At 58.9% G+C, this 57,671-nt stretch carries 46 protein-coding genes and 3 pseudogenes (2 of these 49 only partly in view); 18 read left to right on the plus strand and 31 right to left on the minus strand.

All coding sequences use genetic code 11. From position 1 onward, the window contains the following. A protein-coding gene (locus tag RBH71_RS09240; RefSeq protein ID WP_004431716.1) for a TIGR03862 family flavoprotein crosses the window boundary here: on the plus strand, positions 1-32 show its 3' end. Its footprint begins 1,198 nt before the window's first position; 32 of the gene's 1,230 nt are visible here — the last part of the coding sequence; its start codon lies off the left edge, out of view; it ends in the stop codon at positions 30-32. Here RBH71_RS09240 and RBH71_RS09245 read toward each other — a convergent pair. The 3 genes from RBH71_RS09245 to RBH71_RS09255 form a co-directional block, all read right to left on the minus strand. Continuing rightward, a complete protein-coding gene (locus tag RBH71_RS09245; RefSeq protein WP_004431717.1) occupies positions 29-1,084 on the minus strand; it encodes a quaternary amine ABC transporter ATP-binding protein in 1,056 nt (351 codons plus the stop codon). The two genes, RBH71_RS09240 and RBH71_RS09245, sit on opposite strands and share 4 nt — an antisense overlap. Beyond that, positions 1,077-1,964: an ABC transporter permease gene (locus tag RBH71_RS09250; RefSeq protein WP_004431720.1), complete on the minus strand. Its 888-nt coding sequence runs from the start codon at positions 1,962-1,964 to the stop codon at positions 1,077-1,079. Before RBH71_RS09250 ends, RBH71_RS09245 begins: the two co-directional genes overlap by 8 nt. 122 nt (positions 1,965-2,086) lie before the next feature. Further along, positions 2,087-3,085, minus strand: a complete 999-nt coding sequence (locus tag RBH71_RS09255) for an ABC transporter substrate-binding protein (protein ID WP_004431723.1) — start codon at positions 3,083-3,085, stop codon at positions 2,087-2,089. 317 nt (positions 3,086-3,402) lie between these two features. Here RBH71_RS09255 and RBH71_RS09260 point away from each other — a divergent pair. Next, positions 3,403-6,377: pseudogene (locus RBH71_RS09260) on the plus strand (PAS domain-containing protein). Positions 6,378-6,395: 18 nt separating this feature from the next. Here the strand turns inward: RBH71_RS09260 and RBH71_RS09265 are convergent. From RBH71_RS09265 to RBH71_RS09310, 10 genes are all read right to left on the minus strand, one after another. Then, positions 6,396-7,340: a 2-hydroxyacid dehydrogenase gene (locus tag RBH71_RS09265; RefSeq protein WP_004431727.1), complete on the minus strand. Its 945-nt coding sequence runs from the start codon at positions 7,338-7,340 to the stop codon at positions 6,396-6,398. A 133-nt stretch (positions 7,341-7,473) separates the two neighbouring features. After that, a complete protein-coding gene (locus RBH71_RS09270) occupies positions 7,474-9,822 on the minus strand; it encodes a polysaccharide biosynthesis tyrosine autokinase (RefSeq protein ID WP_323687259.1) in 2,349 nt (782 codons plus the stop codon). Between the two features lie 107 nt (positions 9,823-9,929). Continuing rightward, complete coding sequence (locus tag RBH71_RS09275; protein ID WP_004431732.1) at positions 9,930-10,835, minus strand: UTP--glucose-1-phosphate uridylyltransferase; 906 nt, start codon at positions 10,833-10,835, stop codon at positions 9,930-9,932. 81 nt (positions 10,836-10,916) lie between these two features. Next, a complete protein-coding gene (locus RBH71_RS09280) occupies positions 10,917-11,912 on the minus strand; it encodes a glycosyltransferase family 2 protein (RefSeq protein ID WP_004431734.1) in 996 nt (331 codons plus the stop codon). Then, a complete protein-coding gene (locus tag RBH71_RS09285; protein WP_323687260.1) occupies positions 11,912-12,856 on the minus strand; it encodes a glycosyltransferase family 2 protein in 945 nt (314 codons plus the stop codon). Before RBH71_RS09285 ends, RBH71_RS09280 begins: the two co-directional genes overlap by 1 nt. Next, positions 12,853-13,851, minus strand: coding sequence for a glycosyltransferase family 2 protein (locus RBH71_RS09290; RefSeq protein WP_004431741.1), 999 nt, complete (start codon positions 13,849-13,851; stop codon positions 12,853-12,855). The genes RBH71_RS09285 and RBH71_RS09290 overlap by 4 nt, the downstream gene beginning before the upstream one ends. A gap of 17 nt (positions 13,852-13,868) precedes the next feature. Further along, positions 13,869-15,050, minus strand: a complete 1,182-nt coding sequence (locus RBH71_RS09295; protein ID WP_004431744.1) for a hypothetical protein — start codon at positions 15,048-15,050, stop codon at positions 13,869-13,871. A 60-nt stretch (positions 15,051-15,110) separates the two neighbouring features. Continuing rightward, positions 15,111-15,902, minus strand: a complete 792-nt coding sequence (locus RBH71_RS09300) for a glycoside hydrolase family 16 protein (RefSeq protein WP_004431747.1) — start codon at positions 15,900-15,902, stop codon at positions 15,111-15,113. Positions 15,903-15,906: 4 nt separating this feature from the next. Further along, complete coding sequence (locus RBH71_RS09305) at positions 15,907-17,055, minus strand: acyltransferase family protein (protein ID WP_004431750.1); 1,149 nt, start codon at positions 17,053-17,055, stop codon at positions 15,907-15,909. 371 nt (positions 17,056-17,426) lie between these two features. After that, positions 17,427-18,905: a lipopolysaccharide biosynthesis protein gene (locus RBH71_RS09310; RefSeq protein WP_025595239.1), complete on the minus strand. Its 1,479-nt coding sequence runs from the start codon at positions 18,903-18,905 to the stop codon at positions 17,427-17,429. A 119-nt stretch (positions 18,906-19,024) separates the two neighbouring features. Between RBH71_RS09310 and RBH71_RS09315 the strand changes: the two genes are divergently transcribed. Both RBH71_RS09315 and RBH71_RS09320 read left to right on the plus strand, forming a co-directional pair. Next, positions 19,025-19,990 carry a glycosyltransferase family 2 protein gene (locus RBH71_RS09315; protein WP_004431756.1) on the plus strand — a complete coding sequence of 322 codons (966 nt, stop codon included), beginning with the start codon at positions 19,025-19,027 and terminating at the stop codon, positions 19,988-19,990. A gap of 51 nt (positions 19,991-20,041) precedes the next feature. Next, the gene (locus RBH71_RS09320) at positions 20,042-20,995 is read left to right on the plus strand and encodes a polysaccharide pyruvyl transferase family protein (RefSeq protein WP_004431759.1); all 954 of its coding nucleotides are present in this window, start codon (positions 20,042-20,044) and stop codon (positions 20,993-20,995) included. A gap of 191 nt (positions 20,996-21,186) precedes the next feature. Here the strand turns inward: RBH71_RS09320 and RBH71_RS09325 are convergent. Together RBH71_RS09325 and RBH71_RS09330 are read right to left on the minus strand one after the other, a co-directional pair. Further along, a pseudogene (locus RBH71_RS09325) lies at positions 21,187-22,175 on the minus strand (glycosyltransferase family 2 protein). 110 nt (positions 22,176-22,285) lie between these two features. Beyond that, on the minus strand, positions 22,286-22,564 hold the full coding sequence (locus RBH71_RS09330) for an exopolysaccharide production repressor protein (protein ID WP_004431765.1): 279 nt from the start codon (positions 22,562-22,564) through the stop codon (positions 22,286-22,288). Between the two features lie 338 nt (positions 22,565-22,902). Here RBH71_RS09330 and RBH71_RS09335 point away from each other — a divergent pair, with 338 nt between their 5' ends. Next, the gene (locus RBH71_RS09335; RefSeq protein WP_004431768.1) at positions 22,903-23,169 is read left to right on the plus strand and encodes a DUF6074 family protein; all 267 of its coding nucleotides are present in this window, start codon (positions 22,903-22,905) and stop codon (positions 23,167-23,169) included. 73 nt (positions 23,170-23,242) lie between these two features. Here RBH71_RS09335 and RBH71_RS09340 read toward each other — a convergent pair whose 3' ends face one another. Continuing rightward, entirely contained in the window at positions 23,243-24,139 is an 897-nt protein-coding gene (locus RBH71_RS09340; RefSeq protein ID WP_004431770.1) for a tetratricopeptide repeat protein, read from the minus strand. Positions 24,140-24,260: 121 nt separating this feature from the next. Further along, complete coding sequence (rpsU, locus tag RBH71_RS09345; protein ID WP_003498359.1) at positions 24,261-24,488, minus strand: 30S ribosomal protein S21; 228 nt, start codon at positions 24,486-24,488, stop codon at positions 24,261-24,263. 315 nt (positions 24,489-24,803) lie between these two features. Here rpsU and RBH71_RS09350 point away from each other — a divergent pair, with 315 nt between their 5' ends. The 5 genes from RBH71_RS09350 to RBH71_RS09370 are packed head-to-tail and all read left to right on the plus strand — an operon-like array spanning position 24,804 to position 30,299. Beyond that, positions 24,804-26,057, plus strand: coding sequence for a sarcosine oxidase subunit beta family protein (locus RBH71_RS09350; protein ID WP_004431781.1), 1,254 nt, complete (start codon positions 24,804-24,806; stop codon positions 26,055-26,057). Further along, complete coding sequence (locus tag RBH71_RS09355; RefSeq protein ID WP_004431784.1) at positions 26,057-26,467, plus strand: hypothetical protein; 411 nt, start codon at positions 26,057-26,059, stop codon at positions 26,465-26,467. Before RBH71_RS09350 ends, RBH71_RS09355 begins: the two co-directional genes overlap by 1 nt. Before the next feature lie 13 nt (positions 26,468-26,480). After that, entirely contained in the window at positions 26,481-26,795 is a 315-nt protein-coding gene (locus RBH71_RS09360) for a sarcosine oxidase subunit delta (RefSeq protein WP_004431787.1), read from the plus strand. Then, positions 26,792-29,752, plus strand: a complete 2,961-nt coding sequence (locus RBH71_RS09365) for a sarcosine oxidase subunit alpha (protein ID WP_323687261.1) — start codon at positions 26,792-26,794, stop codon at positions 29,750-29,752. Before RBH71_RS09360 ends, RBH71_RS09365 begins: the two co-directional genes overlap by 4 nt. Then, positions 29,745-30,299, plus strand: a complete 555-nt coding sequence (locus RBH71_RS09370) for a sarcosine oxidase subunit gamma (RefSeq protein ID WP_004431791.1) — start codon at positions 29,745-29,747, stop codon at positions 30,297-30,299. Before RBH71_RS09365 ends, RBH71_RS09370 begins: the two co-directional genes overlap by 8 nt. Here the strand turns inward: RBH71_RS09370 and RBH71_RS09375 are convergent. The 11 genes and pseudogenes from RBH71_RS09375 to RBH71_RS09425 form a co-directional block, all read right to left on the minus strand. Further along, entirely contained in the window at positions 30,296-31,336 is a 1,041-nt protein-coding gene (locus tag RBH71_RS09375) for a DUF2332 domain-containing protein (RefSeq protein ID WP_004431794.1), read from the minus strand. The two genes, RBH71_RS09370 and RBH71_RS09375, sit on opposite strands and share 4 nt — an antisense overlap. A gap of 28 nt (positions 31,337-31,364) precedes the next feature. Beyond that, positions 31,365-32,093 carry a transporter substrate-binding domain-containing protein gene (locus RBH71_RS09380; RefSeq protein WP_323687262.1) on the minus strand — a complete coding sequence of 243 codons (729 nt, stop codon included), beginning with the start codon at positions 32,091-32,093 and terminating at the stop codon, positions 31,365-31,367. A gap of 30 nt (positions 32,094-32,123) precedes the next feature. Beyond that, positions 32,124-32,612, minus strand: coding sequence for a MaoC family dehydratase (locus tag RBH71_RS09385; protein WP_004431798.1), 489 nt, complete (start codon positions 32,610-32,612; stop codon positions 32,124-32,126). A 54-nt stretch (positions 32,613-32,666) separates the two neighbouring features. After that, positions 32,667-34,621: pseudogene (gene glgX, locus RBH71_RS09390) on the minus strand (glycogen debranching protein GlgX). Between the two features lie 133 nt (positions 34,622-34,754). Beyond that, the gene (locus RBH71_RS09395) at positions 34,755-36,383 is read right to left on the minus strand and encodes an alpha-D-glucose phosphate-specific phosphoglucomutase (RefSeq protein WP_111801369.1); all 1,629 of its coding nucleotides are present in this window, start codon (positions 36,381-36,383) and stop codon (positions 34,755-34,757) included. Between the two features lie 4 nt (positions 36,384-36,387). Then, on the minus strand, positions 36,388-37,830 hold the full coding sequence (gene glgA, locus RBH71_RS09400; RefSeq protein WP_111801368.1) for a glycogen synthase GlgA: 1,443 nt from the start codon (positions 37,828-37,830) through the stop codon (positions 36,388-36,390). 5 nt (positions 37,831-37,835) lie between these two features. Beyond that, complete coding sequence (gene glgC, locus RBH71_RS09405) at positions 37,836-39,098, minus strand: glucose-1-phosphate adenylyltransferase (protein ID WP_004431809.1); 1,263 nt, start codon at positions 39,096-39,098, stop codon at positions 37,836-37,838. A gap of 22 nt (positions 39,099-39,120) precedes the next feature. Next, positions 39,121-41,328, minus strand: a complete 2,208-nt coding sequence (gene glgB, locus RBH71_RS09410; RefSeq protein WP_019566535.1) for a 1,4-alpha-glucan branching protein GlgB — start codon at positions 41,326-41,328, stop codon at positions 39,121-39,123. Continuing rightward, positions 41,328-43,790, minus strand: coding sequence for a glycogen/starch/alpha-glucan phosphorylase (locus RBH71_RS09415; protein WP_004431815.1), 2,463 nt, complete (start codon positions 43,788-43,790; stop codon positions 41,328-41,330). The genes glgB and RBH71_RS09415 overlap by 1 nt, the downstream gene beginning before the upstream one ends. 442 nt (positions 43,791-44,232) lie before the next feature. Continuing rightward, entirely contained in the window at positions 44,233-45,003 is a 771-nt protein-coding gene (locus tag RBH71_RS09420; RefSeq protein ID WP_111801367.1) for a class II glutamine amidotransferase, read from the minus strand. Next, positions 45,004-45,717: an aspartate/glutamate racemase family protein gene (locus tag RBH71_RS09425; protein ID WP_111801366.1), complete on the minus strand. Its 714-nt coding sequence runs from the start codon at positions 45,715-45,717 to the stop codon at positions 45,004-45,006. It abuts the gene before it with no gap. 168 nt (positions 45,718-45,885) lie between these two features. On the opposite strand from RBH71_RS09425, the gene RBH71_RS09430 reads away from it, so the two are divergent. Beyond that, the gene (locus tag RBH71_RS09430; protein ID WP_003498392.1) at positions 45,886-46,347 is read left to right on the plus strand and encodes an Lrp/AsnC family transcriptional regulator; all 462 of its coding nucleotides are present in this window, start codon (positions 45,886-45,888) and stop codon (positions 46,345-46,347) included. A 20-nt stretch (positions 46,348-46,367) separates the two neighbouring features. On the opposite strand, the gene RBH71_RS09435 is transcribed toward RBH71_RS09430, so the two are convergent. The 3 genes from RBH71_RS09435 to RBH71_RS09445 all read right to left on the minus strand — a co-directional run bounded on the left by RBH71_RS09435 (position 46,368) and on the right by RBH71_RS09445 (position 49,216). Beyond that, positions 46,368-47,351, minus strand: a complete 984-nt coding sequence (locus RBH71_RS09435; protein WP_111801374.1) for an aldose 1-epimerase — start codon at positions 47,349-47,351, stop codon at positions 46,368-46,370. A 172-nt stretch (positions 47,352-47,523) separates the two neighbouring features. Beyond that, complete coding sequence (locus RBH71_RS09440) at positions 47,524-48,417, minus strand: NAD(P)-dependent oxidoreductase (protein ID WP_111801365.1); 894 nt, start codon at positions 48,415-48,417, stop codon at positions 47,524-47,526. Positions 48,418-48,460: 43 nt separating this feature from the next. Further along, entirely contained in the window at positions 48,461-49,216 is a 756-nt protein-coding gene (locus RBH71_RS09445; RefSeq protein ID WP_025595224.1) for an SDR family oxidoreductase, read from the minus strand. A 220-nt stretch (positions 49,217-49,436) separates the two neighbouring features. Between RBH71_RS09445 and RBH71_RS09450 the strand changes: the two genes are divergently transcribed. From RBH71_RS09450 to cydX, 7 genes are all read left to right on the plus strand, one after another. Beyond that, the gene (locus tag RBH71_RS09450; RefSeq protein ID WP_111801364.1) at positions 49,437-50,468 is read left to right on the plus strand and encodes an L-idonate 5-dehydrogenase; all 1,032 of its coding nucleotides are present in this window, start codon (positions 49,437-49,439) and stop codon (positions 50,466-50,468) included. Between the two features lie 291 nt (positions 50,469-50,759). Continuing rightward, complete coding sequence (locus tag RBH71_RS09455) at positions 50,760-51,335, plus strand: GbsR/MarR family transcriptional regulator (protein ID WP_111801373.1); 576 nt, start codon at positions 50,760-50,762, stop codon at positions 51,333-51,335. A gap of 17 nt (positions 51,336-51,352) precedes the next feature. Then, positions 51,353-53,137 carry a thiol reductant ABC exporter subunit CydD gene (gene cydD / locus RBH71_RS09460; RefSeq protein ID WP_111801363.1) on the plus strand — a complete coding sequence of 595 codons (1,785 nt, stop codon included), beginning with the start codon at positions 51,353-51,355 and terminating at the stop codon, positions 53,135-53,137. Beyond that, positions 53,134-54,825, plus strand: coding sequence for a thiol reductant ABC exporter subunit CydC (gene cydC / locus RBH71_RS09465; protein WP_004431846.1), 1,692 nt, complete (start codon positions 53,134-53,136; stop codon positions 54,823-54,825). Before cydD ends, cydC begins: the two co-directional genes overlap by 4 nt. A 69-nt stretch (positions 54,826-54,894) precedes the next feature. After that, on the plus strand, positions 54,895-56,472 hold the full coding sequence (locus RBH71_RS09470; RefSeq protein WP_004431849.1) for a cytochrome ubiquinol oxidase subunit I: 1,578 nt from the start codon (positions 54,895-54,897) through the stop codon (positions 56,470-56,472). Between the two features lie 6 nt (positions 56,473-56,478). Continuing rightward, a complete protein-coding gene (gene cydB / locus RBH71_RS09475; RefSeq protein WP_111803246.1) occupies positions 56,479-57,636 on the plus strand; it encodes a cytochrome d ubiquinol oxidase subunit II in 1,158 nt (385 codons plus the stop codon). Positions 57,637-57,663: 27 nt separating this feature from the next. Beyond that, on the plus strand, positions 57,664-57,671 hold the 5' portion of the coding sequence (gene cydX, locus RBH71_RS09480) for a cytochrome bd-I oxidase subunit CydX (protein WP_004431852.1). Its footprint extends 115 nt past the window's final position; the window shows 8 of its 123 coding nt (coding positions 1-8); its start codon is at positions 57,664-57,666; the stop codon falls past the right edge of the window.

A 57,671-nucleotide genomic window follows, 5' to 3' on the forward strand; every position in this document is an offset into this window, starting at 1 on the left:
GCATGACCAAATGGCTCGACGGCTTGGCCTAACCGGCCTCGGCCAGTTTTTTTTCCGCGCTTGGCGTGGTCCTGACGAGGCAGCGCATGATGGCATCCGTGGTGACGGAGCCGAGTGACTTGCCGTTTTCGCCGATGATCACGGCACTGCCGACATCCTCCCTGACGAGCGCGCGCAAGCCTTCCTCGACGGTCATGTCCGCATCGAGCTGAAGACGCGACTGGCCGGTAAACTCCGGCTGGACGATGGCGCCGAGACGAATGACCCGGCCACGGTTGACCTCTTCCACGAAGGCTTCGATATAGCTGTCTGCCGGACTCATGACAATTTCGGCGGCCGTACCCTGCTGGATGATCTCGCCGTCGCGCAGAATGGCGATCTTGTCTCCCAGCCGAAGAGCCTCATCCAGATCGTGGGTGATGAAGACGACGGTTTTCTTCAGCTCTTTCTGCAATTCCAGCAGCACTGTCTGCATGTCGACGCGGATGAGTGGATCAAGTGCCGAATAGGCCTCGTCCATCAGCAGGATTTCGGCGTTGTTGGTCAGCGCGCGGGCGAGACCCACGCGCTGCTGCATGCCGCCTGAAAGCTGGTTCGGATAATGGCTCGAAAAGCCTTCCAGCCCCACCCGCTTGATCCAGACGTCGGCTTTTTCTTCCCGCTCGCCCTTGTCGACGCCCTGCACCTCAAGGCCATAGACGACGTTTTGCAGCACGTTGCGGTGCGGCAGCAGGCCGAATTTCTGGAATACCATCGCCGTCTTGTGGCGGCGGAATTCCAGAAGTTCCGCTTCGTTGAGGCGACAGACATCCGTTCCGCCATAAAGGATTTCTCCCGCTGTCGGGTCGATCAGGCGGTTGACGTGGCGGATCAGCGTCGATTTTCCCGAGCCGGAAAGGCCCATGATCACGGTGATCTGCCCGCCCGGCATGGTGATGTTGATGTCGCTTAGGCCGAGCACATGGCCGTGCTTGGTGTTCAGTTCCGCCTTGGACATGCCGCCCTTCACGGCGTCGATGTAGTTCTCCGCCTTGGAGCCGAAAATCTTGTAAAGGCTGCGGATTTCGATCGATTGACTAGCCATGCGCCACTTCCCGGTGTTTTTGCAGGCGAAGGCCGTAGGCCTGGCTGATGCGGTCGAAGATGATGGCGATGCCGACGATTGCCAGGCCGTTGAACACACCGAGCGTGAAATACTGGTTGGCGATGGCCTTCAGAACCGGCTGGCCAAGGCCCTGAACACCTATCATGGAGGCGATGACGACCATGGCGAGCGCCATCATGATTGTCTGGTTGATGCCCGCCATGATGGTGGGGAGTGCAAGCGGCAGCTGCACCTTGAAAAGCTTCTGGCGCTTCGAGGAACCGTAAGCGTCTGCCGCTTCCAGCACGTCCCGGTCAACCATGCGGATGCCGAGATTGGTAAGCCGGATCATCGGCGGAATGGCGTAGATCACCACGGCGATGACGCCCGGGACACGGCCGATGCCGAGCAGCATGACGACGGGAATGAGATAGACGAAACTCGGCATCGTCTGCATGACGTCGAGAACGGGGTTCACGATACTCTGCAGGCGGTTGGACCGCGCCATGGCGATGCCAATCGGCAAACCGATCACGATCGAGAGCACGGCGCAGACGAAGATCATCGAGATCGTCTTCATCGTGTCTTCCCACATGCCGAACCAGCCGATGGCAAAGAGAATACCGCAACATAGTCCAACAATGGTGGCGCTGCGGCTGGCAAACCAGGCGAGTACGCCGACAATAAGAATAACGACCGGCCAGGGGGTGCCGATCAAAAGCCTTTCCGCCCAGATGAGGAAGCTTTGGAGCGGTGTGAACAGCCCCTCTATCGTGCCGCCATAGGCTCTGGTGAAACCCCGAAACCCCTCGTCGATCACTTTCTTCAGCGCACGCAGGGCATCGTCATTCATGGTCGGAAATTTGAAAAGCCAATCCATATCCTGTTCTCCACGACGAACCGGGGCCGGCGGGCAATATCCGCCGCGCTCCGGAACTTAAAAACGGCCGGGCGCCGCCATTGGCGGGCCAAGCTGTCGACCACATATGTCGTGCCACCCTTTTAGAGGGCAGCCTTGACCTTTTGCGCGACGTCGGGGGAAACCCAGCCCGTCCACAGAGCCTCGTTTTCCTTCAGGAAGTGTTTCGCGCCATCTTCGCCGGTTGCCTGATTGTCGGTCATCCAGGCGATCAGCTTGTTGACGGTGTCGTTGGTCCAGGCGCGTTTGTTCAGATAGTCCATGGCCGGGCCGGCGCGGTCGGCAAAGGTCTTGCTGACCAGCGTCTGCACGTCGTCAACCTGCCATGCATTGGGCTTCGGGTCCGCGCAATCGGCAACCGAGGTGCAGCGCTTCCATTCGGCAGAGTCATATTCCGTGCCGAAGCCGAGCTTCACCATCTCATATTTGCCGAGCAGCGAGGTCGGAGCCCAGTAATAGCCTACCCACGGCTGTTTCGCTTCGTAAGCCTTGGCGACCGAGCCGTCGAGACCTGCGGCGGAACCGGTGTCCACCAGGGTGAAGCCGGCCTTTTCACCACCAAAAGCCTTGAAAAGCTGGGCGGTGACGACGGTGCCGCCCCAGCCCTGCGGGCCGTTGAAGACGGCGCCCTTTGCCTTGTCTTCAGGCGAGGGGAAGAGCTCGGGATGTTTGAAGAGATCAGGAATGGTCTTGAGATCGGGGTTGGCATCGGCGACATATTTCGGGATCCACCATCCCTGCACAGCGCCGTCCGACAGAATCTTGGCGGCCGCCACGACCTTGCCGCCCTCAAGTCCCTGTTTGACGATTTCCGGCTGCAGGCTGACCCAGGCCTCCGGCGCGATATCAGGCTGGCCCTTTTCGGCCATGGAGGTCAATGTCGGTACGGTGTCGCCTGTGACGATTTCAGCGCTGCAACCGTAACCCTTTTCCAGAATGATCTTGTCGAGATTGGCGGCGACTTCAGCGGATTGCCAGTTCATGCTGGCGATCGTGACGTTTCCACAGTCCGCAGCAAAGGCTGCACCGCCTGTAAGGGCGAAGCCGGCGGAAAGAATTGTGGCACCCAAAAGTATTTTCATTTTTGTTCCCTCTGGTCGCGGTGTGCGAAGACCCGGGCGCTGACGGCACCGCGACCGCCAGCACCCGCATTGAGCGTTAATAATTACTTTGTTGCCGTTCCGTTTGCGGCAGTTTTTGGCGTATTGAGGATGGCAATCGTCAATCAATCATCACGCTTGTGGGGTGCTTCTGCGAAATTTGCGGCGTGCGAATTCCCCAGTCTTGCCGGTCGCGCTTCTGAAAAGCCGTGAACAACAAGCAGAAGTTTCTGTTTTCTTGGACATTTATTCCGTTCTGTACTACGGAAAATTTCGTCTCTTTTTTGTGGTGATATTGAATGACCAATCTTCGTGCTGCCCCGGTATGGCCGATCGGCGGCGGTGAAACGGGTGAGCTTGTGCGTGGCTTCGACTGGTCGAAGACATCGCTCGGTCCGATTAGCGACTGGCCGCAGAATTTGAGGCAGAAGGCCAATTCCGTCGTCAACTCTCCCATTCCGCAGGTGCTGATGTGGGGTGCGGATCATGTGATGATCTACAATGACGGCTATGCGGAAATTGCCGGCAATTATCACCCGCGGGCGCTGGGCGGAACGGTGCCAGGTATCTGGCCCGAGATCTGGGACTGGAACAGCCGCATTCTGGAGGCTGGCTTTCGTGGCGAGGTCATGGCTTATCGCGACCAGCCGATGACGCTGATGCGGCACGGTCAGCCGGAAGAGGTGATCTTCGATCTGTTCTATACGCCGATCTACAATGATGGCGGCGCGGTGGACGGCGTCCTGTGCACGGTGCTTGAAAACACCGAAAAGGTGAAGGCCGTGGAGGCGCTGGAGCAGAGCCGCAAGGAGCTGAGCCGGCTTACCAATGCCCTGCCAATCCTGGTGGGATATGTCGATCGCGACTATGTCTATAAATTCGCCAATGACGGTTATCTGGAGTGGTTCGGCCGCAGCGCCGAGGAGGTGATCGGCCGTAGCGTTCCGGAAATTGTTGGAGACGCGTTCTTCAGTTCGCGCAGGGCCTATCTCGATCGTGCGCTCGGCGGCGAAAAGATCGTTTCGGATACGGTGATCAGCAGACCGGATGGCAGCAAGCGAGCCGCCGAAATCCGTTATGTTCCCCGCTATATCGCAGATGGTTCGGTTGATGGCATTTATGTGCTGATCATCGATATCGAGGACCGGAAACGTTCCGAGCACGAAATCGTGCTTAGCAATAACCGTTTCCGCGCCGCTGTTGATGCGGTCCACGGCGTGCTTTGGACCAATACCGCCGACGGCATGATGCTGGGTGAGCAGCCTGCGTGGGGTGCACTTACCGGGCAGAGCTTCGACGAGTATCAGGGGTTCGGCTGGGTCGAAGCGGTTCATCCCGAAGACAGGGACCATTCGCTGGAAAGCTGGACAAAAGCCGTTTCCGCGCGGGCGACCTATATTTGGGAGCATCGCGTTCGCCGCCATGACGGCGTCTACCGCACATTTGCGATCCGTGGCGTTCCGATTTTCGACAATTCCGGTGATATTGCGGAATGGGTGGGTGTCCACACGGATATCACCGAACAGCGGCTGGCCGAGAACACGCTTAAAGAACATGCCAGCAATCTGGAACGCGAGATCGCCACCGCATAAGAGCGGAAGAGCAGCTTCGCCAATTGAATGAAGGGCTGGAAGCGCGGGTCGAGACGGAAATCGCCGAGCGCCGCCAGACCGAAAGAGCGTTGCAGCAGGCGCAGAAAATGGAATCCATCGGCCAGTTGACCGGTGGCGTCGCGCATGATTTCAACAATCTTCTTCAGGTAATCGCGGGCAATCTGCAATTGCTGTCAAAGGACGTGATTGGCAACGAGCGTGCCGAACGGCGGCTGGAAAATGCGCTGGCCGGCGTTCATCGCGGTGCCAAGCTTGCAAGCCAGCTTCTGGCCTTTGGCCGTCGTCAGGCGCTGGAACCGCGCGTTATCAACATCTCCCGCTTCGTTACCGGCATGGACGATCTCCTGCGCCGTTCGCTTGGTGAGGCGATCGAGGTTGAGGTCATCACCTCCGGCGGCCTGTGGAATACCTATGCCGACCCCAACCAGGTGGAAAACGCTCTCCTTAATCTGGCGATCAATGCGCGTGATGCCATGGAAGGGCACGGCAAGCTGACAATCGAGGTCGGCAATGCGGTTCTCGATCGCGATTACGCGCGCAAGCATTCGGAAGTCTCGCCGGGGCAATATGTCATGCTGGCTGTTACCGATACCGGATCGGGCATGTCGCCGGACATTCTGGAAAAGGTGTTCGAGCCGTTCTTTTCGACGAAACCGGAAGGCAAGGGCACCGGTCTCGGCCTTTCGATGGTTTACGGTTTTGCAAAACAGTCCAGTGGCCATGTCAACATCTATAGCGAGGTGGGGCAGGGCACGACGGTGAAGATGTATCTACCGCGATCCGCCGCCGACGAGGACAGGGAAGTGGTGATACCGACCGGCCCCGTCGAGGGTGGCACGGAAACGATCCTTGTGGTGGAGGATGACGAGGAGGTGCGCAGCACCGTCGTCGAGACACTGAGCGATCTCGGTTACCGCGTGCTCACTGCCCGCGATGCGCAGGCTGGTTTGACGGTGGTCGAAAGCGGCATTCCGATTGACGTAATCTTCACCGATGTGGTGATGCCGGGACCTTTGAAAAGCCGGGAAATGGCGCGCCGGGCGCAGGAAAGGTTGCCTAATCTCGCCGTTCTCTTCACATCCGGTTATACGGAAAACTCCATCGTGCATGGCGGCAAGCTGGATTCCGGGGTGGAACTGCTCTCCAAGCCTTACACGCGCGAAGCGCTGGCGCGGCGCATCCGCCATGTCATCGCCAATCGCAAGCAGGTTTCTCTCGCCAAGACGAGGCCGGTATCATCACCGCGTCATTCCAAAACCCCCGAATCCGCGCAGGTCGTCGGAGACGAGACCAGATCGGTTTGCGTGCTTCTTGTTGAGGATGACGAGTTGATCCGGATGAATTCGACCGAGATGCTGGCCGATAACGGCTTTGCCGTCGTCGAGGCCGGAAATGCTGTGCAGGCGCTAAAGGCGATCGAGACGGAAGAGATCGATGTTCTCGTTACCGACATAGGCCTGCCGGACATGAAGGGCGGCGAGCTGGCGGTTGAGGCATTGCGCCGGAAACCGGGACTAGCCATCGTGTTTGCCACGGGAGACAACCAACTGCCGAACGGGGCGCCGGAAACGGCAGTGCTTTTGACCAAGCCCTATGACGAACAGCAGATCGTCTCAGCTGTCGAACTGGCCCATACGGCAAACACGATGGCGGGCGAATAAACCGCCCGCCATCCTGTCTCAATAACCGCGCGTCATATCGACCGTTTCCGGCAGCGTACCTGTTTCACGCCATGTCTTGACATTGCCTGCCACTATTTTCGCTGAACTTTCCCGGCTTGTCGGCGCGGAAATATGTGGCAGGACGGTCACTTTCGGGTGCTGCCAGAATGCGGAAGCGTGAGGTAGCGGCTCCTGTTCGAAGACATCGAGAACCGCATGCGAAAGCTGGCCGGAATCAAGCGCCGCGATCAGGTCATCGGCGACGACGACGGCTCCGCGGGCGAAATTGATGAGTGCGACTCCCTTTTTCATGGCGCCGAGACGGTCGGTATTCAGAAGGCCGCGCGTCGCATCGGTCAGCGGCACCAGACAGACGAGAATGTCGCTTTTTTCCAGCAAGTCCCCCAGCCCGTCATCGCCCGTCAGCGTTGCCACTCCCTCGATTGCCTTGGCCGAGCGGCTCCAGCCGGAAACGTTGAAGCCTGCATGAAGCAGGCGTTGCGCCGCAGCCGTTCCGAGCGCGCCGAGGCCGAGGAGGCCGACGGTCATCTCGCCCGGATGCCGATAATCGAGTTCCTGCCAGAGGGCTTTTTGCTGGTTTACGCGATAGGCCGGCATGTCGCGTTGCAGGTAATATGTCCATGCCAGCACGGCTTCCGCCATCACGCGTGAAAGCTCCGGGTCTTTCAGCCGCACGATCGGCGGCGCCTTGTCTCCCAGTTCCAGAACGAGCCGTTCGACACCCGCCCACAGGCTGTGAATCCACGAAAGACCCGGCAAGGCTGCAATATCGGCTGGATCGGGATTGGCGACGATGGCGAAGTCCACCGCGCGTTTCTGCTCCCCGCTTAATTCGGAAAAGGAGAGGATTTCCTCTTCCGGCATGGCGTCGCGAAGCGCTTGCTTCCAGATGGCTTCCGCTTGCGCATTCATCCGCGAAACAAGGGCGATGGGTGATGGCATGAAACTGGTCCTGCTTGCTGGCGATTGGTTGGTCGCCATCAATGCGTAATTTTGCGGGCAACGCCATAGGCTGGATAGCAAAATTTGAGCTGCAAAAAAAAGCGGCCCGGTTTGCACCGGGCCGCTACACCATTCAGGCGTTTTCCTTCACCGGCGGTTTGGCGTCGCCGTAATAGGCCGCGAATGTCTCGTGATAGTGCTCAGAACCACCGGGGCCTGCATAACGCTGCAATTCCGTCATATCGGTCTTGTTGAGCACGATCCCCAACGTCTTGTTGGCAATCTGCGGTTCGTTGGCCATCAGGTTCTGCACCATCTGGATCGGCGTCTTGCCCCATTCCGTAACGAAGACGAAACCATCGACCTGCGGTGCGAAGGCTTTAGCGTCGATGACGGGAACGACGGGTGCAAGGTCGACAATGATGTAGTCGCAGGCCTCACGCGCCGATCTGATGAATTTGCGCATGCCGGAGGAGGCAAGAAGCTCGCTTGAATGGGCAAACTGGTTGCTGGTGGAAACCGGCAGGATGCCCATTTTCGTGCGGGTATCGACCTTCACTGCCTGCGTCCACGGTATCTCGTCAAGCACGACCTCCACCAGACCGGCGGATTGCCGCGTTGTCAGCATGCGGCTGAGGCCGGGGTTGCGGATGTCGGCATCCACCACAAGCGTGCGCTTGCCGGTGGAGGCGATCAGACCGGCGAGATTGAGCGCCACGACCGATTTACCCTCGTTCGGCAGGCATGAGATGACGCCGATTACCCGGCACTGGCGTTCCTGGATAACGACATCAGCCGTCAGCTTCACGTTGCGCAGCGTCTCGGCAAAGCTTGAGCGCGGGCTGTCGACGGCAAGGCGCAGCATTTTCTGGAACGAGACCTGACCGTTTTCGTCGATGGTCGTGCTCTCGCTGCCGGGGGTGGCGGCAGGGGTACCCGACTTTGCGGTTTCTGCACCCCGTTCCCCGATAAAGGGCAGGTAGCCCAGAAAACGCATGCGCAGATTGTCGCGCACATCGTTGCCGGTGTGGAAAAAGCGATCCCGGAACTCAAGAAGCGCTGCGATGCCGCCGCCCAGCATAAGGCCGAGAATGACGGAAAGCGCCATGGTCATCGTCTTTTTCGGGCTGGACGGAGCTGTCGGCAGACCCGCTTCGGAGATGATGCGGGCCTTGGCGATCGGCAGCGACTGCTTCTGGGATGCTTCTTCGAAGCGGCCGAGGTAGGACTGGTAGAGTGTGCGCAGAGCGGTTGCCCGCTGCTCCAGCTCACGCAATTGCACCATAGTGATATTGGCTTGCGAATTGCGGCCCGCCACGCGGTCGATATTGTCGCGAAGCGATTGCACACGGGAATTGGAGACGTCGTATTCGTTCTTCAGGCTGCCCGTAACCTGCTGCAGTTCCTGGAATATCTGCCTTGCAATTTCTTTCTTCTCACTCTCCAGCGCTACCGCCTGAGGGTGGTCGGCGCCGAATTGCTGGACGACGCCCTGCAATCGGTCAGAGATCGTGATGTAGCGCTTGCGAAGGTCCTGAATGACCGAGTTATCGGCATCCCGTGCGGAAACGACTGCATTGTCAACCGCTGCATCCGGTCCCCGGTCGATGATGGATTTGTACTGGCCATAACGTGCAGCAGCCGTCGCGACATCCGCCTGCGCGGCAATCAGCTGGCCGTTGAGATCGGCCAACTGGCCTTCCGACATGAGCTCGCCGCGCGAAGAAACGATATTATTGTCCGTCTTGAATTTTTCGACGGCAAGCTGGGCGGCCTGCGCACGCTGGTTCAGGTCGCTCATGCGCTCCTGAAGCCACACAGAAGCGCGCTCGCTGGCGTCGAAATTGGCGTTCAGCTGTTCGGTCAGATAGGCCTGCGCATAGGTCTTGGCGATGAGCGCGGCAAGCTGCCGATCCGTCGAACGGGTGGAAATGGCGATGACCGAACTGCGGCCGACACGCTCTACGATCAGCGATTGTTGCAGCACGGCGGCTGCCTTTTCGCGGCGTCCGGCGCGGATTGCCGCTTCGGAGGCCGGCGGATCTCCGGGCAGGATGAGATCGACGATACCGCGCACGGAAGATTTCACGAGATCGACCGGCGACAGCGACGGATTGACGATGGTGTCGTTCTCGTCGAGCTTGGCCTTGTCGACCACGGTCAGCGCCATTTCCTTGGATTTCAGAATTTCCACAGCACTGGCGATACGGTTGTCGACGATCTGGGCGGCAGGTACCGGCGATTCCTCTTCCGCGTAACGGGAAAGGCTTTCATCCAGAAGCACCTGAGTCATCGCGGTGTAAACGGGGGTTGCAAGCACCAGATAAAGGCCGGCCAGAACCACAGCGGCGATGACCGAGGCGGCAATGACATTGGCGCGGCGCACCACGGCTGCCCAGAGGCGATCGAGGTCAATAAATGTGTCGGCATCCTTGCCGGGATCCGGAAAACCGATGCTGGATTTAAAGGTCTTGTGGTGCATGGACCTACCTTGTGAATTAAAAATGGTACGCGGGAAGCCGAGCAACGCTCGGCTTCCCGCCCCCCGTTATTGATGTGCCGACCGCCTCCCCGGCAGCACGATTAAAGTCAGGCCGCCTGAACGCGGCTTTCATGGTTTGCGACGAGTTCCTTGACGGAAGCGAGAACCTGCGCCTCCATGTCGGCACGCATCAGCGAGAAAGCGACATTGGCGGCGATGAAGCCCTGCTTGCTGCCGCAGTCGAATGTGCGACCGCTGTACTTCTGCGCATGGAAGGCCTGCTTCTCAGCGAGCCGCTTCATGCCGTCAGTCAGCTGGATTTCGTTGCCCGCGCCACGCTCCTGTTTGGCGAGAATGTCGAAGATTTCCGGCTGCAGAATATAACGGCCGTTGAGATAATAATTCGAAGGCGCCCTGGATGGTTCCGGCTTCTCGACCATTTCGGTCACCGCAAAGCCGTGATTGACCTTCTGGCCGACACCAACGACGCCGTAGGATGACACTTCTTCCGGCAGGCATTCCTCAACACCGAGGATATTGCCGCCGACTTCGTCGTAGAGTTCCATCAACCCGGCAATGCAGCCGCGTGCGCCATAGGAAACCATATCAGGCAAAAGCAGCGCAAAAGGCTCCTTGCCCACCAGTTCGCGCGCGCACCAAACCGCGTGGCCGAGGCCGAGCGGCACCTGCTGGCGGGTGTAGCTGACTGTGCCTGCGACTGGCAGCATCTTTTCAAGCTGCAGCACCTGCACCGTCTTGCCGGAGCGGGTGAGCGTGTTGATAAGCTCGGGCGCGCTGTCGAAATAGTCTTCGATGGCGGTCTTGTTACGGCTGGTTACGAAAATAATGTGCTCGATGCCGGCCTGCATGGCCTCATCGACGGCATATTGCACGACCGGCCGGTCGACGATCGTGAGCATTTCCTTCGGCATCGCCTTGGTGGCGGGCAAAAACCGCGTGCCGTTGCCGGCTACGGGAATGACGGCTTTTCTGACAGTTTTGTTCAGGTCCATCGCGTTCTCCTTCATCAAGGTTTGATCTGTCCCCAGTCCGCTTGCAGATTTTTCGCGTACAGATTTGTCCGCTCACAAATTTTACGAAATCTGCCTTTTCACCCCAGTATTTGCCGCGGGCGCAAACATCGCGTTCCGCAACCTCTTCAGCCGCACGGCAATGGGCATTCTCAAATGCCCCAGCACGGCGGGATCTCTGATCGTTGTCTTCAGCGCGCCGATAATCGAGCGGCGCTTGATGTCTTCCACCAATGTCAGGAAGTTACGGGCCAGTTGCAGGCTACGGCTTCTGGCCTGCTGCGCATCCATGGCGGCGGGCAACAGCGCGTAGTGGCTCAGAAACTCCTGGTCCGCCCGCATCATTCCTTCGACGTGGTGGATTTCGAGGACGCGCGAGATCGAACCCTCGCGAATATTATAGATGTAGCCCGGTTTCGGCTCGATGACGCAAAGGCCGCCGGCGGCAAGCGCCGAGGCAAGCAGGATGTAATCCTCGCCGATGCGGATGTCCTCGCGAAAACGCAATCCCTCGCTATTTAGGAAATCGCGCCGGAACATCGGCTTCATGTAGCCGAAGTTGAAGGTGGAGCGGAAAAGGATGTTGGAGGAAATGAAGTCCTCAAGGGTAAGGACGGGTCTTTCCTCCAGAAACTCCTCTGCGAACATCGTTTCCATCGGCCTGCCGTCCGTATAGGCGACATCGAGATTGTCGACAGCGATCACCGCATTGGCCGCATCTGCCCGGCACATCATGCAGGCGGAACGGTCGGGGCGGATGACGTCGTCCGAATCGAGAACTGCGATAAAGCGTCCGGTTGCTGCGTCGATACCGGCATTGCGCGCGCCTCCCGGTCCGAGGTTCTGTTCAAGCGCAAGCAGCCGGACACGCGGATCGTTGGCCGCAATGGCCTCGACGAGCGAGATCGTCTCGTCGGCGGAGCGGTCGTCCACGACGATCACCTCCAGTGTCACGCCCTGCTGTTCAAGCGCACTTTGAATGGCGGCTTCGATCGTCTCTGCGGCATTATAGGCGGCAATGACGAAGCTGATATCGGGCTGAGGGTTAAGGTTCTCCATCAGGTTGCCTCCACCGCGCCGTATTGGCGGATTTCGCGCACTCCGAAGGCGCCGCTTACCGAGCCGAGATGCAAGGCGCCGCGCAGGGCATAGCGGTTGCGGCGCACGGCGTTGAAACCGTTCAGCGCGGCAAAGACGGCGCAATAGAGAACTTTCGATCCTGCCTTCAGCACCTGCATCACGCGTCTTGCGCCGGGTTTCTTTTCGGCAAGCACACGGCCATGGGTCTGGCCGGAGCGGAAGCGACGTTTGGCAAGCCACATGAAACGGGCGCGGTTTTCCGGCACCGGCTCGGAGAGCACGGCCTTTTGCGCAAAGACGATGCGACCGCCCGAAGCATGGAGATGCGAGAAGAAATGCGTGTCCTCACCGCCGCTCTGGCCGAGCGCCAGCGCAAAACGCCGGTCCTTTACCGATGGGGCGTCCATCTTGAGAAGCGTGTTGCAGGTGTAGCCGGTGATGATCTCGCCATTCACCCAGACGGGCACGGTCGAGTGAAAATCGCCACGTTTCATCCAGCCCGGCGCATTCTCACGGTAAACCGCCGTCACTGGGCCAAGAACGACATCCGCGCCGGTTTCGCCTGCCTTTTCCATAATTGCGGCCAGCCAGTGCGGCGGGGCGGTCTCATCATCGTCGATAAAGGCCAGATAGTCCGCCCGGCTCTCAGAGAGGCAGGCGTTGCGGGCAATCGAGATATTCGATTTCGGGCAATGGACATAGGCGATCTCGAAAGGCGAAGTTTCGCGCAGCCGATCCACACTTGCCTTGGCACTTGGTTCCTCATCATTGTCGGCAACGATCAGGCGAACTGTCACGCCTTCGGGCACTTCCAGTTCGAACAGTGACAGAAGTGTGGCGACCAGCGCCGGACGTCTGTAGGTACAGATGCCGATATCGACGGTCTTTGAATTGTGTGGTTCGGTGACGATGAGGTCGGTCATGAGACAGCCTTTTTTCCCCGGAATTTCAGGAGTTCCAGCCAGAAGCCGGTGGACCACGCCAGATGCATCACCATTGCGGAAAAGGCGGCGAGCGGGCCGTATGGGTTTTTCTGACCTATTGCCATCCACAAGCCATAACCCACACATGCGGCGATCCAGAGGCCAAGCGGAATAAGTGCTGCCCAATGCACAAGCGACAGCAGGGCAAGCACGAAGACCGGCAGGACAGCCAGCGGAATCATCTGACGGATCTTCGGGATCGAGCGATGTTTCAGCAGGTTCTTTGCCCGGCCACGGCCATAGGCGAGATATTGCCTGAACAGAGGCATGACGCTAGCGCGCGGATAATAGGTCATGCGGGTCTTGTCGGTCATCCAGATACGGAAACCGGATTTGCGCAGCCGGAAATCCAGTTCGGCATCCTCGTTGTGGCTGAAGCTTTCATCGTAACCACCGACCGCGTCGAAGGCGGCGATCCGCATCAACGCGTGGTGGCCATGGTCGATCCAGTGTCCCTTGGCGCCTTCGCGGTGCTTTGAGCCGCCATTGCCGAGTTTGGAATTCTGCGCAATCGCCGTCGCCTTCTGGAACAGGCCGTGCCCGACCGTATCCATGGCGACCACGACGGAATCCGCGCCGGTGCGATCCGCGTCTTCAATCAGCCGCTGGCAATAATCATCCGGATAATCGCCATGGGCGTCGATGCGGATGAGGTAGTCGAAATCCTCGCCGAAAGTGGATACGGCCAGGTTTATGCCGGCGCTCTGGATGCGCTTGGGATTGGGAAGGAGCGTAACGCGGTCATCCGTTACGGCGAAGGCGGAAACGATGTCGCGCGTGCCGTCCGTGCTGCCGCCATCGGCAACAACGATGCGGAAAATACGCCCATCCATCGCGCCGGTGAATTTTCGCAGCAACGCCTCGATCGTCTTTGCCTCGTTGAGGCAGGGAATGACGATCAGAGTTCTGATGCCGGAATGACCAAGACCTTCCATGATTTGCCCCCTACGCACTACACGGGTGAAAACGCAGCTTCACGGGCATGGCCGGAAGCGGATTTTGTAAGAGAGGACAATTGCTGGACCAGCTGACGGCAATCGTCGCGGTCGGTCAGCCATTGTTTCTTATCGAGTGCCGAGAGGGCGTCGAAGGCGTCCGTATACGTTTGTGGAGTCATAGTGTTGAAAAGAGCGGCCAGATCATCTGCACCGGCATTTTGCAGAACAAAACCGATATTGCGCTTTTCGATGAAACGAGCCGTTTCCGTGCCTGCAAGTGCAATCGGCAGGGTGCCGTAAAGGCATCCCTCATAGAGCCGATTGGGCAGCAGCCAGCTTGAATTCTGGCCTTCCTCGAAGAAGTCGATCGCCCAGGTGAACTGCACTTCATTATAGATGGTGGCCAGATCTTCAGGGTTTTTGTAGGCCCCGTGGAAATGCACATGCGGCGCGGCAGCCACGAAACCATCGAAATCCGCAAATTCCGAATAGGCCGGCCGGCCGCGCAGGATGATTTCGACCTTGCCATCCATGCGCCTTGCAAAATCGGCGAGGATTTCGAGCGATTTGCGGCAGCGAAGCGCCCCAAACCAGCCGATTTTCCACGGTTCGCCGGGGGCAGGTGGGCGCGGTTGTGGGGTGGCTGCTACAGCGGCATCAAGCGCCAGCACCCTGTTTTCCTGCAACAGCACGGGAAGGTTCAGGCCGGAAACGGGTTTGAAATAATGCTCGACGAAAGCTGGAGAACTCGTCACCAGCAGCTTGGCATCCCGGGCGAAATAGCGCTGGGCCGCATTGAGAAGCTGCCCCGGCTTGCCCTCATTGAGAAGCAGGCGGTGAATGTCGAGACATTCGTAAACCAGTGCCGGCTGGCGGTCGTAAAGCGACATGGCCCGTTTTGCGAGAGCCAGCATTTCCAGGTTTCTGGCAAGAATGACGTCGGGCATGGGGATGCCGCGTAATGTTTTGCCGAGCGAGAGGCTGGCTTTGGCGACGGCTGCCATGCGCTGAAGAAACCGCCCATCGGCGGTTTCTCCGAGAATGACCGGCACCACGCCCTCGATCTCTGCAAGCCGGTTCTGTCCGCGCCGGAAGCCCGCCAGCGTGACCCGCGCGCCGCCCGCAAGCAAGGTCAACACCCGCCGGCGAATGGCGGGGTCCGACAGATCATGCGCGAGATAAAGAACATGGATCATGCATGGGTTCCGGTTGGTTTCATACGTCAAGGACGCCGAGGCTCAGGTTTAAAAAAGCAATCAGTTAAGGGCGCAGGCGATGGATTCGGGAAACTGGCATTTGTCGCCGAGCGCCGTGAAGGCGAAGCGGTCAACAATCATCTGTGTTGCGCCGGAATAGGAAAAGGCACCCATCCAGTCCTTCAACGTGTCGGTTCCCCACAGGCTGAAGAAAATCTTCTGGGCATTCTGCGGAATCTTGGTCTCATCCGTGACTTCGTGAACGAGCTTGCCGTTGACGTAGTAACGCAGGCGCTGAGGCTCCCACACGAAGGCGTAATCGTTGAAGCCAGCATCAGCTCCGCCTTCTACCGGCACCAGTTTCTCATTGCCGCCCTTGGCGGAAATATACTGGTTCAGCTGTACCTTGCCCGTATTCTTGCCCAAAACCTCGAAGTCGATTTCATCATGGGGCTTTTTGTCGGTCGGGCCGATATAGGTGAAGAAGGCGGAGTTCAATCCGGAGCCGGTAGCGGCTTTCATCCGTGCTTCATAGGTGCCGTAGCGATAACGCCCCTTGGTCTGGATTTCACCGCAGGCGAAGTTGCGGTCGCCGGACTTTGCTTCCTCAAAACCAAGCGTCAGCTGGCCGTTTTCCACCGTGGCCAGTTTCTTCGACCAGGTGCAGTTCTGATGCGCACCGTTGTTCCAGCCGTCGGAGACGTACCAGAACGACCGGTCCATCTGATCGAAATTCTCGATGAAGGATGCACCGTTGCCTTCTTGTGCCTGGCTCGGTGTCGTGAAGGGTGTCGCCAGCAGGGCGGCGGCGAGAAGAATGCGTGTCTGAACGCGGGTGACAAATGTTGTCATTGGTTCACCTCTGTCGTTGCGAATAAAGTGTTTCGGATGTGGGCGGGCCGATCATGGAGGCCCGTTTTGCAGCGAATTCGGACGTTGTCTTGCGTTTGCCGTTCCGGCTTCCGGTCAGCACGGCATAGACGGCCGGCAGGTATTTGCGGGTTTGTGCATTGCTCACCACCAGAATGACAAAGGCGGACAGCGTGGCGATGACATAGAAGGCGGGGTAGAAATCGGGTCCGCCCTTGTTCCAGACCATCCACATGATGACGAGCAACGGATAGTGAGCGCAGAATATCCAGAAGCTGAGGCTTCCGGTTTCGGAAAGCCGCTTGCCGAGCCTGCTGCGGATCAAAAGCGCCGACGACGCCCAGAAACCGAGCGCGCCGAAAACAGCGAGCAAATTGCGAGACATGTTCAGCCAGAAGGTAAACTCCGGGCCGGTGAAATAGAGGCCTGTTGCCAGCATGGCCGCAGCGACAAAGGTCAGCGCCATGATCGGGAAGGCGTAGGGATCGAGTGCCTTGACATCGACGCGGTGCAGCGCAAGTGCGATGCCCAGTGAGAAGCTGAACAGGATCGATTTCTTCTGGACTATGAAGATCGTCAGATCAGGCATGGCGGTTATGAAGAGCAGGATAGCGAGCGTTGGCAGCGCAAAGCGGCGCATGAGAAATGCGAGCACCGGCGACAGCAGGATGCAGACGAACAGGTCGCGCAGGAAATAAAGCGGCACGTTTACCGGCAGTTCTTCGAGCGCCGTGCCATGGCTGATGATTTCACGCGGGCTGGCGTTCCAGAGGTCCGGGAAATAACCCACACCAACGTCAAACAGCTGGATAAGCAAAATTGCGGCAAACAACGCGCCATTCCACAGCAGGAAGGGCAGCAGCACCGTTTTCGACTTCGAACGGATCGTCGCCGGATAATCGAACCCGCTCATGCCGCGACGAAACAGCAGATAGCCGGATATCGCGCTGAGACAGGGCACACCGATGCGAAACAGGGCGTCGCCCAGAAAAACACGCAGCCAGTCGAAGAAGCCGTAAAGGCCAAGAAAAGGGCTGGTTTCGGCATCGTGCGGCACATGGACGAACACGATTCCAGAGATCAGCAATATACGCATCAAATTGATACGGGAGGATAGGTTCTGATCGACAGTCACATCAGTCACCCCTATTGGGCGGCGTCCACCCACGCCGCGTTGCAACCAGAGCGAACTTAAGCCCGCACTCGTAAGTCTGGTTTCGACTTTAGGGTAAAATGTGGCGACGCGGGAAAAACACAAGCTTAGATATTGCGGGTGATTGTCTGGCGTTCCGGCATTCCGTGCGACTTTAAAAAATTAAGCAACTGAAAATATTTAATTTTTTCTAGATTTAAGTCGTCACTAAAAATCGCCAAAGGAAGCGATATTATCATTGTACGCGATATTGCACCGCAAAAAAATGGCTTTGCCATGCCGTCACGAAACACATATCCGTGACGGGTGAGACCTGTTAACGGCCGAAATGAGGCGCTTTCGGTTACGAGACACTAACCTTGGGTTGCGTTTTCACGCATTCGCCGCGATTTGACCATCCCGAGGATTTTTCCAAGCAGGGCGCGTTCGGTCAGCAAAATCAGCGCCGCATAGATGACGCCGCCGACTGCGGCGCCAACGAGCACCTGAAGCGTTGCGCTGGGGATGCGTTCGGCAATGATGTGAAGCAGGTAACGCACCGAAACGGCCATGACCAGCGCTGCAATCATCGGTCTGCTGCTGACATAGAGGCCGCTGAGAAAGGGTGTATCGCTTGCCTTGAACACCGCCCATGAGTAGGCAACCAGCGTCACCGCATTGACGATGCAGAGCCAAATCATCGCGTCGATCAGGCTGCCGTAGACGGCTGCAGCCCAGACGGCAACTGTGGTGACGATGGCGCGGATCGTGGCCGACCAGAACAGAACACGCCCATAGCCGGCACCCTTGAGATAGGGGATAAAGGTGCTGCATGGGGTCAGAATGGCTTTCGAGAGGGCAAGGAGACCGAGAACCGGCCAGGCATAAGCCCAGTTCTGCCCGAAAATCACCAGCATGGCCGGTTCGGCCACCGCCCAGAGGCCGAACATCATCGGCGCAAGCAGGACGGTCAGAACCTGCGTGCTGAACATCAGGGCATCACGCCGGCGCTGCGGATCGTCCATCATACGGCTGAAGGCGGGAAACAGCACGCCCATGACGGCCGACAGCACGACCTGATTGGGAATGCTGGCAAAACGGTTGGAGGCGGAATAGGCGCCCGCATCGGCAAGGCCGAGATGCCGGGCGATCACCACCATCGGCGACTGGAAGGTGACGAAATTGGCGATTTCCGATCCCATCAGGCCGGAGCTGAAACCGAGAAGCGGCACCAGACGGCGCGGTTTCATGACGAAACGCGGGCAATAGCGGGAAACGGCATATAGCCCGACAAGCCTGATGAGTGCGGCGGCGAAAAGCTGGATGATGAGCGCCCAGACGCCGAAGCCGAGAAGCGCCATAGCCACGGCGACAACCGCCGCGATGCTTTCAGACGCCATGCTCCACAGCGCATCCTGGCTGAAGTTCATGCGCCGGGCAAGCAGTGAATAGGCGACATCACCCGCAAGTTGCAACGGAATGAGAAAGGCCATGATACGCAGCAGATAGGCACTTTCCACCGCACCCAGAAGCCCACCGAAGAACTCCGCGAAAATGTAGAGCGCAGCGGCCATGGTGCAGGAAATCGCCAGATTTGCCCAGAAAACGGTATGGATTGTATCCATATCCTCTTCTTTCTCGACGATCAGCGCCGAGGTCAGCCCCGCTCCGGCTATCATGGTCAGGAATTGTACAACCGTTAAGCCGACTGCAACCACACCAAATTCTTCCGGTGTCAGCAGTCGTGCAAGAATGGGAACGGTGACAAATTTAAGCCCGAATGTCCCTGTCTTAGACAAGACGCTCCAGCCGACATTCGTGGTGATGGTCTTTACATTTGGAGCTGGGGGCATACAAGCATCCTGTTTCTGGAGGCCGGCGGGGAGGAACGCCGGTGGGGAGTTGCCGATACCATCGGGGCCGCTTTTAGGATCGGGCCCGACACTTCTTGATCAACGCAAGGGGCGAAACAATGGCAAGATTTACTGTCGTCATTCCCTATTACCAAAAGCAGCACGGAATTCTTGGACGTGCGCTCGCATCGGTTTTTGCGCAGACTTACCAGGATTTCGATCTTGTCATCGTCGATGACGAATCGCCATATCCGATAGACAATGAGCTTGCAGAACTTTCGCAAGCGCAGAAAGAGCGGATTCTCGTCATTAAGCAGGCCAATGGCGGGCCGGGTGGTGCGCGCAATACCGGTCTCGACCACGTTCCTGCTGGCAGCGATTACGTCGCATTTCTTGACTCGGACGACATCTGGACGCCCGATCATCTCCAGAATGCGGCCTTCGCGCTGAAGACATTTGGCGGTGAGTGCTATTGGGCATCCATGCAGGCAAGTGACGAATTTTATTATCATTTCGCCATTTCCGAGCTGGAGAAGAACGAGGGCGCCGCAAGGCTTTCCGAGCGGCCTCTGGTGATCGAGCTGCCGGATCTGGCGAGCGTGATGCTGCGCAACTGGAGCTTCTTGCATCTCTCCTGCATGGTGATCGGCCGCCCGCTTTTTGAAAAGATACGCTTCGATCCGGCGCTCCGGCTTGCGGCGGAAGATGTGCTGTTTTTCTGCGATTCCATCCTCGCATCCAAGCGCACGCTTCTGTGTGACGATGCCGGTGCCATGCGCGGAATGGGCGTCAATATCTTCCACAGCATCGACAATACCTCGCCGGAATTCCTGCGCCAGCAGTTCAATACCTGGGTTGCGCTCGATACGCTGGAGGGGCGATTTTCGCGGCGGCCGGACGATGTGGCCTCGATCGCTTCCTATAAAAATACGGCGCGCAAACAGGCGCTCTGGAGCCAGGCGGGCAATCTGAAACGGCGCAAGGTGCCCGAATTCGGACTGCTGCTGAAGTGGGCGATGCGCGATCCGGCACTCCTGCGAGCGGCTTTTGAGCTCGGCGCAGGCAAAATAGTGCGGACAAGATGATCGAATTCTTGCCTGCAAGAATTTATATGTTTTTCACCCAGGAGTGACTTCATGAAACCTTACCACTGGGAATCGCATCACGGAAATTTTGGCGACGATCTCAATCTGTGGCTGTGGGACTTTCTGCTGCCCGGGCTGCGGGACGTGCATGACGATGTGATGCTCGTCGGTGTCGGCACGGTTCTCAATGATACATTGTTGCCCGCAAAGCAGCGCAAGCTTGTGATCGGCAGCGGTTATGGCTACGGCGCGGTGCCGGATACAAGCACCGGATTTTGGGACATTCGCTGCGTGCGCGGCGAAAAAACCGCAGCCAAATTGGGACTTTCTCCCGAAAAGGGCATTGTCGATCCCGCCGTGATGGTGACCGAGATGCCGGAGTTCAAAGGCCTGCAGAAACTCTACAAGAAAACCTTCGTTCCCCATTGGGAATCGGCGGAATTCGGCATGTGGGAAACGGTTTGCGAACCGGCGGGACTAACCTATCTCGACCCGCGCGGCGAGGCGATGTCGGTCATCCGCGCCATCGCCCAATCTGAATTTATCGTGGCCGAATCCATGCATGGCGCCATTCTTGCCGATGCGTTCCGCGTGCCATGGGTGGCGGTGAGCACATCTCCCTCGATCAACAGTTTCAAGTGGAGCGATTGGGCAGGCACGGTCGGTGTGGAGTATCAGCCGCGTTACGTGCCAGTTTCCACCCGCGCCGAGGCGGCGAAAAAGGGGTCGCGTTTCTGGGGTATGAGCTTCCCGCCGCCGCCAGCCCCCGTCATTGCCGAGGCTGGATCCGGTCCGGCGCATGAGGGCGATGTGCTGGTGCGGCCGCAGGCAAGCCAATCCCTGTCGCTGCGCAAACTGGCCAAGCAAGTGCTGGCAGCACCTTCCACGCTGGCGCTCTGGCAGGCAAGCCGTGCCGAACCGCGTCTCAGCCCGGATGGCAGGCTGGAGGAACGCAAGGAGCGTTTTTCCGCTGTTCTGGAAACGGTCAAACGCGATTATCTCTGAGGGCGGGTTGCCTCAGCAATTTCGGACACAGTCACCCCGGCCTGGGTCCGGGGTCCAGCGCGCTCAAGTCCTTGATCGCAAAGACTCTCTTCATGGCGCAGACGCGCCATGACTGGATGCCGGATCTAGTCCGGCATGACGAATGAGAGAATATCGAACTTGCTATCATCCTCGCCGCTGGAGGTTTTCCCTCAGGAAACCGGCGTACCGTCCAGCAGATAACGAATATCCCGAACCGGCGCCGGTTTGCGAAAACGGGCGGTCTTGTCGGTCCAGATGCCGCGCGTGATGGCCGGCAGGGCAGGCAGGCGCGCAAGAGCGTGGCTCAACGCGCCGCCCATCCCTTTCTGCTTTTTCGCATCGAGAAAATGGCGAAGCTCGAATTTCGCGCGGATGTGTTTTTCGTGCTCGAGCAGGATCGCCGTCTCGCTGGCCGACAGCTTGCAGCTGGTGAGAATGTCCCTGTCCGCTTCGTATAAACGGCGAAGATCTTCCGTGCTGTGACGGCCGCTCAACGAATTGCCGCGGACAATCGCCCCGTAACCGCAATGACGGATGACCTTGTAACGGGCACCGGCGGCAAGCGCGCGGGTATAAAGTTCGTAGTCTTCGCCGAGACGCAGACGCTCGTCGTACCGCAACGCATGTTTGTCCAGAAAGGCGCGGCGGATCACCGGTTTCAGAAAGCCGGTTTCCCCGCGTTCCACGCCGGGTCTGGAAATATTGCCTTCCACGAACTCCGTCAGCGACAGAAACCGGGCCTGTGGTTCGAAGCGGGCCGGCTGCATGGACGACGCGCCCGGAACCGATTGCTGGATGAAGGCGATATTGTCGGCCACCAGATCCCAGCCGTCATTTTCCAGCATGGCGGCAAAACGGCCTTTGAAAAAAAGTCGTCCGCATCGAGAATGCTGATGAGCGGTGCGGATGAAATCGAGATCGCATGGTTGCGGGCGGCCGAAGGGCCACGATTGACGTCGAATCGCACGACCCGCAAACGGCCGGTACCGTCATCCGCCGCATGTGCGACATCGCTGGTCGTATCGGTGGAGCCATCGTCGATCACCATGACTTCGGCGACCTCCGGCTCCACAAGGGCGGAGCGGATGGCGATATCTATCGTATCAGATGCATTTTTCGCAGCGATGATGACGCAAATGGGCTGTGAACCGCTCACCATGTGTTGTCCTTCTGCTGTGACGAACCGTCAGGATTTGGTCAGCAGAAAGTGTCAGGGGTGTGGATGCAAGTGATTTTTTTGCGGCGCAATAAAAGAATGTGCGTGAGAGGTCACATATCGGTCAGTTTCGCGCCATGTGGCGGGGCGCTGCTTACCGTGTCCGGCGTCATGATCTCGGCGCTGCGATCAAGCGCGAAGGTTTCGCGCATCCGGCGTTTCTCCCGGGCGACCAGAACCAGAAGTGCAATAAAATAACCGGTTTGCAGAATGACGGCGCAGATGAGGGTCTGGATGAATGCCGTATAGAACGACCCCTGGATGAAATATGTAGCGACCGCAAAGGCAAGCAATGCACCAATCATGCTGAAAAATACACGAGGTGCATACATGGTGCTCTCCTCCCGAGAACGATTTCTCCGTTTTTGGCTGCGCTGCGGCATTTTTTTTCTTTGCAAGAATATACGATGAGACCGGTGTTGTTTCAACACACATATACTTCTTCTATCTCCCACGGCATGAAATTTCGGTAATCTTGATTGGTAAATTCCTTGGTAATCGGCGATTTGCCCGGATCGGTGTCCTCCGCCAGCGCAGATTCTTGCGTCTGACAGGCTGCAGAACCCGTCCCTGCAAGGCGTTAGCGGCCTTCTCTCCTGCATAGCAGACTTCGTTAACCATCCAGCCTTTAAAAAGTCGGTATTGATTCCTCGAAGAGCAAGGTGCCCGCGTGACGACGAATTCGGAAGTAATCGCCTTTCCGGCAAAGAACCGTATTGCCAACGTAAAACGGTGCGCAACCATGCTCGACCGGTTGCATGGTGTGGAGGCGAATGATTTCTGGCGCAGGGAGTGCCGTGAACTGGCCGCCTATCTGACGGGCCTCGGCTATGAGGACGCCGCCATGCGGCGCGAGGTCATGGAGTTTCAAAATGCGGTGCAGGCGGAGTTGTGGGCGGGGGATGCCACGCCCGAGGCGCGCCGCGACAGCCATTGAGGCTTTAAAAGTTTCCCATAAAAAAGCCGGCAGGTGTCGCACCGCCGGCTTTTCTGTTCGTATCTGTTTTTGATCAGGATGCGCCGGCACCGCGCGTGCGGGCAATGCCGTCGAGCGCGGGCTTATATTTCGGATCAAGCCGTGCCGCATGCGAATAGGACTTTGCGGCTTTCGCCATCTCGCCGCGGCGCTCATAGACCAGTGCCTGGTTGGCCCATGATTCTGCGACGTTGCCATCAAGCGAAATGGCGTGGTTGAAATCGGCGAAAGCGTTTTCGTCGTCGTTCAGCGCGACATAGGAAAGGCCACGGCCGTTATAGGGTTCCGGCGAGGTTGAGGACAGCGAGATGGCCTTGGAGAAGTCCTCGATGGCCTGGGCATGCTGGTTGCGCAGCTGGTAGATCAGGCCACGATTGTGCCACGCGCGGCCATCGGTGGTTTCGAGTTCGATGGCGCGGGAGAAGTCGTTGAAAGCTTCGTTGACGCGGCCGGACTGGCGGTAAAGATTGCCACGGCCGATCAGGGCTACGTCATAGCTCGCATTGATCTGTAAAGCCGCGTTGTAATCCTGCAAGGCCTGCTGCTGCTGGCCGGAATTGCGATACACTAGCGCGCGGTTGGCATAGGCCTGATAAAAGCGCGGGTTCAGTTGCAGCGCCTTGTTGAAATCCTCGATGGCGCGGCGCGAATCGCCGGCGCGGCCGTAAGCCGAGCCACGAACGTTATAGCCTTCCGGATCCTGCGGATTGGCGTTGATGACCGAGGTGAGCGAGGCAATGTTTTCCTGCGAGCCCTGGGCACGGTCGATCCTGAAGACATCGTCAGTCTGGTTGGACGTAGCGCAGCCGGAAAGACCGGCAAGGACGGTACAGACGACAAGGGAAACACGGAATCTCTTGTTGTTTTTCAGGAGCACCCGGCGCGTGGAGGCATCGGAGTTTTTCACAACACAGGCATCAACAGCGGTCATTCGGTGGGGGTTCCCTCGCAGGCCGGTCTCAAGATCATTCTCCGGCCACAAACACAAAGAGCGGCGGCGAATTGATCGCCCCCGCCCAACAAGCATTCAAAAACGTCCAAAAGACGGCCTATTAACGGCCTGCGCGCGGAGCTGCAACCAGACCTTCGCGCTGTGCGCGCTTGCGTGCCAGCTTGCGAACGCGACGAACAGCTTCAGCCTTTTCGCGGGCGCGCTTCTGGGAAGGCTTTTCGTAATAATCGCGCATTTTCATTTCACGGAAAATGCCTTCGCGCTGCATCTTTTTCTTGAGAGCGCGAAGCGCCTGATCAACGTTATTGTCGCGGACTAGTACCTGCACGTGAAACCCGTTCCTTTTGTTTGGTTGTCTTGCTGTGAGAATAAAGGCATTCGCACGCAAATAAAATCGTTCGTTCGGCCGTCGAGCCTAGCGATTGGTGACGTGCAATATCAGAACATTTGCAGCAAGTCCATACGGTACCGCATATTCAACAGCCAAAATCCAGCTATCCCGGCATTCTGCCTGCAATGTCGAAACAAAAGCATTGCGGCGTCGCAAAATGGATATTGCCTCCGATGCCGATTTGCCATGTGTATAATATGTGCCGGAGCTATGCTTTCGGCTTCTGGCCGGTTCTTGAGGAGCAGACTGCGAATGCGCAAATATTCCGTTTTTGCCGTGGCGCGCGAGGCGTTGCGGGGTCATAAGGGGTGGGATGCGCAATGGGCGTCGCCCGAGCCGCGCAAGGAATATGACGTCATCATCATCGGTGGCGGCGGCCACGGTCTTGGGGCCGCCTATTATCTTGCCAAGGAACACGGCATTACCAATATAGCGGTGCTGGAAAAGGGCTGGCTAGGCGGTGGCAATACCGGCCGCAACACCACCATCATCCGCTCCAATTATCTCTATGAAGAGAGCATGGATATCTACGAGCATTCCCTGAAATTATGGGAAGGCCTGAGCCAGGATCTCAATTACAACGTCATGTATTCGGCGCGCGGCGTTATGATGCTGTCGCACAATATTCACGACCAGCAGTCCTTCAAGCGCCATATCAATGCCAACCGTCTCTATGGCATCGACAATGAATGGCTGACGCCGGAACAAGCCAAGGCCTATTGCCCGCCACTCGAGATTTCCGGCAATGCGCGTTATCCGATCAACGGTGCTGCCCTCCAGCGGCGCGGCGGCACGGCGCGTCACGATGCGGTGGCCTGGGGATATGCGCGTGCGGCTTCCGATCGCGGCGTGCACATTATCCAGAATTGCGAAGTCACGGCCATCAGGCGCGGACCTGATGGCGCGGTCACGGGCGTCGAGACCAATCGCGGTTTCATTGGCGCAAAGAAAATCGGCGTTTCCGCCGCCGGCCACTCCTCCGTTCTGATGAAAATGGCGGATGTGCGTGTGCCTCTGCATTCCAACCCGTTACAGGCGCTGGTATCAGAGCCGCTGAAGCCGATCTTCCCCTGTGTCGTCATGTCCAATACGGTGCATGCCTATATCTCCCAGTCGGACAAGGGCGAGCTGGTCATCGGTGCTGGCACCGACCAGTATAATTCCTACTCCCAGACTGGCGGCCTGCAGATCATCACGCATACGCTTGACGCCATCTGCGAGCTGTTCCCGATTTTCCGCCGCGTCAAGATGATGCGCCAATGGGGCGGCATTACCGACAACACACCCGATCGCTCCGCCATTCAGAGTGTGACGCCGGTGCCAAATCTCTTTGTCAATTGCGGCTGGGGCACGGGCGGTTTCAAGGCGACGCCGGGCTCGGCCAATCTGTTTGCGCATCTCATCGCGCGCGGCGAACCGCACCGTCTGGCGGCGGGGCTGACGCTCGATCGTTTCCGCACCGGACGCCTCATCGACGAGGCCGCTGCCGCCGCCGTGGCGCACTGATGCTGGCGGCGGTTATGCTTTCGGCAAACATGGGTGTTGCGGCGGCGGTCGTGCCGGCGGGCAATCTCATCCCCGAGATGGGGGATTTTCGTAGCCAGAAAATCCAGAGAATGCAGGGTGAACGCGACTGGCCTTTCGTGGCGGAAAAAGGCCTTTTGCTCTGCGCGCCGAGTCTCGCGGACAAGCTGGTCTATTTCGTCGGCGAGAAGGAAAATGGTGCGCAGGACGAGCCCTTCGCGATCGACACCGACATGATGGCGGTTGCCATCATCAATATGGGTCGGGCCTCGGCGCTGAAACCATTCGATAATTTCGAGCAGCTCTTGAAGCGGCTTTCCCCCTTCGTTGCGATGGGAAAGCGGCTGTGTGACCAACCCGCCGGAAGCATGCTTCCGGAAAGTTCTCTTTGAAGGTGGAGCCACGATGCTTCTGATCCATTGCCCTTATTGCCGGGAAGACCGTTCCGAACTCGAATTTCGCTGGGCGGGCGAAGCCCATATCGCCCGGCCGGAAAACATTGCCGATATTTCGGACGAGGCCTTTGCCGAATATTTCTTCATTCGCGACAATGACAAAGGTCTCGTTTTCGAGCGCTGGCGCCACATTCACGGTTGCGGCCGCTTTTTCAACGCCGCGCGCGATTCCGTCAGCGACAAATTCCTGATGACCTACAAGGCAGGCGAGCCGAAACCGGATGCCGACGCGGTTCTTTCCGCCCAAAAGGGAGCTGCGCAATGAGCGGCGATTATCGTATCAAGGGCGCCGGTCGCCTGACACCTGCCAGAACGGCACGCTTCACCTTCGACGGCAAGATCTATCAGGCGCTGGAAGGCGACACCGTTGCATCCGCACTTCTGGCGAATGGCGTGCATCTGATTGGCCGTTCGTTCAAATATCACCGGCCGCGCGGTTTCCTTTCCGCCGGCCCGGAGGAGCCGAATGCGCTGATCGACGTGTCGCGTGACAGCCTGCGCAAGCAGCCGAATGTGCGCGCCACGGTGCAGGATGTATTCGACGGCGCCATCATCGCCTCGCAGAACCGCTTTCCGTCGCTGTCCTTCGATATCAGTGCGATCAACGATTTCCTGTCGCCGATGTTTGCGGCTGGTTTCTACTATAAGACGTTCATGTGGCCGAAGGCCGCGTGGCACAAGATTTATGAACCGATCATCCGTCGCGCAGCCGGTCTCGGCAAGGCGCCGACCGAGCCGGATGCGGATCATTATTCCGGCCGCTATGCCCATTGCGACGTGCTGGTGGCCGGTGGCGGTGTGGCCGGGCTGACAGCGGCGCTCACCGCTGCAAAAACTGGCGCCAGCGTCATTCTGGTTGATGAGAATGCCGAAGTTGGCGGCGCGCTGCGTTTTGATACCGGTGCGGTCATCGACGGCCTGTCCGGATATGACTGGGCGCAAAAAGTTTTGACTGAACTGAAATCGCTGCCCAATGTGCGTGTTCTGACCCGCACGACAGCGTTCGGTTATTACAACCACAATTTCGTGGCGCTGGCCGAGCGTGTGACCGATCACCTCGCCACGCCGGCCAAACACCAGCCACGTGAAAGACTGTGGCAGGTCCGCTCCAAGAAGGTCGTTCTGGCGGCAGGCGCGATCGAGCGGCACATGGTCTTTGCCAATAATGATCGTCCCGGCATCATGCTGGCTTCTGCTGCGCGCATCTATCTCAACCATTACGGCGTGACCGTCGGCAATAATGTCGGTGTCTACACAGCCCATGATTCTGCCTATGAGACGGCATTCGATCTCAAGAAAGCGGGTGTGAAGATCGCCGCTATCGTGGATTGCCGCGAGAACCCCGATCGGCAGCTGCTGGACGAGGCGCGGGCGCTGGGCATCGAGGTACTGGCGGGTCACAGTGTTTACGATACGTCAGGGCGGCTGCGCGTTTCTTCCATGAGCGTTGGCCGCAATGGCGGCTCTAACAAGCGCAAGATCGCCATCGACGCGCTCGTCGTTTCGGCGGGCTGGACGCCTTCGGTGCATCTCTTCTCGCAATCGCGCGGCAAGCTGAAGTTTGACGCGGCAAACCAGCGGTTCCTGCCTGACATCCATGTGCAGAATTGTGTGTCAGTCGGCGCCTGCAACGGCACGGACGATCTCGCCGCATTGATCGCCGAGGCTGCTGCCGCAGGTGGCGGTGCAGCGGAATTCTCCGGTGAGAATGCGCGCGCCTGGACCGGCGGCATGATCGGCGCTGCGGAAGGGGCAGGCGAAGGCACCGGCGTCAAGGCCTTCATCGATTTCCAGCACGATGTCTGCGCCAAGGATATTCGCCTGGCCGTGCGTGAAGGCATGCATTCGGTCGAGCATATCAAGCGCTTCACCACCAATGGCATGGCGTCCGATCAGGGCAAGATGTCCAACATGCATGGCCTTGCCATTGCCTCGGAAGCGCTTGGGCGGGATCTGCCGAAGGTCGGTCTCACCACTTTCCGCCAACCCTATACGCCGGTCACCTTCGGCACGCTCATCAACCATTCGCGCGGTGCGCTGTTCGACCCGACCCGAAAGACGCCGATGCATGACGAAGAGGCTGCGGCAGGCGCCCTTTTCGAGGATGTCGGCAACTGGAAGCGCGCATGGTTCTTCCCGCGCGGCGGTGAGGATATGCACGAGGCGCTCAACCGCGAATGCAAGACGGTGCGGACAAGCGTCGGCGTGTTCGATGCCTCCACGCTCGGCAAGATCGAGGTGGTCGGCCCCGATGCGGCTAAGTTCCTGAACCTCATCTACACAAATGCCTGGGACACACTGAAACCCGGCCGTTGCCGCTATGGCATCATGACGCGCGAGGACGGTTTCGTTTACGATGACGGTGTTGTCGGTCGTCTTTCCGAGGACCGTTTCCATGTGACGACGACGACGGGCGGCGCACCGCGCGTTCTCCAGCACATGGAGGATTATCTCCAGACCGAATTCCCCGAGCTGAATGTCTGGCTGACATCGGCGACCGAACAATGGGCGGTGATTGCGGTGCAGGGACCGAAAGCGCGCGAGGTGATCGCGCCTTTCGTCGAGGGTATCGATATTTCGCCCGAAGCCTTCCCGCATATGGCGGTCGCGGAAGGCACCTTCTGCGGTGTGCCCACGCGTCTCTTCCGTGTATCATTCACGGGTGAGCTTGGTTTCGAAATCAACGTTCCGGCCGATTACGGCGCTGCCGTCTGGACCGCGATCCGTGAACGGGCCGAAGCGGTGGGCGGATGCCTTTATGGCACCGAGACCATGCACATCCTGCGTGCCGAAAAGGGTTACATCATCGTCGGACAGGATACCGACGGCACCGTGACGCCTGACGATGCCGGGCTTGCCTGGGCCGTTTCCAAGAAGAAGACGGATTTCGTCGGTATTCGCGGTCTGAAACGCCCGGATCTCATGCGCTCCGGTCGAAAGCAGCTTGTGGGCCTCAAGACGAAGGACCGGCTGACTGTTCCCGAAGAGGGTGGCCAGATCGTTGCTGATCCAAACCAGCCGAAACCCATGACCATGCTCGGCCATGTCACTTCCGCCTACTGGTCGGAAAATCTCGGCCACTCCATCGCCTTTGCGCTGGTGGCGGATGGCAGGGCGCGCATAGGCGAAACGCTCTACATCCCGCTTGCCGATAAAACAATTGCCGTCGAAGTGACCGACATGGTCTTCCTCGACAAGGAAGGAGCCCGTCTCAATGGCTGACACACTTCACGCAAAACGCAAATCCGTACTCGAGGATTTCCACGGTGGTTCGCCCTTCGTCTCGCTGAAGCCCGCCGCCTCGGCGTCGCGGCTGTCGCTGCGCGCAAGGGAAAGCGCACTGCCGGCCCTCTCGGATGCACTCGGCCTGTTATTGCCCAACAGCCCGAAAAGCTCTGTCACATCGGGTTTGCGCTCCGCTCTCTGGCTTGGTCCGGACGAATGGCTGGTGATCGATCAGGGCGAAAGCGACCTGATGGCGGCGCTCGCCACCGTTCCCGGCCTGTTTTCGGCGACCGACGTTTCCCACCGCAACACGGCTGTCATCGTTTCCGGCCCCGGCGCGGAGGTAGCCCTGAACGCCGGTTGCCCGCAGGATCTGTCTATCGCACAGTTCCCGATCGGCGCCTGCTCGCGAACGGTTTTCGGCAAGGCGGAAGTGGTGCTGCTGCGCGTGGCTGACGATACGTTCCGGGTAGAGTGCTGGCGCTCCTTCGCCGAATATGTAGGCGGCCTGTTGCAGGAAGCGGCGCAGGATGTGGCGGTCTAGCTTTTCCACCCCTGCCATTCCACCCATCGCCCATGGAAATCGGCGCGGCCGATTTCTTGTTTCTTACCGGTCGGCCAGATTTGCAGGGTGATTGCGGCGCTTCCCGGCGTCGTATCTGCCTCCATCTGCAGGCGGGCAAGCGGAGCCTCAGGGGTGGCACGGCTTCCAGCCTCGGCGATCAGCGTTTCGCCTGCCTCTTTCAGCGCATCGGGCAGATATTGCCAGGCGACGGAATGGTAGACCACATGGGCAGCGCCCGAATGTTGCGCGGCAAGGCGGCGTTGCAGCCAGTCAATTGCGTCAGCCTTTTCAACGTGCAAGCCGTTCTCCACCGCAATACGCAGGGCGGCCGCCGTGCGCTCCAGCCTGTCGGTCTGATCGGCCCAGACATATGACATCAGCCGCAACCGGTCCTCGGCAGACGACGGATCGAGTGGGTTAAGATCGCAGCCGGCGCGCTCGATGACCTCTATCCGCTTGTCGGGCGGGGTGTCTCCGCGCCATTCCGGCGACATGGACACTTCGGATTGCCTGCCCCAGGCAAGATCGCCAAGACGATACTGGTAGCGGTCAAATTGCAGGTTCAGGCCGGCGCTGGCGCCGACCTCTGAAAGGACCAGCGGCTTGCCCAAAAGCTCCGCAATGGAAAGAAAACCCGGCAGCAGCACAGCGGAACGGCGGACTTCGTTGGTCTGCGGCGGCGATTTCAGTCTTTCGAGGATGAAGCCCGAATGGAAGCGCAAGGCACTTGCGCAAGCCTGCCAGAGCGCATTCTCGTCTTCGGGTGCTATATCGACAAGAGGAGCGATCTTGTCCTCGATGACAAGCGCATGCAGGGCACCGGCAAGCCGCAGTGGGACGGAATCGCCGGACGGGCCGACATCGCCAGGCCAGGACAAGATCATCTCGCCAACGTCAGTCTGGCGATCCAGCCGCGCCGCCACCGCGCGGCAAAGCCGTGCGGTAAAGGGCGAACCGAGGCTGTCGCAGGCTCTTGCCTGTGCGAGAAACGCGTCTCTTACGGCTTCATCATGCATTGGGCCGTCTCCTTTGCGCAGTTTGGCGTTACTTTGCCAGACTGGCCTCGCCGTTGACGAGGGCTTGATCATCAAAACCAAAATTGCGCATCATCACACCGTGCTCGTCTGATCCGATATAACAAAGGAGCGCCGCATCGACCGCGCTCTGGAGTTCCCGGTCGGATTGGCGGAAAGCAAATGCGCCTGAGGCTGCTGGTCTCTCTTTCGGTAAAACGGAGACAACTTCCAAATCGAGCTCTGGATTTTGCTGCATAAAACCGAGATGGGCCATGGCCACGCTGGCATAGGCGTCGGCACGCCCATCCAATACGGCCTGAGCGGCCTCGTCGTAGGTCTCGCAAATGAGAATGCGGTCATCGGGCACGCCCGCTTCCATAATTGCGCGATGTTGGATCTGATCACGGATCGCGACCAGCGTACATTCCGGATTTTTTGCTGCCGATGCGTATCCGTCCAGATCTCTGAGGTTGCCCTTCCTCACCAACAGTCCATCAGGCAACGCCCAGATGGGATGGCTGAACGTCACGATCTTTCTGCGTTCAGCGGTATCGAAGAGGCCAGTAGTCATATCCCAAAGGTTTTCGTTCAGCCCAGGCAACAATTGCGAGAATTCGGTTTCGATGAATTCAATGTCATGAATACCGATCATGGCTAGAATGACTCGCGCCAACTCCACATCGCACCCGGTCACATCGCCGCATTCGTTCCTGTAGTTGAACGGAGGTTCTATCAAATATGCGAATCTCACAGACACTCCGATCTCAAATTGGGATTTACTTCGCCATCAGGCGTCTTGCGGCCTGTCCTCGGGGTTGAACTGGGTGATGGTTGTCCAGCGGGCAGTGAGCGCCGGTTTTTTCTCGTTTTCTATCTCCACCGTCACATCATAGGTCGTTACCAGCATGGCGGCGCCGCGAAACCGCGCCTCGGCCAAAGTGAAACGGCCACGCACCCGTGCTCCGCTTTTGACCGGCGTGACGAAGCGGACGGCGTCAAAGCCGTAGTTGATGCCCATGGTCGTTTCGCGAATGCGGGGCAGGGCATCGTAATTCAGAGCCGAAAGCAGCGAGAGCGTCAGGAACCCATGCGCGATAGTGCCGCCAAAGGGGCTTTCCGCCTTGGCGCGTTCCGGGTCGGTGTGGATGAACTGTTCGTCCAGCGTCGCTTTTGCGAAGGCGTCGATCATTGTCTGGTCGACGGTGATCCAGTCGGAAACGCCCAGCTCCGTGCCGACGAAATTTTTCATTTCCGCCAGCGCTATTTCCTTTGCCATGTTACCTCTTCTCGATTGCCTTTCGGAACTTATAAAGGTGCCGGGGCCAAGCGATCAACCGCGCAGATAAAACACTACCGAGCGGGCAGGCAGGAAGGCCGGATTGCCGAAATCCGTGCCGATCGCTTGCCAGTCGTCGCCCGGCAGGGTGAAGGGCACGATCTCATGGCTGCGGTTGATGAGCACGGCAAGCTCCGCGTCGTTTTCGGTCTCGTGGTCCGGCGTGGCAAGCACCATGGCGAAAGCCGGCATGTCCGGCCTTTCCCATTCCGCGACCGTCATCGGTTCTCCGCCGGGGGCAAGCCATGTCACATCGCCGTTGCCGGAGAAAAACTCGGTTTGCGAAAACACGCCGAAGCGTTTGCGAAGTGCTGCAAGAAATGCCGTGTGGTCAGTCAGCTCCTGGGAGAGCGACGACCAGTCGACCCACGTTATCTCGTTGTCCTGGCAATAGGCATTGTTATTGCCATGCTGGCTGCGGCCACCCTCATCGCCGGCGGTCAGCATCAATGTGCCGCGACTGACGAAGAGCGTGGAAAGCAGCGCTTTCACATCCGCGTGGCGGGCGGCCACGACGGCAGGATCGTCCGTCAATCCCTCTAAACCATTGTTCCAGGAATGATTTTCATTATGCCCGTCGCGATTGTTCTCGCCGTTTTTCTCATTGTGCTTGTGTTCGTGGCTGACGAGATCGAACAGGGTGAAACCGTCATGGGCGGCAAGGAAATTGACGCTGCGGCTTTTTGCACGTCCATGGCGGGAAAAGATCGGCGAAGAGCCGGAAAGCGCATTGGCCAGCGCCCCGGTCGTTCCCGCATCGCCGCGCCAGAACCGGCGCATGTCGTCGCGGGCGCGGTCGTTCCATTCCAGAAAGCTCTCCGGAAAATTGCCGAGCTGATAGCCGCCGGGGCCGATATCCCATGGTTCGGCGATCAGCACGCGGTCGTATAGTACCGGGTCAGAGTGCATGGCGGCAAGCGTTTCGCTGGCCATGTCGAAGCCACTAGCCGTTCGTCCCAATATGGGCGCGAGATCGAAACGGAAGCCATCGATACCGGCATTGAGAACGAAATGCCTGAGGGATCGATAATGAGCTGGCGCACATAGGGATGATCGCAGGCCACCGTGTTGCCGGTGCCGGTGTCATTGACCAGCACGCCCGGCTTTCCTTCCGGGTGACGGAAAGCGGTGAGATTGTCCAGTCCGCGCAAAGACAGGATGGAGCCTTCGCTGTCGCTTTCACCCGTATGGTTGAAGACCAGATCGAGAATGACGCCAATGCCTTGCGCGTGCAGGGCTGCAACCGTGTCGCGCAGCTCCCGCACTCCGCCGGGGCAGAGGCGCGGATCGAGCGCCATGAAGCCAACGGGGTTGTATCCCCATGCATTGGAAAGGCCAAGCGGCGGCAGGTGGCGCTCGTCGATCCAGGCGGTGATCGGCATCAGCTCCACCGCATCGACACCGATTTTTTTCAAATGCGCGATAATGGCAGGATGAGCCAACGCTGCCACCGTGCCTCTCAGCTCTTCCGGCACGGCAGGATGCAATTTGGTGAAGGATTTAACCGCGAGTTCGTAAATCAGCCCGCCTTCGGCAAAGCGTGGCGGCTGGCGCCTGACCTGCTCATATTGCGACAGGATCGCCTTCGGCACGATCGCGCCCGTGTCTTCGCCATAGGCTAAAAGCGCGGCATCATGCCGGAACGGCCGGTCTATCTCCGTGGCATAGGGGTCGAGCAGCAGTTTTGCGGGGTCGAACCACAAGCCATGTTCGGGAGCGTAAATACCGTCGGCGCGGTAGCCATATCGCGCACCGGGGCCGGCCTCGGCAACTGTCAGCCGGTGAATGTCATTCTCATCGCGCCTCATTGGCAAACGCACCGTCTCTTTTTCGCCCGTCGCATCAAAAAGGCAAAGGTCGATTTGTGAGGCGTGCCGGGAATAGACCGCAAATTCCGTTCCGTTTTCCGTCTGGGTTACGCCTTTGGGGAAAACGGCTGGTTTCTGCATGGTCTCTCTCTCCGGAAGATGATGATATCGAGTCTGGCGGGGAGGTTAGTCAGTAACCTCAGGCGGCCTCATGGCCGCCTGCCAAGTTTTTCGCTATGCCCGTTGCCGGAAACGGTGCGTGCAATGCAAAACCTTACGTGATGACGGTCGGTTCGTTGCGGCCGGTATGGGCCTTGATGCCGGCGATCGTATCGGCAACGGAAATAAGGTCGGCAAGCGCCGCCTGCGTTTCGATGCCGTGACGGGCCGCATCCGGCTCATAGCGCTCGACGTAAAGTCTGAGCGTTGCGCCCGCAGTGCCCGTGCCGGAAAGGCGCAGCACGATGCGCGAACCACCTTCGAACAGGATGCGGATACCCTGGTTCTTGCTGACGGACTGGTCCACCGGGTCGAGATAGGCGAAATCATCAGCAGCTGCGACCTTAAGATTGCCGTAGCTGGTGCCGGGAAGTGTTGCGAGTTTTTCGCGCAGGATGGCCACCAGCGTGTTTGCGGCGTCCGAATCCACTTCCTCATAATCGTGGCGGGAATAATAGTTGCGCCCATATTCGGCCCAGTGCTTGGTAACGATGTCCTTCACGCTTTCCTTGCGGGCGGCGACAATGTTCAGCCAGTAGAGCACGGCCCACAGGCCATCCTTTTCGCGCACGTGGTTGGAGCCGGTGCCGAAGCTCTCCTCACCGCAGATTGTAACCTTGCCGGCATCCATGAGATTGCCGAAAAATTTCCAGCCGGTTGGCGTCTCGTACATGCCAAGCCCAAGCTTTTCGGCGACGCGGTCGGCTGCGGCACTTGTCGGCATGGAACGGGCGATGCCGGAAATGCCGGCGGCATAACCGGGCGCGAGCCGCGCATTGGCGGCGATGATCGCCAGGCTGTCGGACGGGGTGACAAACATGCCCTTGCCGACCACCATGTTGCGGTCGCCGTCGCCATCCGACGCCGCGCCGAAATCGGGACCTTCCGGGCTCATGACATCGTCGTAAAGCTCCTTGGCGTGCACCAGGTTCGGGTCGGGGTGGTGGCCGCCGAAATCGGGCAGCGGCGTTGCGTTGCGGACCGAGCCCTTCGGCGCGCCGAGACGCTTTTCGATGATTTCCACGGCATAGGGGCCGGTGACGGCACTCATGGAATCGACGACAACTTTGAAGCCGCCGGCAATCAGGGCGCGGATGGCGGCAAAATCGAACAGTTCTTCCATCAAAGCGGCATAATCGGCGACCGGATCGATGACGTCGACCGTCAGTTCATCCACCTTGAAGCTGCCCACCTTGTCGAGATCGACGTCTGCAGCGTCGGAAATCTTGTAGCTTTCGATGACCTTCGAGCGGGCATAGATCGCGTCGGTGATCTTTTCCGGCGCTGGGCCGCCATTGCCGATATTGTATTTGATGCCGAAATCTTCGGTCGGGCCACCAGGATTATGGCTGGCGGAAAGCACGATGCCGCCGAAGGCTTTGTATTTGCGGATGATATTGGAGGCGGCGGGAGTGGAGAGAATGCCGCCCTGACCGACCAGCACCTTGCCGAAACCGGCGGCGGCCGCCATCTTGATCGCCTTCTGGATGACTTCGCGGTTGTAATAACGGCCATCGCCGCCGATCACCAGCGTCTGGCCCTGAAAGCCCTCAAGCGAGTCGAAGATCGACTGGATGAAGTTTTCGGCATAATTTTCCTGGGCGAAGACGGGCACCTTCTTGCGCAGGCCGGATGTGCCCGGCTTCTGATCCTGAAAGGGTGTCGTCTGAACGGTCTTGATCATTGTTTCAATGGCCTCTCGAAATAAGCTGGCTGTAAAGCGCGGCATAGAGCGCAGCGCTTTTTTCCCAGGAAACATCGGATTTCATGCCGAGTTTCTGCATTTGTGTCCAAAGTTTCGGGTCGTGATAATAACGCACGGTGCGGCGGATCGCCTGTTTCAGACCGTCGACCGTGACGGGTGAGAATTGTACACCGGTCGCCGATTTATTGGCGATGGCGGCATGGTTGGCGTCGATCACCGTATCGGCAAGGCCGCCGGTTCGGGCAACCACGGGAACGCAGCCATAACGCAGCGCGTAAAGCTGGGTAAGGCCGCAGGGCTCGAAGCGCGAGGGGATGATGATCGCATCGCAACCCGCCTGCATCAGATGCGACAGCGGCTCATTATAACCGATGGCGACACCGACGCGGCCATGGTGGCGGGATGCCGCAGCCAGAAGCGCGCCTTCCAGCGCCACATCGCCGGCGCCCAGCACGACCAGACGGCCGCCGAGCGAAACGATCTCGTCCACGGCTTCCGCCATGAGATCGATGCCCTTCTGCCAGGTCAGCCGGGAGATGACGCAGAAAAGCGGGCTGTCATCCTGGTCGATGCGGAAATGTTCTGCGACGGCCTTCTTGTTCAGCGCGCGGTTCTTGAGATTGGTGACGGAATAGTTGTCGTGGATCAGATGGTCGGTGGCCGGGTTCCAGACATCGGCGTCAATGCCGTTGACGATACCGTGCAGCACATGGGCGCGGCTGCCGATCACCCCTTGCAGCCCCATTCCGAATTCCGCGGTCAGGATTTCTTCCGCATAGGATGGGCTGACCGTGCTGAGCGCGGTTGCCGTCTGCAAGCCGCCCTTGAGGAAGCTGACATCGTTATAATATTCGATGCCTTCCATGCCGAAGGCGTGGGCGGGCAATTCGAGCTTGCTGAAGATATTGGCCCCGAACTGACCCTGAAAAGCAATGTTGTGGATGGTGAGAAGGCTCGGGATCTCTGGCGTTTCGGCATAACGCATATAGACCGGGGTCATCGCTGCCTGCCAGTCATGGGCGTGCACCATATCCGGCCGCCAGCCGGGAAGCACACCGGCGCCGATTCGTGCAGCTGCCAGCGAGAGCGCCGCAAAGCGCTTCCAGTTATCAGGATAATCCTTGCCGGTCTGGCCGAGATAGGGGCCGCCGGAACGCTCGTAATAGGCGGGCGCGTCAAGGATCAGAAGGTCTAGCCCCTCATGTTGGACTTCGAGCAGATCGGCCTTTTCGCCAAGAAGATCGGTGAACTCAAAACATTTGACGGGGTCCGTCACGGCGGCTTTCACCGCCGGATATCCGGGTATCAATGTGCGCGTTCTCACGCCATAGGCTTCGAGCGCGATGGGGAGGGCGCCGGTAACGTCGGCGAGCCCTCCGGTCTTGATCAGGGGATAAATTTCGGATGAAACCGAAAGGACATTCATGGGCTCTACAGGTCCAGCTTGTCGATCATCGATTGGGTGATAAGGCAAATGCCGTTTTCCGTGCGGCGGAAACGTTTGGCATCCAGTTCGGGGTCTTCTCCTACAATCAGTCCTTCCGGAATGACCACTCCATGGTCGATGACGACGTTGCTGAGCTGGGCGTGGCGCCCGATCTTTACACTCGGCAGTACTACGGCATTCTCAAGGCGGGAGTATGAATTGGCGCGCACGCCTGTGAACAGAAGGCTACGGTTGAGGGCGGCGCCGGAAATGATGCAATCGCCTGACACAACCGACGACACGGCAGAACCGCGGCGGTCCTCATCGTCATGCACGAATTTCGCCGGCGGAGTGATTTCTGCATAGGTCCAGATCGGCCAGGACTTGTCATAGATATCGAGGTCAGGCACCACATCCGTCAGGTCGATATTGGCCTGCCAATAGGCATCGATGGTTCCGACATCGCGCCAGTATGGTCCGTGCTCGAAATCCGAACGCACGCAGGAGTCCGCAAAACGGTGGGCGACGGCTTTGCCGTGCTGGACAATGTAGGGAATGATGTCCTTGCCGAAGTCGCGGCTGGAGGTGGGGTCGGCGGCATCGCGACGCAGCGCTTCCATCAGGAATTTCGTATGGAAGACGTAGATCCCCATCGAGGCAAGCGCGAAATTCTCATTGCCGGGAATGCCGGGCGGATCGGCCGGCTTTTCGATGAAGTCGATGATCTCGTCTTTTTCGTTCACATGCATCACGCCGAAGCCCGACGCTTCCTTGCGTGGCACTTCAAGGCAACCGATCGTTACATCCGCGCCGGAATCGACATGCTGTTGCAGCATGTATTCGTAGTCCATCTTGTAAATATGGTCGCCGGCCAGAATGACCATATATTCAGGCGCATAGGGCTCGATGATGTCGATGTTCTGGTAAACGGCGTCGGCGGTGCCTTCGTACCATTGCGTTTCGGACACGCGCTGCGAGGCCGGCAGAATGTCAAAGCTTTCGTTACGCTCTGGACGGAAGAAGTCCCAGCCGCGTTGCAGGTGGCGGATGAGGGAGTGAGCCTTGTATTGCGTGGCGACGCCGATGCGGCGAATGCCGGAATTCAGCGCGTTCGAAAGTGCAAAATCGATAATGCGGGCCTTACCGCCAAAATAAACCGCTGGTTTTGCCCGGCGGTCTGTCAATTCCTTCAAACGGCTTCCTCTACCGCCCGCGAGAACATAGGCCATTGCATCACGCGCCAGGGGCTGAACTCTTTTTTCCGACATGGTTGTCCTCCCGTTCTGTCTGTCAGTTTTCCGGTTCGAGCATGATCGTTGCCAAGGGCGGCAGGACGAGCATCGCCCCGATTTCCCCACCGGCATTGACCGCCTGAACGCGTCCGCCATTTCCCTTGCCGCTGCCGCCATAAATTTCGGCATCGGTGTTGAGAATCTCCCGCCACCGCCCCGCAACAGGAAGCGGCACATAATAGTTTTCCCGGTAGACCGGGGTCAGATTGCAGATAACCGCAACCGGTTTTTCGCCGGGCGCCGAGCGCAGCCAGGCGAAGACCGAGTTTTCGTGATCATCGACCACCAGCCACTGGAAACCTTCGGGTTCGCAGTCACGGGCGTGCAGAGCGGCTTTCGAACGGTAGGTGAGGTTGAGATCGCGCACGAGGCGGCGCATACCCTCATGCATCGGATATTGGCGAAGGTTCCAGTCGAGCGATCCCTTTTCGCTCCATTCGCTCCACTGGGCGAACTCCTGCCCCATGAACAGCAGCTTCTTGCCGGGATAGCCCCACATGAAGCCGTAATAGGACCGGAGATTGGCAAATTTCTGCCAGTCGTCGCCGGACATCTTGGCGATCAACGATCCCTTGCCGTGCACTACTTCGTCATGGGAAAGCGGCAGCACGAAATTTTCGGTGAAGGCATAAAGAAGGCCGAATGTCAGTTCCTGATGGTGGAACTTGCGGTGCACCGGCTCACGCGAGAAATAGCTCAGCGTGTCGTGCATGAAACCCATATTCCATTTGAAGCCGAAACCGAGGCCGCCCTCGTGAACCGGCTGCGACACTTTCGGCCAGGAGGTGGATTCTTCAGCAATGGTCATGACGCCCGGATGGGTGCCGTAGACGAGCGAGTTCATCTTCTGCAGGAAGCGGACGGATTCCAGGTTCTCGCGCCCGCCATATTCGTTGGGGATCCACTCGCCTTCCTTGCGGGAATAATCGAGATAGAGCATCGAGGCGACGGCATCGACGCGCAATCCATCGAGATGGAATTTTTCGGCCCAATAAAGCGCGTTGTTGACGAGGTAGGACAATACCTCGATGCGCCCGAAATTGTAGATGGCCGTGTTCCAGTCGGGGTGAAAACCCTGGCGCGGGTCGGCATGTTCGTAAAGCGCTGTCCCGTCAAACAGGCCCAGGCCGTGCTCGTCGGTTGGAAAATGCGCAGGAACCCAGTCGAGGATCACGCCGATGCCGACCTTGTGGGCGCCGTTGACGAAGCGGGCGAAACCTTCCGGATCGCCGAAACGGGCGGTCGGGGCATAAAGCCCGGTCGTCTGGTAACCCCAGGACGGATCGTAGGGATGTTCGGTGATCGGCAGAAACTCGATATGGGTGAAGCCCATATCCGTGCAATAGGGAATGAGCTGGGTGGCCATTTCGTCCCAGCTTAGGAAGGTGCCGTCCTCGCGACGCCGCCAGGAACCGGCGTGCACCTCGTAAATGCTGATCGGCTGCCGGCGCTGGTCCACTTGCGCCCAATGTTCCCGGTGGGCCTGATCTTCCCATTTCTGCGCCAGTTCTGGTGCGGTGACGGAGGCGTTCTTCGGCCGCAGTTCACCACGCCGTGCATAGGGGTCGGCCTTCAGCGGTAGAAGCTCGCCGTTTGCGCCGAGAATCTCGAATTTATAGGCGCAGCCGGCATAGACGTCAGGTGCGAAAATTTCCCAGATGCCGGTATCCTTGCGGAAGCGCATCACATGCCGTCGACCATCCCAATTGTTGAAATCGCCGACGACGGAGACGCGCCGCGCATTGGGAGCCCAGACGGCGAAGTGGAAACCTTCGACGCCTTCAAGCTTGAGCGGATGAGCGCCCATCTTGTCGAACAGTCGCAGATGCGATCCCTCGCGGACGAAATAATCGTCCATCGGTCCAAGAACCGGACCAAAGCTGTAGGGGTCGGTCACCGCCCATTCCGCATCGTCGCGACAGGCGCGATAACGCACCGGCTGACGCGAGGTGAGATCGACCGGGCCTTCGAAGAAACCCTCCGGATCGAGCTGCTTCAGTTCGCCGACGAAAGATCCGTCCAGTGTGAGGACAGATACTTCTTCAGCCCCCGGAATGAAACACCGTGCAGAAAAACCTCCCGGCGTTTCGTGAACGCCGAGAAGTGCAAAGGGGTTGGAATGCAAACCGCTCTTGATCGCCTCGATTTCAGCCTTCGTGATTTCGCCAGTCTTTTTCTCTTCGGCCGAATTGAGCGGTTTTTTCATCAGGCTCTCCAGATATCGGCGGCGTATTGCCGGATCGTCCTGTCGGACGAGAACCAGCCCATACGCGCCGTGTTACGGACTGTTTTCGCATACCAGCTTTCCGGATCGCTCCAGATCGCATCCACCTTGCGCTGCGCTTCGGCGTAGGCGTCGAAGTCGGCCGCGACCATGAACCAGTCGCTGTTGTAAATGCCGTCGATCAGCCCGGCAAAGCGGGAGCGGTCGTCGGGTGAGAATACGCCAGAGGCGATGGATGACAGCGCCTGCGACAGTTCCACCGACTGTTCAATAATCGCGCGGGGGTTGTGGCCCTCGGCGCGCGCTTTCGACACCTCTTCCGCCGTCATGCCGAAGATGACGATGTTGTCCTCGCCGACATGTTCGAGCATTTCGACGTTCGCACCATCAAGCGTGCCGATGGTGAGCGCGCCGTTCAGCGCAAACTTCATGTTGCCGGTGCCCGAGGCTTCCATGCCAGCCGTCGAGATCTGTTCGGACAGATCGGCGGCCGGAACCATGATTTCCGCAAGCGAGACGTTGTAGTTCGGAATAAACACCACTTTCAGAAGCCCGCGCACGGCCGGATCGTTGTTGATGACCCGGGCAATATCGTTGGCAAGTTTTATGATCAGCTTCGCGTTGTGATAACTCGGCGCTGCCTTGCCTGCGAAGAACTTAACGCGCGGTACCCAATCCAGTTCCGGGTGAGAACGGATCTGGTCGTAAAGCGCCACCGTTTCGATAAGGTTCAGAAGCTGGCGCTTGTATTCATGGATGCGCTTGATCTGGATATCGAACATGGCCGAGGGATCGACACGGATGCCCATGCGTTGCGCCACCGTATTGGCAAGCCGCACCTTGTTCAGACGCTTCACTTCGGCAAATTTTTCGCGGAAACCGGCATCGTCGGCGAAGCGGTCGAGCGCTGTCAGCTTTTCCGCATCGTCGAGGAAATCGTCGCCGATCGCTTCCCGGATCAATCCGGTCAGGCCGGGGTTGCACTGCATCAGCCAGCGGCGCGGGGTGATGCCGTTGGTCTTGTTGTTGATGCGCTCGGGATAAAGGCTGTGCAGGTCGGCAAAGACCGTTTCCTTCATCAGTTCGGTATGAAGTGCCGAGACACCGTTGATGGAATGCGAGCCGATGAAGGCGAGATTGCCCATGCGCACGCGCCGCTCACCGTTTTCGTCGATCAGCGAGATGGACCGGATCTGCTGATCCGGCATCTTCTTTTCCTTGCGTGCGTAGACCAGCGTATTGGCATTGATCGCATAGACGATCTGCATGTGCCTCGGCAAAAGCCGCTCGAGCAGCGGTACGGGCCAGCTTTCCAGCGCTTCCGGCAAAAGCGTGTGGTTGGTGTAGGAGAAGGTGCCCTGCGTGATCTTCCAGGCTTCGTCGAATTCAAGGCCGTGGACATCGCATAGCAGGCGCATCATTTCGCAGATGGAAATGGCCGGATGCGTGTCGTTGAGCTGGATCGAAACCTTGTCGGGCAGCGAGGTGAAATCCGGATATTGCTGCAGGTGACGGCGCAGAATGTCCTGCAGGGAGGCAGAGGAGAAGAAAAACTCCTGCCGCAGACGCAATTCCTGGCCGGCTGGGGTCGCATCGGCGGGGTAGAGAACGCGCGTCAGGCTTTCGGCCTTGTTGCTTTCCCGCAGCGCGCCGATGTGGTCGCCGGCATTGAAGGCGGCAAGCAGAATTGGATCGATAGGCTGCGCCGACCATAGGCGCAAGGTGTTGACGCGGGTGCCTCGCCAGCCGACGACAGGCGTGTCGTAAGCCATTGCAATGACGCGTTCGGCAGGTTTCCAGACGAAGCGCTGCGGCTCCTCATATCCACCGATGGTTTCCACCGATCCGCCAAAGCCGATTTCATACGAGCTTTCGCGACGTTCGAATTCCCAGGGATTGCCGTGCGCCAGCCACGTCTCCGGCAATTCCACCTGCCATCCGTCCGCCATCTGCTGGCGGAAAAGGCCGTGCACATAACGGATGCCGTAGCCATAGGCGGGAATATCGACGGTTGCCATCGATTCCATGAAACAGGCAGCGAGACGGCCAAGACCGCCGTTGCCAAGTGCCGCATCCGGTTCCAGTCCGGCAATGACATCGAGATCGACGCCGAGCGAAGAAAGCGCGTCCCTGATTTCGTGCATCAGCCCGATATTGGAGATCGCATCGCGCATCAGGCGACCGATCAGAAACTCGAGCGACAGGTAATAAACGCGCTTGGAATTGTTGGCATAGGCCTTGCGGGTGGAGGCCATCCACTTGTCGATGATGCGGTCACGAACGACGAGAATGGTCGCGGTCAGCCAGTCATGCGGCTTGGCAACTTTTACGTCCTTGCCGATACGGTAGGTGAGGCGCTCGATGATTTCCGCTGCCATGATTTCCGGGTTGGAACTGCGCGGGGCGGGACGGGGAAGATCGGCGGCGTTTAGATTATTGATCATTGGTCGGTCAGCACCTTGGTGGGAGGAGAGGGTCTGATGAGGTCGATCCGGTTTGCCTTTACTGATGCCAGTTTATGCATCGATATGGAGGCGTGGCAACAGCATTTTTTGTGGAAATTTGAACAGCTTAGGGTAATGAAAAATAACACTTTTTCTTCAGCGTCCTGAGGATCGCCAAAGGCATTGCCTGCCCATTGTCCGTCATTCATGAACGGGTTTGCATGGTCGTTGCGATGCAGGGCATCGTTCAAGAAAGGGAGAGGGGCTGCAACACTTCTGAAATGGTTCACCGGTCCTGAAATCTGTTTCGGTCTATCGGATCACACACTAGCCTTCGCGGCGGAGATAATTCAATGAAAATAAACACGACGCTGCCGCAGCCGCGCCCACCGGTGGCGGCCAAACTGAAAAAAATGGCCTCGGCCGTCATGAAATGCGACGTCTACGGCAGGGAAAAAGGTTCAGTGGTCATACCGCCGGCGCGGATCGTCACCCGGGTATTTGGCGGCACCGCACACCATGGGGTGCAATCGAAGGAAAAGGGTTCCGAGCTTAGCGCGATGCCCTCTTCAAGCCCGCGCCAGTAAAGCGTTGGCGGCTTGTCGTCGCTTGACCAGCGGAAGGCGTGCAGGCAATCGCCATCCATCAGCACGGCGCTGAACCGCAACGCGGAAGAAACACCCGCCGCGACCATCTTTTCCAGGCAGAGGCGCAGCGCGGTGGAAATGGCCCGAACCGGGTCCGCATCAAGGCCGTGGCCGGCGGCAATCAGGAAGATGGCTTCGCTGTCGCCGGTGCCGCGCCGGGCGGAATAAATATCATCGGGTATGAGGGAATCAATGTCGCGCCTGATCTGCTCGTAGCCGCCGATCTGGCCGTTATGCATGAACAGATATTGACCATGCGCAAAGGGGTGGCAATTGGCACGGGATACTTCGCCTGATGTGGCGGAGCGGACGTGGGCCATGAACATGCCCGAGCGAAGCTGGTGGCAAAGGGCGGCCAGATTGGCGTCGGACCAGGCGGGTCTGGTGTCGCGAAAAACGCCGGGCGTTCCGCGCTCGCCATACCAGCCAAGACCGCAACCGTCGCCATTGACGACGGTTTTAGCTTCCCTTGCGGCCATGGACTGGCTGACCAGCGACGCTTCCGGCTCGATCAGAAGACTGTCGAGCCAGACCGGTTTACCGGAATAGGCAAAAAGGCGGCACATTCATGCAGCTCTGTTCAGGGCCTTGTTTCCGAGCGCGAAGCCGACAGCGGCCTGGGCGTGAATGGCGGTCGAATCGTAACCCGGCAAAGGCAGGGCATCGGGATCGATCAGCAGGGAAATTTCGGTGCAGCCGAGAATGACGGAATCGACGCCGAGCGCACGGGCTTTCTCGATGACCGACATGTAGCGCTCGCGCGAGCACGACTTGATCTCGCCCTGGCACAATTCGCCAAAGATGATGTCGTGGATGGCGGCCCTGTCATCCGCATCGGGCACGACCACATCGACGCCGTGGCGGCGCATGCGGTCGGTGTAGAAGCCATGTTCCATCGTGTAGCGCGTGGCGAGCAGAAGCGGCTTGCGGCGTCCATCCGCCTTCAATGCGGTGGCAGTTTCATCAATGATGTCGATGAGAGTGACGCCCGACATTTTTTCAACGGTTTCCGCAACGAGGTGCATGGTGTTGGTGCAGATCAGCACACAATCGGCACCCGCATTGGCAAGACGCGCACCCGCAGCGCCCAAAAGCGCGCCGGCCTCATCCCAGCGGTCAGCCTTCTGAAGGGCGACAACCTCGGAAAAATCGAGCGAATGCATGACGATATCGGCCGATACTAGCCCACCGCGGATGTCACGAACGGCCTCGTTGATCATGCGATAATAGGTTGCGGTGGATTCCCAGCTCATGCCGCCGATCAGACCGACCCGTTTCATAGGCGTTCCCTTATAAAAGTTTGATTGATGACAAGAATGCCATTGCCGCGATGAAAACGGCATGCGTTTTTTCAGGGATTTAGAAGGCAGATTGCAAATTCTGGGCGTGTATTATGCTCAGCTCGCAAATTTCTTGCGCCACTACGTTAACTGATGCATTCTTGAGCAATGATTGACGACCGTGACCGCCGAATCCTTGCGATTCTCCAGGAGAATGCAGAAACACCTCTCGCCGATATTGCGGATGAGGTGTCGTTATCGCTTTCCGCCTGTTCCCGCCGTATCACGCGTCTGCGTGCGGAAGGATATGTGACCGGCACAATGGCGCTGCTCGACCGGCGGAAAATCAACCTGCCGACCACGGTTTTCCTGCTCGTGAGAACCGGCCTGCATGCGGAGGACTGGCTGGACCGGTTCCACGCCGCCGTCAGCACCATACCGGAGATCGTCGAGGTGCACCGGCTGACCGGCAATTTCGATTATATTCTGAAACTCGTGCTGCCAAATGTCGAATATTACGACACCATCTACAAACAGATCCTCCGGCGGGTCGAGCTTTACGACATGTCCGCCTATATCTCCATGGAGACGGTGAAGCTGTCGTCTTCACTCCCGACGACGCATATCTGATCGCAATATTTGGTCTTTTTTCAGCGCCCGGCTTCAAAACGGAAACCAAAGCGGAAACTTCGGGTCTCACCCGGTTGAAGGGTAATGTCCGCTTCAAGTTGCGGCTGGTTGAAGGCGTTTGTCGGTGTTTCCACAGGTTCGAGCGCGATGGATTTTCGCCTGTCGCGGGCAAGCGTATCGCCGGTAAAGACATGCATGTGGCCGCGCTCCTGCCAAACGGTCAGGCTCGAACCATCGTTCCGGTTTTCGATCCTAGTCTCGTAAAGCCCGTTTGCGGATGGGATCAGATTGGTAAAGCAGACATCCAGCACATGGCCTGCGAGCGGCGCGGCAGAAAGAAACGCTGCATCGTCCCGTTTGAGAATGCCCGTCTCACTGTCGGTGAGTGGTATCAAATTCTCGTCCGTTTCGATCGCTGTTCGCGACGGTAGGGTGAGAAGGAGATCGTCGATGGAGGATATGCCGGGCAGACGGAAATAGGGATGCCAGCCGGCCGCGAAGGGCAAAGGCCGGTCGTCGCCATTGATGCCACGTATATCGATGGTAACCGCATGGCCGGCAAACCGGTATTCCACCTCGATGGCGAGATGGTAGGGATAGCCCTTGAATTCGGCCGGCAATATCTCGGCACGAAAGACGATAATGTGCGCGTCGTTTTCCTCGAAAGACCGGTCGAGGGCGAAGGGCAGGGCACGGGCAAATCCGTGGAAGACGAGGTCCTCGTGGGCAAGCACCGGCTCGATACGGTGCATCTCCCCGCCAAATTTAAATTGGCCCTGAGGAATGCGATTGGTGAAGGGGGCGAGAATGCCGTTTCTCACGCCGTTCTGCGACTGCAATTCCTGAAGCGACGAATAGCCGTCGACAAGGTTTTTTTCATTGCCATCGGCAAGTCGTGGCCGCCAGCTCAGAAGGGTAGCGCCCTCATAAGCGATCTCGGCGCTGAAGCCGTTTCCGGAAACGGTCAGGCTGGCAATCCCCGTGCCTGTTGCGGAAGTGGTCATCGGGAAATTGTCCTTCATGCAAGCGTCTGCGGCCGTCGGGCCGATTGCGCCGCCGATTCGCCCGATCATCTTCGCTGCGGAGACATTTCGCAATGGCCATGACGGTGGCACACCTTAATGACCTCGCGTCAGCTGGGCCTCTAAGGTGTTATTGCCCTGGCCATGGCGCAAATCATTCCGTGAAGGTGCGTTTCGCGCCGGAGAAAAATTCCATTAGGGCGGCCTGATCCTCGCCGCCAAGTCCCGCCGCTGTCAGCATGCGGTGCACCTCGGCGCAAACCGCGGTCAGCGGCATGGCCGTGTTGGTGCGTCGAGCCAGATCCTGCGCGCCGTTCAGGTCCTTGACCATATTGTCGATGCGGCCAGTGCGGCGGTAATCCTTCGCCACGTAACGTGGCATATATTCCTGGAGAATTGCGCTGTCGGCGCGGCCGCCTTTCAGCGCCTGCGGAATTTTGGCGGCATCGACGCCGGCATCCAGCGCAAGCTGCGTTGCTTCCGCTACGGCAAGGAAGTTCAGCCCGCAAAGAACCTGATTGATGAGCTTCGTCGTCTGGCCTGCGCCGCTTGGACCCATATGGGTGTAGTTGCTGGCCACGTGCCGCAGCACGCGATGGGCATCGGCCACATCCTTTTCGGTGCCGCCGGCCATCAGGGTCAGTTGCCCGACGAGTGCCTTCGGCGCGCCGCCGGAAAGCGGGCTGTCCACCCAGCGCAGCCCTTTTTCAGCCGCATCCGCCGCCAGTTCTTTTGTCGCTTCCGGATCGATGGAGGACATGTCGATGATCAGCGTGCCGGGCCTGGCCCCCGCCGCCACGCCATCTTTGCCGAAAACGGCGGCGCGGACGATTTTCGGCGAATTGAGGCTGAGGATCACGACATCGGAGAGCGAAGCCGCTTGCGCCGCCGTCTCGGCGCTATGCGCACCAAGGCTGGTCAAAGCCGCCACCTTTTCCGCGTCCAGATCGAAAACCGTCAGGTGATTGCCGGTCTCGATCAGCCGCGTACCGATCGCGCCGCCCATCGCGCCGGCGCCGATGAGGGCGATTTTGTTCTTCTCGGTCATGGTGCTCACGGTCTCCTCCCAAAGCGTCGTGGTTACGGCTTCTTCAAAGCGAGGCGGTAATGCCGCCGTCGACGTAAAGAATATGTCCGTTCACGAAAGACGAGGCATCGGACGACAGGAAAATGCAGGCGCCGACAAGCTCTTCGACCTTGCCCCAGCGGCCGGCGGGCGTGCGTTTTTCAAGCCATGCTGAAAACGTCTCGTCTGCCACCAGGGCCGCGTTGAGCGGCGTGTCGAAATAGCCCGGCGCAATGGCGTTGCACTGCAGGCCATATTTCGCCCAGTCCGTCGCCATGCCCTTCGTCAGATTGCCGACGGCGCCCTTGGTGGCGGTGTACGGCGCGATACCGGGGCGGGCAAGAGCGGTCTGGACGCTGGCGATGTTGATGATCTTGCCACGTCCACGGCTGATCATATGACGCGCGACGGCTTGCCCTGCATGGAACACCGAGGCGATGTTTGTCTGTAACAGGCGCTCGAAGGCGTCGGCCGGAAAATCCTCCAGCGGTGTGCGGTGCTGCATGCCGGCATTGTTGACCAGAATATCGATGGGGCCGACTTCCGCCTCGAAACCGTCGATGGCCTTGCGCACCGCGTCATGATCGGTGGCATCGAAGGCGAGCGTCTTGGCACCCTTGATGCCTGCGGCGGCTGCTTTCAGCTTTGCCTCGTCGCGGCCGTTCAGCACCACTTCGGCTCCCGCCTCCACCAGGCCCTGCGCCAGCGCAAAGCCGATGCCCTGCGACGAGCCGGTGATCAGGGCGCGGCGGCCGGAAAGATCGAACAAATTAAGGCCCACTGTTTCCTCCAGTCTCTCGACATTGCTTTCATGCCGGTTTATGTTATCGATAACATTCATCCCTTTCAGACGTGGATGTCAAGGCTTAAACGCCTGTTTTCGGTACGCAACATGCGCGCGGGGAGGCTGCAGGGCGGCGGAGACGCGGCCGGCGGCAATGATTGGGATAGGGATTATTTTGTTGCGCCGTTTAAGGCGCGATATCGAACGGGAGATATTTATGAGAGCGATTGTCGCCCACGGGGCAAAGGATGTGCGCATCGAGGAGCGGCCGGAGGAGGCGCCGGGGGCAGGAGAAGTGCGTCTTCGTCTGGCTCGGGGCGGGATTTGCGGCAGCGATCTTCACTATTACAATCACGGCGGTTTCGGCGCGGTACGGCTTCGCGAACCAATGGTGCTGGGACATGAGGTCTCCGCCATTGTTGAGGAGCTGGGCGAGGGCGTCGAGGGGCTGAAGGTTGGCGGTCTGGTCGCGGTTTCGCCGTCCCGTCCGTGCAGGACCTGCCGCTTTTGCCAGGAAGGCCTGCACAATCAGTGCCTCAACATGCGCTTTTATGGCAGCGCCATGCCGTTTCCGCATATTCAGGGCGCTTTCCGCGAGGTTCTCATCGCGGATGCCCTGCAATGCGTTCCGGCCGACGGTTTGAGTGCCGGTGAGGCAGCTATGGCGGAACCGCTGGCGGTAACACTCCATGCCACCCGCCGCGCCGGCGATTTGCTCGGAAAACGCGTGCTCGTCACCGGCTGCGGCCCCATCGGCATTCTCTCCATCCTGTCTGCCCGCCGTGCCGGTGCCGCTGAAATCGTCGCGACCGATCTTTCGGACTTCACGCTTGCCAAGGCGCGGGAAGCGGGCGCGGACCGCGTCATAAACAGCAAGGATGAGCCTGATGCGCTGGCGACGTACGGCGCGAACAAGGGAACCTTCGACGTTCTCTATGAATGCTCCGGTGCCGCCGTTGCACTTGCGGGCGGGATTACGGCGTTGCGTCCGCGCGGCATCATCGTCCAGCTCGGCCTTGGTGGCGATATGAGCCTGCCGATGATGGCGATTACTGCCAAGGAACTCGATCTGCGCGGCTCTTTCCGGTTCCACGAGGAATTCGCGACGGGCGTCGAACTGATGCGCAAAGGCCTGATCGACGTCAAGCCGTTCATCACCCAGACGGTGGACCTCGATGACGCCATCTCGGCCTTCGAATTTGCCTCCGACCGCAGCCGCGCAATGAAGGTGCAGATCGCTTTTTCGTAAGCGCCTATTGCGCACGCCGGTTTGTCGACGTCTTGATCGGCGGTGGATTAATCCGCCGCCGATTTTTCATGCGCGCGCTTCCATCTACAACAAGATGTGTTTGATGTTATCGATATCATTTCGTGCATCGCGGGCTGTGAAAGTGTGCCAGAGGGCGCAGCCCTGATCCCCGGCAGACTTTGCCTCTTCTGATTTGCACATTTTGACGCAGGTCAAAAAGGTGATTTGCCGATTGCCATTTTTTGCTTTATCGAAATTTCAGAAATTACTGAAAATACAGGAAGCAAAGAAATGCCCATCAATCTTTCTCCGCTCGTTCAGTCGTTCGTGCTGCATTTCGGCGAGATGGGCAGCCGCTGGGGCATCAACCGCACGGTCGGCCAGGTCTATGCTTTGCTTTACATCTCGCCGAAGCCGCTCTGCGCGGACGACATTGTCGAGTCGCTCGGCATTTCCCGTTCCAATGTGTCGATGAGCCTGAAGGAGCTTCAGGCGTGGAACCTTGCAATTCTCAAGCATTTCCCCGGCGACCGGCGCGATTTTTTCACGACGCCGGAGGATGTGTGGCAAATTCTGCGCACCCTTGCCGAAGAGCGCAAGAAGCGCGAGATCGACCCGACACTCAGCGTGCTTCGTGAAATCCTGATGGAGAAGCCGGAAAACGAAGAGGAGCGGCATGCGCAGAAGCGCATCGATGAGATGAAAACGCTGATCGAGCAGCTCACCGGCTGGTATGACGATGTGAAGAAGCTGGAGACGGAGCGGTTGGCTTCGCTTCTGGCACTCGGCTCGAAGGTCACGAAGCTTCTGGAGGCCAAGGACAAGATCGTCTCTCTTGCCAGACCCCGTGCCAAGAAGGACAGGTGAGGAGATCGTCCGTGAGCATGTCCGCAGAAATCCGGCAATCCGCCAATGACGATGATGCAGACTGTCCAGTTCCAGCGGCGGTCTCTCCCGATAAGGCACGGCGGCGCTTCTTCGGTAAATCCACCAATGACAAGGGTGTCGGTATGGCGGAAATCGCGAAGGCACCCGCGGTAGGAAGATCGGTCGCCCTGCTGCATGTCCTGCCGGCTCTGCTCTGGTTGCCGCAGGCGGGTTTGCTTGCATTTTCGGTCGGAAACATTGCCGACGGTGCGCCGATGACGGCGATCGTGCCGGCGGCCGTGGCTGTTCTCATTCTCGGTCTCATCAAGGCATGGCTGGAAAAAGTTGCCGCGAGACTGTCGTTTCGCGCCGCGCGTGCCGCCCTTTCGCGGCGGCGGCTGCAAGCGCTTCATGCCGTCGCGGAGGTGTCGCCGCTTGATCTGGCGCGCACGGCCTCCGGCGAGGCCGCAAGCGTCATCGCGGAGGCAGCCGAAGCGCTGGTACCTTATCTCTCCAGGTTCCAGCCTGCGCGGATGAAAGCTACCATTGTCCCCTTGGTTTTCGTGCTGGCAATCCTGCCATTTACCTGGATTGCGGCGCTTGTTCTGTTGCTTTCCATGCCCACTATCCCGCTTTTCATGGCGCTGATCGGCTGGCAGGCGAAGGCTGCCAGTGAAAAGCAGCTGGCCGAGACCGGCAACATGAATGCTTTCCTGCTCGATCGCCTGCGTGGCCTGGAAACGATCCGCGCACTGGAAGCCGTTGATCTGACCGCTGGACGCCTGCGGACGGACGCAGAGAACCTCAAGAAGCGGACGATGGCTGTCCTGCGGATCGCCTTTCTGTCCTCGGCGGTGCTGGAGCTTTTCGCTGCCCTCGGCGTTGCCATGACAGCCGTTTATATCGGTTTCCATCTGCTCGGTTTTCTCGATTTCGGCGCGTGGGGCGAGAAGCTGACACTTGCCGAGGGGCTGTTCATCCTGCTTCTGGCGCCTGCCTTTTTCGAACCGCTGCGGGAGTTGTCCGCCGTCTGGCACGACCGCGCAGCCGGCGAGGCGGCGCTGGGCGCGCTCGACACATTGACGCGGGCTGGCAAAGCCATCGTGGGTGAGGGTAAGGAGGTCGCAATGGCCCCTTTTCCGACGCCCGGTCTGGTGGAGTTGGCTAATCTCTCCTTCGCCTATCCGAATGCTCCGCCTGCCATTCGGAATCTAAATCTTACGGTCCAGTCAGGCGAGACAGTTGCGATTCTTGGGCCTTCCGGTTGTGGTAAATCCACTGTACTCTCCTTGATTGCCGGCTTGGCCGAGGCTGACGGCGGTACAATAGGGATCGGGGGCGTAACGCTTGGTCATGCGACTGCCGATGGACTGCGCAAGACAATCGGCTGGGTCAGCCAGAAGCCGTTCTTTTTTGCCGGTTCCCTGAAGGCGAACATTCGCTTTGGCCGCGCCGGTGTCAGCGAAGGTATGGTTGATGAGACGCTGCGCTGCACCGGGCTGGATGCATTGTCGAAAGCACGCCGGCATCTGCCTATAGGAGACGGCGGCTACGGTATTTCGGGCGGGGAGGCGGTGCGCCTCGCCATTGCGCGTGCTTTCGCCGATCCGGCGACGCAGCTTGTGCTGGTCGATGAACCGACAGCGCATCTTGACCGGGAGACGGCTGCGCTCGTCACCGAAAACCTGCTGCAACTTGCAAAAGGCAGGACATTGATCGTCGCAACCCATGATCCTGTGCTCGCCGCGCGCATGGACAGGGTCGTGGATATGACGACGATCCATTCGAGGGGGCAGTCATGATCGCGCGTTTTGCGATATTGAAACCTGTTATTTCCCTGTTCTGGTCGGCGCGTCGCGGCATGCTGCTCGTTGGCGCGGTTCTGGCAGCAACCACGGTGCTGGCGGGTATAGGCCTTCTCGGCGTTTCCGGCTGGTTCATTACTGCGACCGCGATTGCCGGTCTGGTCCCCGCGACGGCCTATGCTTTCGACGTCTTTGCGCCATCGGCGGCCATCCGTCTGCTGGCGTTGTCACGCACCGCTGCCCGTTATGGCGAACGCATGACCACCCATGAGGCGACGCTGTCCGTGCTTGCAGCGCTTCGCGAAAAGCTGTTTCGTGGCTTTGCCGCACCGCAGGCGGCGAAACATCTGGAGGCGAGGCCCGCCCGCCTGCTGAACCGGCTGACTGCGGATATCGATGCGCTGGATTCGCTTTATCTGCGCGTGCTGGTACCCGCCGCCGTCGCAATCCTCGCCGCAATCGCAACAGGCATCGGTCTTGCCCTCCTCAATCCGCTTGCGGGCGTTCTGGCGGCCCTCTTCCTCATTGCGGCGGGTCTTGGCATTTCAGTGCGCTCGGCGTTGACGGCGGAAAAATTTGCGCGTCGCCGGGCAATCGGGCTTGAAGCGCTTCGTGCCCGCACGGCGGACTTGGTCAACGGACAGGTGGAATTGCTCACGACTGCCCGTCTCTCCGCGCAGGTTGCGGCGATTGAACGGGCCGACAATTATCTGCTCGCCTGCGATGACCGCTTGAACCGGATCGAAACCAATGCCGGTTTTTCATTCGGCATCTCAGCGGCGGTTCTTTTGAGTGCGGCTCTCCTCGGCATGGCCTGGCTTGCGGAGCAGGACGTTGTGACCGCGCCGACTGCCGCCCTCGGCCTGCTTGTCTGTTTCGCCGCGCTGGAGCCCTTCACGGCGCTGCGCCGTGGAGCAATGGAACTCGGGCGCACGCTTTTTTCGGCAAGACGCATTGCGCCGCGTCTTTCCGCTGAAGCAGCCGCCAACTGTCCGCGCGTGCCTGCCATGGGCCTGGTGGCTGAGCTGGATGGTGTGCGGCTGGAGCGGGATGGGAACGAAAATCCTGTCCTGACGAATATCAACCTTGCAATCGCCGCCGGAGAGACGATTGCGATTATCGGGCCGAGCGGTGCGGGCAAGACCAGCCTCATCCAGCTTCTGGCTGGTGAAGTGCAACCGGCGGCGGGCAGGGTCAGCGCTTTGCCTTGCTCGCTCATGACGCAGAGAAGTCAGCTTTTTCGAGACAGCATCGCTGATAATCTGAGGCTGGCAAAACCTGCCGCGACCGAGCGTGAACTGCGGGATGCCCTTCAATCGGCAGGCCTTGGCGAGCATGTCAAAACCCTCGCCGCAGGGCTGGATACGAGACTTGGCGAGGCGGGGCAGGGTCTATCCGGCGGTCAGTCACGACGGCTCGCCCTTGCCCGTTTCCTTCTACGCGACAAACCACTCTGGCTTCTCGACGAGGTGACGGAAGGGCTGGACGGCGAAACCGCCCGTGACGTGCTCGGCCGGCTGTTTGCGAGGGCGGAAGGCAAGACTGTCGTGATGATAACCCACAATCGCCGTGAGGCGGAATTTGCCGATCGCATCATCGTGCTGAGAGAGGGGCGCCAACTTGATCAATGTCAAAGCGGCACCCCGGAATACGACGTAATGCTGCAAACATTGCGTCCGGACTGAGTGATTTTTTCAGGGCCGGCGCCGTTTCGTAACAGAAGGCCGGCCTTTCCTGAAAGGTGGGGTAAAAACATGGAACTCGACATCGTGGCGCTATCGCGCCTGCAATTCGCTGTTACCGCTTTATATCACTTTCTATTCGTTCCCCTGACGATCGGACTGTCCGTGGTGATCGCCATCATGGAAACGGTCTATGTCATGACCGGCCGCACCATCTGGCGGCAGATGACGAAATTCTGGGGTACATTGTTCGGCATCAACTTCGTGCTTGGTGTTTCCACCGGCATCGTCATGGAATTCCAGTTCGGCATGAACTGGAGTTATTACAGCCACTATGTCGGCGATATCTTCGGTGCGCCGCTGGCGATCGAAGGGATGATGGCTTTCTTTCTGGAAGCCACCTTTGTCGGTCTGTTCTTTTTCGGCTGGGACAAGCTGTCCAAGCTCGGCCATCTCATCGCAACATGGTGCGTGGCGATCGGCTCGAACTTCTCGGCGTTGTGGATATTGATCGCCAATGGCTGGATGCAGAACCCGACGGGATCGGCTTTCAACCCCCAGACCATGCGCATGGAGGTGACGGATTTCTTCGCGGTGCTGATGAACCCGGTCGCCCAGGCGAAGTTCGTGCACACGGTTTCTGCGGGTTATGTCACTGCCTCCATCTTCGTGCTCGGCGTTTCCGCCTGGTACGTGCTGAAAGGCCGCCATGTCGATCTCGCCAAGCGGTCTATGACGGTTGCAGCTTCTTTCGGCCTGGCTGCTGCACTGTCGGTCGTCGTGCTGGGTGATGAAAGCGGTTATCTTTCGACCGAACACCAGAAGATGAAGCTCGCCTCGATCGAAGCCATGTGGGAAACGGAACCAGCACCCGCCCCCTTTACTGCCATCGGTTTTCCTGATCAGGAAGCCCGGGAGACGCATTTCGCCGTGAAAATTCCGTGGGTGATGGGCCTTATCGGCACGCGCTCGCTGGACACGGAAATCCCCGGTATCAACGATCTGGTGGAACTCGCAAAGACCCGCATCCGCGATGGCATCAAGGCCTATGATGCGCTGATGCAGATACGTGCCACCGGCAAGGGCGCGGAACTGCCCGAAGAGGTGCGTGGCACCTTTGCGGAGCTCGGCCACGAGCTTGGTTACGCCCTGTTGCTGAAACGTTATGTCGACGATCCGCGCCAGGCGACGGAGGAGCAGATTGCCAAGGCCGCCGCCGATACCATCCCGCATGTGCCGACGCTGTTCTGGGCGTTCCGCATCATGGTCGGTCTCGGCATATTCTTCATCCTGTTGACGGCAACCTTCTTTTATCTCTCCGCCCGCCGCCGGCTGGATCACTATCCGTTCTTGCTGAAGGTGGCCGTCTTCGCCATTCCGCTGCCGTGGATTGCTGCGGAAATGGGCTGGGTGGTCGCGGAATTCGGCCGTCAGCCATGGATCATCGAAGGCGTGCTGCCGACGGCCGCCGCCGTCTCCAGCCTCAGCGCTTCAACGGTTCTGATTACGCTTCTCTGCTTCATCGCCATCTATACGGTGCTGTTCATCGTCGAAATGGGGCTGATGCTGAAGGCGATCCGCAAGGGGCCGGATCCGGATCACGAGCCGGAAGCGCCGCTCGTTCCTGAAAAACTCGTCGCTGCGGAGTAAACGATCATGATATTGCATCAACTCATCGACTACGAAGTCCTCCGCGTCATCTGGTGGCTGCTGCTTGGCGTGGTGCTGATCGGTTTTGCCGTGACCGGCGGTTTCGATCTTGGCACGGGCGCGCTGCTGCCTTTCGTCGCGAAAACGGATCTCGAGCGGCGTGTCGTCATCAATTCCATCGGCCCGGTATGGGAAGGCAATCAGGTCTGGCTCATCCTTGGTGGCGGCGCCATCTTCGCCGCGTGGCCGCCGCTTTATGCGGTGTCGTTTTCAGGTTTTTACCTGGCGATGTTCGCCACCCTGTTTGCGCTGATCCTGCGGCCGGTGGGGTTCAAATACCGCTCCAAGCGCGAGAGCACGACATGGCGCAGTACCTGGGATTGGGCGCTGTTTGTCGGTGGCTTTGTTCCCGCCCTGATTTTCGGTGTGGCGATCGGCAATGTGCTGCAGGGCGTACCCTTCCGCTTCAACGATGACCTCAGGATTTTTTACGACGGCACGACTTTGTTCGAGCTTCTCAACCCTTACGCAATCCTTTGCGGCCTCGTTTCCGTTTGCATGCTGGTGATGCATGGTGCGGCCTGGCTGGTGCTGAAGACCGAAGGGCCGGTCGCTGCGCGTGCCCGCAGTTTCGGCAGTATTGCAGCACTTGCCACCACAGGTCTCTTTGCGCTTGGTGGCGTATTGTTGTGGCTCGGTATCGACGGGTATCGCTTCACCTCGGAAGTTGTGACCGACGGTCCGTCCAATCCGTTGTCAAAGACGGTCGAGGTCGCAAGCGGCGTCTGGTTTGCGAATTACGCGGCCCATCCATGGATGATGCTGGCACCGGCGCTCGGTCTTGCCTTCCCGCTCGTCGCCTTCCTGTTGTTAAGGGGCGGGCGTGAGGTGCTGGCGCTGCTTTCCAGTTCGCTTGCCATATTCGGCATCATCTCGACGGTCGGTCTGACGATGTTTCCCTTCATCCTGCCCTCTTCGATCGATCCGAAATCGAGCCTGACGGTCTGGGACGCATCGTCGAGCCATATGACGCTATTCATCATGCTGGTCGTCGCCCTCATCTTCATCCCCATCATCGTCGCTTACACCTCATGGGTCTATCGCGTGCTGTGGGGCAAGGTGGATGAAAAGGCGATCCGTGAAGACAGCGGCCACGCTTATTAATATCGAACAAATACAAGGAGATCGAACATGTGGTA

The organism is Rhizobium sp. AN68, from assembly GCF_030758035.1.
GTDB classification, from domain to species: Bacteria; Pseudomonadota; Alphaproteobacteria; order Rhizobiales; family Rhizobiaceae; genus Agrobacterium; species Agrobacterium tumefaciens.

Excerpts from the sequence above, each read along its gene's own strand:
- RBH71_RS09245 (WP_004431717.1), bottom strand. The coding sequence starts at position 1,084 with ATGGCTAGTCAATCGATCGAAATCCGCAGCCTTTACAAGATTTTCGGC.
- RBH71_RS09250 (WP_004431720.1), bottom strand. The coding sequence starts at position 1,964 with ATGGATTGGCTTTTCAAATTTCCGACCATGAATGACGATGCCCTGCGT.
- RBH71_RS09255 (WP_004431723.1), bottom strand. The coding sequence starts at position 3,085 with ATGAAAATACTTTTGGGTGCCACAATTCTTTCCGCCGGCTTCGCCCTT.
- RBH71_RS09265 (WP_004431727.1), bottom strand. The coding sequence starts at position 7,340 with ATGCCATCACCCATCGCCCTTGTTTCGCGGATGAATGCGCAAGCGGAA.
- RBH71_RS09270 (WP_323687259.1), bottom strand. The coding sequence starts at position 9,822 with ATGCACCACAAGACCTTTAAATCCAGCATCGGTTTTCCGGATCCCGGC.
- RBH71_RS09275 (WP_004431732.1), bottom strand. The coding sequence starts at position 10,835 with ATGGACCTGAACAAAACTGTCAGAAAAGCCGTCATTCCCGTAGCCGGC.
- RBH71_RS09280 (WP_004431734.1), bottom strand. The coding sequence starts at position 11,912 with ATGGAGAACCTTAACCCTCAGCCCGATATCAGCTTCGTCATTGCCGCC.
- RBH71_RS09285 (WP_323687260.1), bottom strand. The coding sequence starts at position 12,856 with ATGACCGACCTCATCGTCACCGAACCACACAATTCAAAGACCGTCGAT.
- RBH71_RS09290 (WP_004431741.1), bottom strand. The coding sequence starts at position 13,851 with ATGGAAGGTCTTGGTCATTCCGGCATCAGAACTCTGATCGTCATTCCC.
- RBH71_RS09295 (WP_004431744.1), bottom strand. The coding sequence starts at position 15,050 with ATGATCCATGTTCTTTATCTCGCGCATGATCTGTCGGACCCCGCCATT.
- RBH71_RS09300 (WP_004431747.1), bottom strand. The coding sequence starts at position 15,902 with ATGACAACATTTGTCACCCGCGTTCAGACACGCATTCTTCTCGCCGCC.
- RBH71_RS09310 (WP_025595239.1), bottom strand. The coding sequence starts at position 18,905 with ATGCCCCCAGCTCCAAATGTAAAGACCATCACCACGAATGTCGGCTGG.
- RBH71_RS09315 (WP_004431756.1), top strand. The coding sequence starts at position 19,025 with ATGGCAAGATTTACTGTCGTCATTCCCTATTACCAAAAGCAGCACGGA.
- RBH71_RS09320 (WP_004431759.1), top strand. The coding sequence starts at position 20,042 with ATGAAACCTTACCACTGGGAATCGCATCACGGAAATTTTGGCGACGAT.
- RBH71_RS09330 (WP_004431765.1), bottom strand. The coding sequence starts at position 22,564 with ATGTATGCACCTCGTGTATTTTTCAGCATGATTGGTGCATTGCTTGCC.
- RBH71_RS09340 (WP_004431770.1), bottom strand. The coding sequence starts at position 24,139 with ATGACCGCTGTTGATGCCTGTGTTGTGAAAAACTCCGATGCCTCCACG.
- RBH71_RS09350 (WP_004431781.1), top strand. The coding sequence starts at position 24,804 with ATGCGCAAATATTCCGTTTTTGCCGTGGCGCGCGAGGCGTTGCGGGGT.
- RBH71_RS09355 (WP_004431784.1), top strand. The coding sequence starts at position 26,057 with ATGCTGGCGGCGGTTATGCTTTCGGCAAACATGGGTGTTGCGGCGGCG.
- RBH71_RS09360 (WP_004431787.1), top strand. The coding sequence starts at position 26,481 with ATGCTTCTGATCCATTGCCCTTATTGCCGGGAAGACCGTTCCGAACTC.
- RBH71_RS09365 (WP_323687261.1), top strand. The coding sequence starts at position 26,792 with ATGAGCGGCGATTATCGTATCAAGGGCGCCGGTCGCCTGACACCTGCC.
- RBH71_RS09370 (WP_004431791.1), top strand. The coding sequence starts at position 29,745 with ATGGCTGACACACTTCACGCAAAACGCAAATCCGTACTCGAGGATTTC.
- RBH71_RS09375 (WP_004431794.1), bottom strand. The coding sequence starts at position 31,336 with ATGCATGATGAAGCCGTAAGAGACGCGTTTCTCGCACAGGCAAGAGCC.
- RBH71_RS09385 (WP_004431798.1), bottom strand. The coding sequence starts at position 32,612 with ATGGCAAAGGAAATAGCGCTGGCGGAAATGAAAAATTTCGTCGGCACG.
- RBH71_RS09395 (WP_111801369.1), bottom strand. The coding sequence starts at position 36,383 with ATGATCAAGACCGTTCAGACGACACCCTTTCAGGATCAGAAGCCGGGC.
- glgA (WP_111801368.1), bottom strand. The coding sequence starts at position 37,830 with ATGAATGTCCTTTCGGTTTCATCCGAAATTTATCCCCTGATCAAGACC.
- glgC (WP_004431809.1), bottom strand. The coding sequence starts at position 39,098 with ATGTCGGAAAAAAGAGTTCAGCCCCTGGCGCGTGATGCAATGGCCTAT.
- glgB (WP_019566535.1), bottom strand. The coding sequence starts at position 41,328 with ATGAAAAAACCGCTCAATTCGGCCGAAGAGAAAAAGACTGGCGAAATC.
- RBH71_RS09415 (WP_004431815.1), bottom strand. The coding sequence starts at position 43,790 with ATGATCAATAATCTAAACGCCGCCGATCTTCCCCGTCCCGCCCCGCGC.
- RBH71_RS09420 (WP_111801367.1), bottom strand. The coding sequence starts at position 45,003 with ATGTGCCGCCTTTTTGCCTATTCCGGTAAACCGGTCTGGCTCGACAGT.
- RBH71_RS09425 (WP_111801366.1), bottom strand. The coding sequence starts at position 45,717 with ATGAAACGGGTCGGTCTGATCGGCGGCATGAGCTGGGAATCCACCGCA.
- RBH71_RS09430 (WP_003498392.1), top strand. The coding sequence starts at position 45,886 with ATGATTGACGACCGTGACCGCCGAATCCTTGCGATTCTCCAGGAGAAT.
- RBH71_RS09435 (WP_111801374.1), bottom strand. The coding sequence starts at position 47,351 with ATGACCACTTCCGCAACAGGCACGGGGATTGCCAGCCTGACCGTTTCC.
- RBH71_RS09440 (WP_111801365.1), bottom strand. The coding sequence starts at position 48,417 with ATGACCGAGAAGAACAAAATCGCCCTCATCGGCGCCGGCGCGATGGGC.
- RBH71_RS09450 (WP_111801364.1), top strand. The coding sequence starts at position 49,437 with ATGAGAGCGATTGTCGCCCACGGGGCAAAGGATGTGCGCATCGAGGAG.
- RBH71_RS09455 (WP_111801373.1), top strand. The coding sequence starts at position 50,760 with ATGCCCATCAATCTTTCTCCGCTCGTTCAGTCGTTCGTGCTGCATTTC.
- cydD (WP_111801363.1), top strand. The coding sequence starts at position 51,353 with ATGTCCGCAGAAATCCGGCAATCCGCCAATGACGATGATGCAGACTGT.
- cydC (WP_004431846.1), top strand. The coding sequence starts at position 53,134 with ATGATCGCGCGTTTTGCGATATTGAAACCTGTTATTTCCCTGTTCTGG.
- RBH71_RS09470 (WP_004431849.1), top strand. The coding sequence starts at position 54,895 with ATGGAACTCGACATCGTGGCGCTATCGCGCCTGCAATTCGCTGTTACC.
- cydB (WP_111803246.1), top strand. The coding sequence starts at position 56,479 with ATGATATTGCATCAACTCATCGACTACGAAGTCCTCCGCGTCATCTGG.